Genomic DNA, 56471 nt, shown 5'->3' on the forward strand with positions numbered 1-56471 from the left:
AGCAGTGAAACCGCTTAGCGCCGATGGTAGTGTGGGGCTTCCCCATGCGAGAGTAGGTCATCGTCAGGCATTTCTTCTAAAACCCCAGCTTCGAAAGAGGCTGGGGTTTTTTTATGGGTATGCGGATGCCATGGCGTCGTACTATTTGCCTGTTGTTGTGCCCTATGCTTTAGTGAGCGTTGTACATGGAGTACGTAACCATTAAGGAGAATAGTATGCTGCGTAGTGAATGGCTTCGCAAAATGGCCTTGGCACTGATCATTGGCATGACGGCAGTCGGTGTCGTGGCGTGTGATGATGAGGGGCCGGCAGAAGAGGCTGGAGAGTCCGTGGACAACGCCATGGACGATGCGGGAGATAGCATGGAAGAAGCGGGCGAGGATATTCAAAATGCAGCCGAGGACGCGCAGGACTAAGGCTTTGCGTTGATCGTTTTGTATTCCTGAAGGCCGGGCATTTGCCCGGCCTTTTGCATGTTTCTTATAGAGTAAAGCGCCGCCAACGTGACGTATGTTTACTGGCATCAAACGCTGGGATTCTGCTCAATGCCCTGCACATACCAAGGCGCCCCATCACGTAAGTCGCGGATCAAATGCCAAGTCTCGTTGAATTCGGTTTGCTCGCCGTTTTCATCGAGAATGCCGTGGAACAGGACGCTGGCTTCGGCTTGTTGTCCGATTTCCCTGACATCTCCCAGCTCGGCGAAAAGACGTACGATTTCTGTACGGTTGTTCGCGGGCTGCTGCGCGCGTTCTTCGCGTAGCAAGTTGTAAAGCGCCGGAGTGACGTATTCCTGGATCTGCGCCAGATCGTTATTGTCCCAGGCGCGTTGCAAGGTCATGAAATGTTCTTTGGCGCCGCCGAGAAAGCGCTCTTTGTCGAACCACTCGGGTGTAGTGCGGTCGCCCGGCATGGACGTGCCAGTGGTGGAGTAAGGCGTCGAGTTGTGAGTCGCTTCTTGATGCGGCTGGCGTGTCTGATGCTGCGGCCCCTCGCTGGTCACCATACGGCGGGCTCTCAACAAGCGGAACGCGAACCAAGCAATAAGCGCTACCAGCAGGATATCGAGGAAGCGGATGCCGTCGAAGGCGCCGCCGAAGAACAGCGAGGCCAGCAACCCTCCAGCGAGCAAGCCGGCAAAGGGGCCGGCGAAACGCGATAATCCTGCGCTGGGCTGGCGTTGAGTGGTTGCCGCATTCGTGCGACTCGTGGCGGCGGGACTATCCGCGGAGCGCGAATAACTGCCAAAGCTCTTGCCACCGCCGAGCCGTCTAGCATCGGCATGGTCGACTGCCAAGCCAAAGCCAAGCAAGCCGACCACGAGCATTACGAAAAGGTTGCGCATGCGCATCTCCCGCAGAATGAGAAAGAGGGTGAAACCGGATTCTCGATTCTAGCGGGGATTCAACGTTGAAGATATCTGTATTGCTAGGCGCCGACGCAATGCCGGCCATCCACGTGCTCAGGCAGTGGCTGCTTCACTTTCATTACGTGTGAAAACCCATGTATCGCCGTCAGACAGGCTGTTATTGAAGCGATAGCCGCCGACATCGAAGTGTTTCAAGTCTTCGGGGGCGTCGACACGCTGACGAATCATCCAGGTGGCCATCAGACCCCGCGCTTTCTTGGCATAAAAGCTGATGATCTTGAATTGACCGTTCTTCTCATCCTTGAAGACCGGTGTGATGACACGGCAAGTCAAGCGTTTGGCATCGATGGCCTTGAAGTACTCGTTGGAGGCGAGGTTGACTAGCACTGGCGAACCACTTTGTTCCACGGCTTGGGAAAGGTCCCGGGTGAGCCGCTCTCGCCAGAAGGCGTAGAGATCCTTGCCCGCCGGATTGGCCAGCTTGGTCCCCATCTCCAGACGATAAGGCTGAATAAGGTCGAGAGGGCGTAGTAGCCCATAAAGCCCTGAGAGAATGCGCAGATGCTGCTGTGCTTCCTGATTATCCCGCTCGCTGAACGAAGGTGCGTCCAGTCCCATGTATACGTCGCCCTGGAAGGCCTGCACGGCCGGCTTGGCGTTTTCCGGCGAGAATGGCGGTGCCCATTCGGCAAATCGCGCCGCGTTCAATCCTGCCAACTTGTCACTGATGCCCATCAACTCAGAAAGTCGTTGGGGGGAATAATCGCGCAGGATCTCGATCAACTCGGCGCTTTGCTCAAGGTACTCCGGTTGGGTGTAGGTCGCGGTCGTCGGTGGTGTCTCGAAATCCAACGTCTTGGCCGGTGAAATGACACTTAGCATGCACAGTCCTCGCGTTCGGGATCGAAAAGTTCTTTATCGACAGTATAACAAGCGTGCCAGGGCGCTCCGATGATGACGTGCCTATCGTGGTGATAGGCACGTCATCAGCATTAGGGGCAGGGGTTGGGATGCTGACGGTGCACGGCTTCGATGGCCTCGAGCACGCTATCGTCCAGCGTCAGGTCCTCGCTGGCTAGGTTGGCGTCGAGCTGCTCGAGCGTGGTCGCGCCAATGATATTGCTGGTCAAGAACGAACGTGAGTTGACGTAGGCCAAGGCCATCTGGGCAGGATCCAGCCCATGCTCGCGTGCGATCCCGACGTAGGCGCGAACCGCTTCCTCGGCAAGGTCAGACGTATAGCGTTTGAAGCGCTCGAACAAGGTCAAGCGGCCTTGGGGCGGACGGGCACCATCGAGGTATTTACCGGTGAGCGCGCCGAAGGCCAAGGGCGAGTAAGCCAATAGGCCGACGTCTTCACGATGGGCAATCTCGGCGAGCCCGACCTCGAAGCTGCGATTGAGCAGGTTATAGGGGTTCTGCACGCTGGCGACACGCGGCACATCCAACGAGTCGGCGAGGCGTAGGCTTTGCATCACACCCCATGGCGTCTCATTGGAGAGGCCGATGGCGCGGATTTTGCCCGTATCGACGAGCTCCTTGAGGGCCGTGAGCGTTTCCGCCAACGGTGTAGCATCTTCGTCCGCATTGTGCTGATAGCCCAACTTACCGAAGAAGTTGGCGCTACGGTCGGGCCAGTGGAGCTGGTAAAGATCGATGTAGTCGGTGTTGAGGCGCGCCAAGCTGTCGTCGACGGCACGCCGCAAATGCTCACGAGTCAAACGCGGGCCGCCGCGTATATGCTCGAGACCGGGACCGGCTGCCTTGGTGGCGATGACCAGGTCGTCACGTTTGCCGCGCACCTTGAGCCAGCTGCCGATATAAGCCTCGGTGAGTCCCTGTGTCTCGCCCTTGGGCGGGACGGGATACATCTCGGCGGTATCGATGAAGTTGATGCCTGCGTCAGTGGCGCGATCGAGTTGTGCATGGGCATCGGCTTCGCTGTTCTGTTCGCCGAAGGTCATAGTGCCTAGGCACAAGCGGCTGACGTTAATGCCGGTCTGACCGAGGAGGCGTGTCTGCATCTAGAGCTCCGCGAAGGTATCTAAAAAAGGGATGGAAACGGCATGGTAGCGGTGCCGCGTTCGGGCGGCAAACGGGGGTTGAGTCCGTCTGAGGGTAAGCGTATGCTTGGCGCCCCGTTGCCGGGGATAAGGGCACTAAGCGGCATGTCAGGCAACGGTGACAGTGATTTATCCGGGGTGTTGGCGCGAGCAGGGAGAGCACGAGCCGACGCAATCGTTTACGTACCTACTCGGTCACGACGACTTCAGGGTCGATGGTTATGCAACAGGTATCTTCTCTGCGGATTCGGCTCGAATACCGTCTCGCAGCTCAACTGTTACATGCCCGCTGGATGACACGCTCTCCCGGCAAGCATCGTTTGACGATGCGACTTTTTCAGCGCTGTGCCGAAGCCGGTCACACTGCCGCGCTTTCGTTCTATGGCCATATGCTGTTTCACCGAGGCAATTCCCCACAGGATAAAGCCAAGGGTGCGCGCTATGTGTTTCAGGCCGCTTACGCGGGCGATGTACATGCGCAGTACCAGGCGGGCCGTATTTATGAGTTTGGCTGTGCGCAGTACGCACGTCGTGAAGAAAAAGCGGTGACATGGTATGCGCGTGCAGCCGAAGCCGGTCATGGCCTGGCCGCTGAGCGTATGGCTGAAGCCTACCGCTATGCTCACTTGGGACTTCCCGTCGATTCTCGGCGTGGCGCGCAATGGGCGGCACTTGCCGAACGTGCGCAACGCAGCGAAGCCGGCGAGCCGACCGCGTCACTGACGCACTGAGACTCACTGAGAGTAGTACCGTGGGGGCTCGCATCGTGTTCTCCGTTCACGTAGTCTGATTGGCGTGGCCCCGGTGGACATCGTGGGCGACGCCCCGTTCGTGATACCGCTTTGAAGAGGAATGCTGCCACGTGTTGCCGATACTGCTCGATATCGAAGCGTCCGGTTTCGGGCGTGGCAGCTATCCGATAGAGGTGGGCATCGCGCGGGCCGATGGTAGTACTTGCGCCTTCCTTATCCAGCCGTTGGAAGAGTGGACCCACTGGGATCCCAAGGCCGAACTTTTGCATGGCATCTCGCGTGGCCGGCTGCACCGTGAGGGCTACCCCGTCATCGAAGTCGCACGTTGGCTCAACGATGAACTGGCGGCCGACGGTGTCGCCTATAGCGATAGCTGGGGATATGACAATACTTGGTTGTCGCTATTATTCCACCACGCGGGCATGCTGCCGCGCTTCCGCCTCGAGGCATTGCGTCGTCTGCTGGATGAATCGCAACTCGAACGGTGGGGAGCGATGAAAGAGGTCATCATCCGCGAGCGAGGCATTCAGCGTCACCGAGCCGGTGATGATGCCCGTCTGTTGCAACTGACTTATCAGCGTACGCGTGATGCCGCAGGGCTCGCCTAGAAAACCCTTTTAAAGCCGTCTAGACTGTTTTCCAGTCACCCGCCCCGATCGTCTTTACCCTTCTCCGCTGACGCTCAACAGCACCTTACCTGTGTTGGCATTGTCGATCATGTGCTGCATCGCGGCATCGGCATCCTGAATCGGCCATGCCTTGTCGATTAGCGGCGTGATGTCACCATTGGCTAGTTTGGGCCAAACATGGGCATGCAGTGCATCAAGAATGGCGCCTTTGGCGCGGGGTGAGCGCGAGCGTAGCGTCGAACCGATGAGACGCTGACGCTTCATCAGCATATGGCCGAGATCGATCTGAGCGTCGCGCCCTCCCATCAAGCCGATCAATACCACCCGCCCGTCCGGATTGAGCACCTGTAGATCCTGAGCTATATAGTCGCCGCCCACTGGGTCGAGAATCATGTCCGCACCGCCCCAGTCTTTGATCGGCGTGACGAAGCTGCCCTCGTGGCGGTTCCAGCCGGCATCGGCACCGAGCCGCTTGCAAGCATCCAGCTTTTCCTGGCTGCCGACGGTCACGAAGCACGGGTTGCCAAAGGCACGGCACAACTGAATGGCGGCCGTTCCTACGCCACTGGCACCGGCATGGAGCACGATGCGTTCGCCGTGCTTGGCGACGCCTTCCATGTAAAGATTGAGCCATGCGGTGGCGAACACTTCCGGCAGCGCGGCGGCGTCACGTAGGCCAAATCCTTGGGGAATGGGCAAGACCTGGGCCTCGGCAACTACGACCTGTTCGGCGTATCCGCCTCCGGCCAGCAGGGCGCAGACCTTGTCGCCGGGCTTGAAGCGCTCCACGCTGCGGCCCACCTCGGCGATGGTGCCACTGACTTCGAGCCCGGGAATCTCGCTTTCGCCGGGCGGCGGCGGGTATTGCCCCGCACGTTGCATCACGTCGGCGCGGTTCATCCCTGCCCAGGCGACATCGATGCGGACTTCGTCAGCGGCAATGTCGCGTGGCGCGTCATGGGATTGCCAGACCAGCATCTGATCGTTGATGGCAATAGCATACATCGATCTTTCCTCCTTGAAGCTGGGGTCAGCTTCCCGGCGCTTGTGAGACGTCGCGGCGTACGCTTACGAGGTCGTCTGTGGTGCGTGTTGCGCCGCCAACAAACGGTCGAGCAAGTGATCGGGATCAGCGGCGGCGACGAGGCTCGCGCGTGTCTCGGGATTGAGAAAGCCGTGCGCGACGGTGTGATCTAGGAACTCCAATAATGGGCGATAGAAGCCGCTGACGTCGAGTACACCGATAGGCTTGTCGTGAAGCCCCAGGTATTGCCAGGTCCACGTCTCAAACAACTCTTCCAAGGTGCCGATACCGCCGGGCAGGGCGATGAATGCATCGGCGTGCTCGGCCATGGCGGCCTTGCGCGCATGCATATCGTCGACACGCAGCAGATGTGTAAGCCCTTCGTGTGCCATTTCGCGCTCGACCAGGTGATGAGGGATGACGCCGATGACCTCGCCGCCTTCTCGCAGTGCGGCGTCGGCTACGGCCCCCATCAGGCCGACGCGGGCACCGCCGTAGACCAGTCCCCAGCCGCGTTGCGCGATGCACCGACCCAGCGTCTCGGCGGCGTGGCGAAAGCCGGCATCGCGTCCTTCACGCGACCCCATATAGATACAGATGCGCACGATTCCCCCCTTATCAGAGCGGTAGATTTGACTCGACATCCGTGTCTTGCGCGATGATTGGCCACGTGACACACAACGCTAGCGCAGACAGGCGAGCACATCGTACTCGGTATCCATCCAGCGGCCGATGGCGTTGTCGCCGCATAGATGATGGGCGTATTGCATATGTAGACAGCGCACTTGATCCCAGTTGGCGATGCCGCCGATGCCGCGCCGCGTGAAGAGGTCGCGATAGCCTTGGCGGTCGACGATGTCGCGCTCCGCGTCGCTCATGGTCTGCCAGCGCTGGGCCACGTAATCCTCGTGACTACTCCGATACGCGGCCATGAAGTCGGTCTCTTCCTGAAGGCGTGACTCGAGAGCCTTGATAACGCCTTGGGCCTCGATGCGCGAGATGGCGACTTTCAAGTGGTCGGAGCATAGCCAGAAATGCGTCGGGAACGGTTTGTCGTCGACGATGGCATGCATGCGCAGCACCAGCGGGGTGCCGTCTTGCGTGGCCGCAGCCACGGTTTGGATGCCACGCGGCGCGCGGCCCAGTTGTTGAGTAATGAGGGCCAGTTGGCGCTCATCGGGCGCCGTTTCAGGGCGAATCACCATCGCGGGGGTCCAGTACGAATTTCGGCGAGTGGGCCACGGCCCGGAAGAATGCCGTATTGAGCTGCGCGGGCGTTGGCACGTAGTGCCATTCACGCTCGCAGTAGTCGCGTGCTCGTGCGAGTAAGGCGTCATACAGGCGGTTGAATGGAGCATCATAATCGTAGGGATCAGCGCCGGGCAACCGCAGGTGAGGATAGTCGGCGAAGCGTGCCACGAAGAAGCGCTCCAACGCTTGCTCGACCCGGCGGTGTCGGGGCTTGTCGTCGGGCGTGAGCCATAGATCGTAGCGAATCGCCATGCGAGCCTTCCCACCTATCGAAAGTGTGTCATGCCCGCGTCAGCGGGGCCGTGGTCGCCTCGAGCAGATCGATCAATGCCATCGGCGCTAGGCATATTTCCAGGCCGCGCCGACCGCCACTGACGTGGAGCGACGACAAGGCATGGGCGCTGTCGTCCACGAAGGTAGGCAGGCGCTTGCGCTGTCCTAGTGGGCTGATGCCGCCCACGACGTAGCCCGTGGTACGCTCGGCCAGCATGGGGTCGGCCATCTTGGCTTTTCGTGCGCCGGCAGCCTTGGCGAGTCCCTTGAGGTCGAGTGTGGCCATGACGGGCACCAGGGCGACGACGAGCCGCCCGTCATCGAGTTGGGCGAGCAAGGTCTTGAACACGCTATCCGGTGCCAGCCCCAGCGCCTTTACGGCTTCCTCGCCGTAGGCGGCGACCTTGGGATCGTGCGTGTATTGCAGCACCTCGTGTGGGATGGCCTCGCGCTTCAGAAGTCGAATGGCAGGCGTCATGCGGGGGCGGGCTCCTCGTCGATCAGGTGCTTGGCGAGTGCCTCACGAAGGTCGCCGGTCAACGCCACCGCCGAGCCCTCGATGTGATCGTAATGCACCAGCACCACATGGCCACGGGCGCCCAGTCGACCTCCCTGCCAGGCTTCCTGGGCGACGGTGAAAGAGCTGTTGCCCAGCCGCGAAAGCCAGGTACGGATTTCGACATCCTGTCCGTAGAATAGCTCGGCGCTGAATTCGACTTCCAGTTTGGCCATGATCAATGGCCACTTGCGTGGATCCAAGTCGGGGACGAACAGCCGAAATAGGTCGTTGCGCGCGAGCTCGAACCAGGCTGGCAAGCGCGTGTTGTTGATGTGCCCGAGGGCATCGGTGTCATAGAAAGCCGGTTCCACACGGCGTGTGAACATGTCATTTCCTCGGGTCGCCGCCATCGAAAAAGGTGTTTTGCACGCTAACTAGCATCGGCTGCTGATGGTATGTGGTCAAGTCTATACGTAGCCCTTGGCTCGTGGTCCTCAGATAAGACGCAAGGCATCCTGGTCGACCCAGGCGGCATCCAGGGCATCGGCAAGCGGTTCGCGCAAGTGGTCCGGTAGAGCCGCGTGGGCGTCGTCGAGGGACTGGAAATCGCGGTTGCGTAGCCAGCAGTAGGCCCAGGCACAGGCTTCCTCGTCATCATCGGGGATCGGGCGTGCCGGCATCTGTATCAGTAGGAAAACGGCCGTACGTGCCGCCCACAGAGGCGGTTGGCAATTGCTGCTCCATTCACGCAGACAGCGCCCATCGGGTTCGACCTGCGGTTCGCCGAGCCCGGCCAGGCGCGAGGTATCGGCGAGAATCATCGCCAGACGATCGGGGGCGGCCTGGCCCAGCATCAGCCAGCGCCTCACCAGGCGCGGGGTGCCCCGCATGGCCTTGGCATAGAACGAGGTTTCAGGCATGTTCGAGTGTCTTCCGTTCGAGTCGATGAGTCTTAGCATGTCATATGATTTTGCCACGCCGCTGGATCGGCGACAGTATCCTTCCCAGAAATGGCAGCGTTATGCCGACGATGTGCTGCCGCTATGGGTCGCGGACATGGATTTCGTGTCGCCCCCGGCGGTCGTCTCGGCGCTCGAAGAACGCGTATCCCATGGTGTCTTCGGTTATGGCAGGCTGACCGATACCCTGCGCGAGACGCTCTGCGCATGGAGTGTTGATCACTACGGTTGGTCGATCGAGCCTGACTGGCAGGTATGGATCCCCGGTGTGGTGCCGGCGTTACACCTGGCTGCCCAGGCCTTTTGCAGTCCTGGCCAGGCGGTAATGACCGCGACGCCTATTTATCCGCCGTTTCTGCGTGTGGCCGAACGCAGCGGTCGCATCGCAGAACGTGTGATGCTGGCCGAGCCCGAGGCACCGGGCGCCCCCTGGCGTCTCGATCTCGAAGCGCTAGAAGCGGCGATCACACCGCAGACGCGTCTGTTGTTGTGGTGCCATCCGCACAACCCCACGGGGCGCGTCTGGGACGAGCAGGAACTACACGCCTTAGGCGAGCTCGCCGAGCGCCACGACCTGTTGATTGTCTCCGACGAGCTGCATTGCGACCTGATACTCGACCCGACGCGCCGGCACCTTCCGTTGGCATCGTTATCGCCGGCCTTGGCCCAGCGCACGATTACCCTCTGGGCGCCTTCCAAGACCTTCAATATCGCCGGGCTGTCGAGCGCCTGTGCGGTGATTCCTGATCCCGAGCTACGGCGACGTTTTCGCGAGGCGGCGGCGGGGTTGCTTCCCGAGGTCAATGTCCTGGGTCTGACCGCCTCGGAGGCAGCGTATGCGCAAGGCGACGCCTGGCGCCGTGAATTGCTGGTGACGCTCAATACTAATCTGCAGAGACTGCGCGATCAGGTATCTCGGTGGCCTGGGGTAACGATGGCGGCACCTGAGGCGACTTATCTGGCGTGGCTCGATATGCGCGAGGCGGGGCTCGGCGCATCGCCGCAGCAAACCCTGCTGGACTCGACGCGCGTCGCGTTGTCCGATGGAGCTGATTTCGGATGCCCGGGATTCGTGCGGCTTAACTTCGGCACACCCACTTATCTGCTCGAAGAGGCACTGGAAAGACTCGATACACAACTGGGTACTAGCAAATAGGCGGCCTCATACTGAGCGCACGGGTGCCTGCGCGCGGCATCCCGTGCGGGCAGCATCAGTAGAGCAGGGCGAACATCCTGCGACGATAGGCCACTGTCAAAGGATGGTCGGCGCCTAGCGCATCGAAGACGCGTAGCAAGGTCTTACGGGCTACATCCTCACCGTAGGTGCGATCGGTTTTCATCAACGCCATCAAGCCATCAAGCCCGGCTTCGTAGTGGCCATCGGCGACCTGGCGCAGAGCGCGCTTGAATTGCGCCTCGCTATCGTCGCGCTCACCCAGCGCAGCCACTTCCTCGGCACTAGGGGCTTCCTCGCCGAAGTCCAGCCGCGCGCGGACGCCGCGTGCCTTGGGCGTATCCCGATGCTCCGGTGGCAGGTTGTCGAGCAGCGCCCGAGCGTCTGCTGTATTGCCTTCCGCCACTAGCGCGCCGGCGAGCTCGATCTGATAGTCATAGTGCTCGGGCCACTCCTTGACCAGCGTTTCGTAGATACCGCGCGCCGTGGCGGCATCGCCCGCGTCCAGGGCCTGCTGAGCCTTCTCTTCGGGGGTGGCCTCGGCGGCCTCGGGTGCCTTGAGATACTGCGACAGCCACTCGCGAATTTGCGATTCAGGCAGTGCACCCTGGAACTGATCGTAAAGCTGGCCCTGCACGATTAGCTTGACGTCGGGCACCGAGCGGATACCAAGTTGCGTGGCGATTTCCTGATTGTCCTCGATGTTCAGCTTGGCCAGGGTAAAAGCGCCGCCGTATTCGTGTGCCAACTTCTCGAGTACCGGCATGAGGTTCTTGCACGGTTCACACCAAGATGCCCAACTGTCGAGCAACACCGGCCCTTGCATCGAGCCTTCGAGCACGACTTGCTGAAAGTTGGATATGTCGACATCGACGATGAACTGGGAAGCATCCTGAGTGCCGGCATTGGTTTGAGAGGCGTTGGTATCTCCGTCTTGGGGAGACGTAAGAGGTTCGCCGGTACGCGGGTCGATGATCGGCATGGCAATGGCCTTTCGATAGTAGCGTGTGAACGTAAAGCGTAAAGACGCTGTTGAACTGCCTCTCGTTATGCGGGCCACGAAGCGCGGATTCAAGCCCCCGGTGCTGGCGAGTAATGGTATGGAGCGAGTGCATCACGACGCCTGGAGACAGCCGCATGCATCGAGCGATCAAGAAAAGCTTATGGCTGACGGTGAGTCTGGCCGTCGTGCTGGTCCTGTTGCTGGCTGGCCCGGCCTATATGCTGGCGAGTCAGCGCGTCGTGCTAGGCGGCGTCTGGTCTCAGGCGGACCGTTCGTCGGCGGAACTGGCGCCCGCGCCGAGTGCCCATCCCGAGGCCCTGGTGCAGGTATACGCGGCCCGCGCCTTCGATTGGCGAGGAGCGTTCGGCGTGCATACATGGATCGCCACCAAGCCAGCCGACGCGATGCATTACCAGGTCCATCAGGTCCTCGGCTGGCGGCGGCCCACAGTCACCTCGCGTCCCGACGTGCCCGATCGCACTTGGTATGGAAGCGCGCCGGCCTTGCTGACCGAGTTGAGAGGCAAGGCGGCTGAGCGCGCTATCCCCGAAATTCGCGAGGCCGTGGCGGCATATCCGGTGACCGACCGCTACCGTGTGTGGCCGGGCCCTAATAGCAATACCTTTGTGGCCTGGGTGGTGCGGCGTGTGCCGGAGTTGCAGGTCGATTTTCCGCCGACCGCTGTGGGCAAGGACTACCTGCTGAATTCCATCGTGGCCGAGGCCCCTAGCGGAACTGGCTATCAGGTATCTCTGGGCGGTGGACTGCTCGGGTTGACCGTGGCGTATGACGAAGGCGTCGAATGGCAACTGATGGGCCTGACGCTGGGCGTGGATATCACGCGGCCGGCGCTCAAGTTGCCGGGTATCGGTCGTCTGGGTATGGCGTCATCCGAGCACACGAGAGGGGCTGGCGAGGCTGAGTGAGGTACGACGCGTTAAGAAAGCATACAAAAAAGCGGTGTCCCTAAGGACACCGCTTTTTCATCTGTATGGTAGCGGGGATCGGATTTGAACCGATGACCTTCGGGTTATGAGCCCGACGAGCTACCAAGCTGCTCCACCCCGCATCGACTGGGACGTATTCTACGGTTTTTGAGGCCTAAGTCAAGAATGGATTCATCTAGCGTGCAGCCCGCTCAAACTCGATCATACTGAAGTGAGGTAAGACGCCATGGAGGCGAGTCAAGGTGGCGCCTCCCGCCGGGAGCGCCACATAACGACATCACGGGGAGATGAACATGACCACAACAGCACCCGTCGCCTGGGTCACCGGGGGCACTGGTGGCATAGGGACTGCGATATGCCTGGCGCTGGCCAAGGAGGGATATTTCGTCGTGGCGAGTTACCATAACCGCGAGAAAGCTCAGGCCTGGCTTGCGGATCGTCGCGCCGAGGGCATCGACAATGTGGCATTGGCAGGCATCAATCTTACTGACTTCGATGCTTGCCACGCTGGTGTAGATGACATTCGCCGCGAATACGGCCCGGTTGAACTACTGGTCAACTGTGCCGGCATTACACGTGACAGTACGCTCAAGAAGATGTCGCCCCAGCAATGGCGTGAGGTCATCGATTGCAATCTCAACAGTGTGTTCAACACCTGCCGTTGTGTGGTCGAAGACATGCTTGAAGCTGGCTACGGACGCATCGTTAACATCTCCTCGATCAACGGACGTAAAGGGCAGTTCGGCCAGGCCAACTATGCGGCGGCCAAGGCGGGGATGCATGGCTTGACCATGTCATTGGCGCAAGAAACCGCGACCAAGGGCGTTACCGTCAATACCGTCTCGCCAGGTTATATCGCCACCGATATGATCATGTCGATTCCCGAGAAGATTCGCGAATCGATCCGCGAGGGCATCCCGGTCAAGCGTTTTGGCGAGCCGGAGGAGGTGGCGCGGGCGGTGGTGTTCTTGGCCGACCGCGAATCGGGTTTCATCACTGGTGCCAACCTAGACATCAACGGTGGGCAGTTCATGGGCTAAATCGGCCATGGGAGCGCTCCGCCAAAGCATGTTGGCGGAGCACTCATCGCAAGCATCCTCAGGCCACGCGTTGGGCGATAACATCGAACAAGGCATCGAAGCGCGTGACCCGGGAGGCCCAGACATCGGACGCAACGGGCCCGGTTTCCAACAATTGACGCAAGACGTCGGCCAGTTCCTGGTCGGGTTGCGGCGCCTGGCCCAGGCCATTATTGAGCCGCGCGACTTGTACCTCTAGGCGCAGCGGCTCTTCCTGTGCAGCCACCGGCTCGTCGGCAAGCAGCGCCACTTGAATCACCAGTCGGCTCAGTTCGTGATTCGCCGTTTCGCTGTCGCCCTCTCGGCGAGCCGCATTACGTGCCACATGGGCATCTTGTAGATCCTGAGGCATGCCCTCAGGCAGCGCGACGTCTGCCGTTTGGCCCTCGCGCAAGGATGCGTCATCTGCGGCGACGTGGGCGTCGAGTAGGGGGCGCAGGCGCGTCCAGCGCTCGGCTTGCTCGGCGAGGGCCAGTTGAGCGAGGCGCTCGCGACGGGCACGTACGATCCCTTGCCAGCGGCGACGCATGCCTTCGCTGCGACGGCCACCGGGCAAGGGTTCCAGTGCCTCGGCGTCACGCACGGCACTCTCCAGCGTCTCGCTTTCGTCGGCACGCTGAGGTTGCCAGGCATCGAAGCGGTCGATCAGGGCCTGCATGCTGTCCAGTCGAACCTGGGCCTTTTGGGCGCGATTTTCCCGCTCAGCTTCACGGGCGGCGAAGATACGATCGCAAAGTCCCCGGAAATGGCGCCATAGCATCTGCTCTTCGCCCTTGGCGGCACGCCCCAGTTCCCGCCAGCGGGACTGGAGCGCCTTGGCTGCTTCGGTGCGTTGCGAGGAGGGCATGTCGGCTTCCATCAGGGCTTCGGCCTCGGCGATCAAACCGCGTTTGGCCTCGCCGATTTCATTGGCCCGACGGTCGATTAATGCCTGCAGTTCATGGCGGATGTGGCCGAAGCGTTGGCCGAGCGGCTTGGCGTGCTCGCGAGGGACTGGCGAGAATTGCTGCCATTGCTCACGTGCACGGTCGCGAATCTGACGTAGCACATCAGGGTCAGCCTGGGCATCCGGGTGCGTGATGAGTTCCTCGAGTTGTTCGCACAGTGCTTCGCGTGCCTCGAGGTTACGGGTTCGCGCGGCATCGCGTTGCTGGTACCAGTCGTTCAGGGCTGCGTGAATGCGCTGCGAAGCACTGCGAAAACGCTGCGAAAGCTCTGCTGTGGCAGCGGCATCGCCCAACGCTGCCCATTCCTTGACCAATTGACGATGACGGCGGTCACGCTCGGCATCGGGAGATTCGTCATCCTCGGCCAGCGCTTCGATGCTTTCGATGAGTTGCGTGCGCTTGGGGCCTGCAACGAAGCCGCGCCAGTCGCGCAACTCGGCCAATCGCGCACCGAGTCGCTTGAGATGGGACTCCAGGTCGCCTCTCGATTCATTTGGCAAAGTGTCGAGACGCTGGCGAAGCTGCCGGTATAGACGGCTGGCGGTCTTCAGGGCGCCGCGGTCGAGCTGGTTTTCGAGTTTGTCGATGTCCGCGCGCAGCGCCGAGAGGTCGACCGGTGTGCTTGAGTCGGCCGCCTCGGCATTACGTAGTTGACGGGCTTCGTGAATCAGCGGTGTCGGTGGCAGGTCGTGCGGCCAATCGATCCTCGCCAGGCAGTCGTCGATGGCGGCATGGTCGTCGCGCAAGGCGGCTTCGAGTGACTGGGCCTGCGTCGAGGCACGATCCCAAGCGTCGCCGATATGCTGGCAAGCGGCTTGCGCTTCAGCATAGCGTGCCTGGATGTCCTCTTCCGGTGGGTAGTGATCGGAAAGAGCCAGCCAGCGTTCGCCGTGCAGGCGTTGTTGGGCGCGCAGGCTGTCGATGTCCTGGTGGGTCAGTTGCGAGGCCTGCTTGAGGCTCGCGACGGCATCCTCAAGTGCTTCGACGAGCGCCTCGCGGGTGCGTGCTGCTTCGTCCTGACGTTGTATCGCCTGATGCTGGGCATGACCTTCGTTATCATGATCGGAGAGCGTCTTGCGGCAGCGCTGGCTGGCTTCCTGAAAACGCCGCTCCTGGGCGTCGCTGGGGGTGTCGGTCAGCGCTTCCCACTCGCGGACAAGGTGGCGATAACGCGCGCCGTAGAGCGGCTCCCAGGCATGCAGGGCGTGCGCCTCGAGGGCTTCCAGAAGACGTTGCCGAGTGGCCTGCTGGGCTTGGGTTTCGGCGGCATCGGCGCGTTGGCGTTGCAGGCGCTCGCGGGCCTTGCGCTTGACAACCTTGTCGCGACGAGCCTCGCGCACGAGGCGTTGTAGTCCTTCAGTGCTCGATACGCGCTCGGCGGCGGCGTTGCGGACCACGGCAATGCCGTTGTCGCGTGCCTGCTGAATCAGCGTTGCCTCGTCATCAAGCTTGGCCAGTGCAGCCAGACGTAGCTCCTGATTGTCCCCTGTCTCGACGAGTTGCACGAGCAGGTCGCGATCGTCCAGCGTGTCGAGCAAATCGAGGCGTTGCCTCAAGGGGGGGGCCTCGGGCACGCTGCCGGACAACAATTGCATGAGACGGGCCCGCAACTCGGGGCTGTCATGCGTACTGAGCCATTCGTGCAGCGTCGAGGGATCCTCGAACTGGGCGAGGGCTTCGCGTCTTACGCTGTCATCCTCATCGTGCGTTAGGCGCTCGAGGGCGTGACGGTCGGCCGATTTGTGAATATCGAGTTGCGCAATGGCAGCATGACGGACGCGAGGATCGCGATGTTGCCAGCGTGGTGCAAAAAAACGGCGGAAGAATCCAGACATGACCCGGCATGCATCCCTGTTCTTGGCGTATTAAATGCGTGGCGATAACGCTGAGACAGCGTTCCTGTCGTCTCACGTCGGCCACGATATTAGCAAAAAGCGCCACATGATTGAGTGTCGTGTGTGCCATAGCGTATCAAAGCATGCGAGTCGGCACCGGGAAAAGGCGACGATGGCAAGGGCGTCGGTTCGCGGAGACACCTGACAAAGTCGGGACGCTGGTCTTATCATCAGTTGCAGCCAGCACGACCCTCGCTTAGCTTTACCTTTATACATCAGTCATCAGCTGTGGAGTGCGGCCATGAGCCTCAACATGGATCGGGTAGCATCGGCATTCACCTTCAAGGGTGGCATGTTGCCCATGACGGTCATGGAGCTGACGAGCGCCGACCCCGAGCAGATACGCGCCCAGCTGGCCGGCAAGGTGAGCCAGTCGCCGGCGTTTTTTCAACATACACCGGTGGTGCTCAGCGTCGAGCAGCTCGATGAACCGCACTTGGCGCTGGAGCGTATTTGTGCCGTGTGCCGTGCCCACAAGCTGCTGCCAGTGGCCGTGCGTGGCGGCACTGACCCCGTGAAGCAATCCGCCTGGGCGTTGGGGCTTGGCTGGTTCCCGCCGCAAGAAGCGCGACCGCGTGCCGTGGAAGAAGCACCGCTCGCCGCCACCGAGCCGCAACCCGAAGTCGAGACGTCGCCTGCACCGGCCGTGGGACGTATCTATCGTGGTACAGTGCGCTCGGGCCAGCAGGTCACCGCGCCCGAGGGCGACCTGGTGGTGGTCGGCGCGGTCAACCCGGGTGCCGAAGTCCTGGCGGCGGGCAGCGTGCACGTTTATGGCCCGCTGCGTGGCCGTGCGTTGGGCGGTATTCATGGGGACCGCCAGGCGGGCATCTTTTGCAAGGAATTGCATGCCGAGTTGTTATCGCTGGCCGGCAATTACAAACGGTTGGAAGATATCGACCCGCGTTTGTTGAACCAGCCTGTACAGGTCCAACTGCGCGATGACCAATTGAACATTTCATCGCTCGGCTAGTCGGGATGTCAGGGCGCCATGTTGCGCCAATGTGGATGGCTAGTACGAACGACTCAATAGCAACAGGAAGCTCATCTTGGCCAAGATCATTGTAGTGACCTCCGGCAAGGGCGGAGTTGGCAAGACGACCAGCGCCGCGGCTATCGCCACGGGCTTGGCGTTGCGTGGCAACAAGACCGTGGTGATCGATTTCGACGTGGGCTTGCGTAACCTCGATTTGATCATGGGGTGTGAGCGGCGCGTGGTGTATGACCTGATCAACGTCATTCAGGGCGAGGCTGGCCTCAATCAGGCGCTGATCCGTGACAAGCGGACCGAAAACCTGCATATCTTGCCAGCCTCGCAGACACGCGATAAGGAGGCGTTGACCCCTGAAGGGGTGGAGAAGGTGCTTGAGACGCTGTCCCAAGATTACGACTTCATCGTCTGCGATTCGCCAGCGGGCATCGAGCATGGCGCACAGTTGGCGATGTATTTCGCCGATGAGGCCATCGTGGTGACCAACCCCGAAGTCTCGTCGGTCCGCGACTCCGACCGCATCCTCGGGCTACTGTCGTCCAAGACACGTCGTGCCGAGCGCAGCGAGCCACCGGTTCAGGAACATCTGTTGATCACGCGTTACGACCCCAACCGGGTGACCTCGGGCGATATGCTGACGCTCGAAGACGTGCGCGAGATCCTGGCCATCAACTTGGTGGGACTGATTCCCGAGTCGGAAGCGGTGCTGCGTGCCTCGAACCAGGGCGTGCCGGTCGTACACGACATGGATAGTGACGCCGGCCAGGCTTATGCCGATACCGTTTCGCGCCTGCTCGGCGAGGAAGTACCGCTACGTTTTCATGAGTACCAGAAGAAAGGGCTGCTCTCCCGTATGTTCGGAGGAGGTCGCCGGTGAAACTACTCGAATTTCTCAAACGCGAACGCAAGAAGTCGGCGTCGGTCGCCAAGGAGCGTCTACAGATCATCGTGGCGCACCAGCGCGGTCAGCGTGACCAGCCGGACTACATGCCGATGCTGGAAAAAGAGTTGCTCGAGGTGATCAGGCGTTACGTGCAAGTGGACCAAGATGCGATCAATATCAGTCTCGATCGCGATAATGATTGTTCGGTGCTCGAGCTTAACGTCACGCTGCCGCGTGACGAGTAGGTGCATTCCGGCTGAGTCGGTTGGCCGGGTATGCTAGGCTGAGCGCTTTTGGCAGTGGGGAGACTGCGGCCATGGCGCAGGGCAAGAGCGAGCCGACCTTTCTTTGGCATGATTATGAAACTTTCGGTGCCGATCCTCGGCGCGACCGCCCCGCGCAGTTCGCCGCGATCCGCACCGACCTTGATTTCAACCCGATCGGCGAGCCGCTGACGTTCTACTGCAAGCCGGCGGATGACTTCCTGCCGCATCCTCAGGCCTGTCTGATCACGGGCATCACGCCCCAAGCCGCGCGTCGTCGAGGTCTCGCCGAGATCGAGTTCGCCGCGCGCATTCATGACGAAATGAGCGTGCCCGGTACCTGTTCGCTGGGCTACAACACGCTGCGCTTCGACGATGAAGTCAGTCGTCATCTCTTCTACCGTAACTTCATCGATCCGTATTCTCGCGAGTGGCAGAATGGCAACTCGCGCTGGGACCTGATCGATGTGGTACGTACGTACCATGCCCTGCGTCCGGAAGGTATCGAGTGGCCGACGCGTGACGACGGGGCGCCGAGCTTTCGCCTCGAGGATTTGACCGCCGCCAACGGCATCGACCACGCCGGGGCCCACGACGCCCTGGCCGATGTACGGGCGACCATCGACTTGGCGCGCCTGCTCAAGTCGCGCAACCCCCAGCTGTTCGAGTATCTGCTCAAGCTGCGTGATAAGCGCACGGTCGCCAAGATGCTGGACATCCAGGCCCGCAAGCCGATGCTCCACGTCTCGCGGCGTTATCCTGCCAGTCGAGGGTGTAGCGCTCTGGTGGTGCCGCTGGCCGAGCATCCGAGCAACCCCAATGGGGTGATCGTCTATGACTTGTCGGTGGACCCGACGCCGCTGCTGTCATTGAGCGCCGTGCAGATCCGCGAGCGGGTATTCGCCAGTGCCGATGAGTTGGCCGAGGGCGAGGCACGTATTCCGCTCAAGGTGATTCAAATCAACAAGAGCCCGGTGATCATGCCGACCACCTCGCTCAAGGACACCAGTGGCCCCCATCAGGGTGAGTATGGCGATATCGTGGCCCGGCTGGGGCTGGACATGGGCACCTGTCGGGGGCATTGGAAGCAGCTTCAGACCTCGCCGGACGTGGCCACCAAGGCCGCCGAGGTGTTCGCTGATGGCCCCGGAGCGCCGCCCAGCGACCCGGACTTGATGTTGTATTCGGGAGGCTTTTTCGCGCCGGCGGACCGTCGCGAAATGCAGCGTGCCCGTGAAATGGCGCCCTGGGATCTGGCTGATGCGCGTTTCGCCTTTCAGGATCCACGCCTGGAAGAAATGTTGTTCCGTCTTCGGGCGCGAAATTATCCCGATACGCTGAGTGGCGACGAGCAGACGCAGTGGGAGGCCTATCGTTGGGCGCGCATGAACGACGCTGAAGTAGCGAGCCTGACGCTGACAGGGTTCGCACGCGAGATCGAACGGCTCAACCAGGCCTCGCTGGATCCTGAACAGCGCCAGTTGCTCGAGGAACTGGTCATGCACGTCGAAGCGATGATGCCGCCGCAGGCGTTCGGTTGACAAGCGATACGAGCTGACCAGATACAACACGCCCGGGCCATGAGCCCGGGCGTGTTGCATGGTGGGTATCGTCAGCGACCGCGCTCAGTCGCTGGCGGGGAGTGGCCGGAAGTCGTGCGTCAGCCCCATGACATCGCTGGACTGGGTATCGGCGTCGTAGCTCACCGTGAGCGGCTTTGTGTGCCGTAGCGCGCGCCATGACTGACGGATCGTCGAGGCATCCATTGCTTCAACACGGTCCGCCAGTTTCTCGCGCCGCGAGAAGTCCGGCTCGGCGTAGGCCAGCGTTTGCCAGAGACGGTTGGTCAGCTCGCCTAGGCTGTTGTCGCGTTCCCTCAGGCGACTGCTGACCGCGTCGCGATAAGGCGCCAGCTCGCTATCGTCGAGTGTTTGAAGGCGGGCGTCGAAGTCATTCAAGAAGGCGTCCATGCGCGCGGCGATTTGCTTGCGAGGGGTATCTGGAGACTGCACCAACATTGCCAGGCCCGGCGCATCGAGCACGGGCGAATAGCCGGCCGTGACGATATAGCCGAGTTGTTCCTGGGTGCGTAGCTGATTGTAGAACGGCGCCTCTAGCATTTTGCCGAGTACCGCCAGGCGGGCTTGGCTGTCGAGACTGCGATCCGAGCCTTGTAGATAGCGCAATACGGCAGCGTCGTTGCGCGTGCTGTGCGGATGCAGGGTCGGCGGCGTCTCGGGGATCGCCAATGGCGACAGACTGGGGATGTCCGAGGCCTCGAGCCGAGGGGCTAGGGAATTGGCTACTTGCAAGCCCTCACGGCGTGCCAGGTCAGCATCCAGATTGCCCACCGCCATGGTTTGCAGATAGAGATCCCCGAGGAAAGCGTCGCGATAGTCGCGCAGGTCGTCGACGCTCAGCGTATCCAGCGCCTCGAGCATCGAGGATGTCGTCCACTGTGGGCGCAACAACGACTCACTGAGCGTGCGATACATCTGCTGATGCAGTGGCGACTGGGGTGCGTTTTGCCATTGCTGCGAGAGCCGATACTTGACGCGTGAGAAACTTTCCTCGCTGATATGACCTTCCTTGAGGCGTTCGACGACGTCTCCCATCAGCCGTGCCTGTCGGTCGCGCCAGCCGGAGAAGGTGAGCGTGATGCCGCGTGCGTGAGCGTAGGCATCGAAAGACTGTCCGGCCAGGCGGGCGGGGTAGAAGCGTGCATTGAGGCTGTCAGTGACCCAGCCCGCGAGTAGTCGCGTCAAGGCGGCATTGCTGGCGCTGTCGGAGGCGTCGGGGTTCTGCAGGCTGAAGCGCCACTCCACTCGCGGTGTACCGAAGCGATCGTTGGCCAAGTGCCATAGTTCGACGCTCGGGGCCTCGACGATAGCATGCGGTTTATCGCCACTGGCCTCGTGAACCTCCAGGTCTCGGGCGATAAAGGGGTTATGCGGCGGCAGATCGAGGTTGTCGAGCGGCGCGGCGTCCGGCCAAGTCGAGAGCCGTGTCAGCGTGTAGGGCGCGTCGAAGTAAGGCGAGGTGTCGTCGCCGTCGACGTTCGGGCCGCTGTAGACGCGCAACAAGTGCGATGGGGTCATGCTGGCGAGATAATCCCGAATACGTGTGGCATCGAAACCGTCCATGCGGTACGGCGCGTATTGCACATCCTCGAGCGGGTAATCGGCTAGATTCATGGCCAGTTGGCTGGCCTGATTGATGGGCTCCCCGGGTTGCTGAAAGCGAAACGCCTGTTGGTTGAGACGGGCCTGCTCAGCGTAGCGCCACTTTTGCAGCCCGTCCTTGCGAATCCGCGCTATCTGATCGAACAGGCTGGCCTGAATGCGATCGATATGCTTCGCGCCTTCCGGTGTGAGGCTGACCGAGACGGCGAAGAGCGCATGTCGACCATCGCCGTTCATGGTGCCTGCCGAGAGGCCATCGGCCCATCCCTTGTTCCGCAATGCCGCAAGCAGGCTGCCTTCGCCTTCATGGCCCAACAGGTTGGCGAGATAGCCGGCTGGCTTGGTGCGATAGTCACCCTGCGGATCGGGAATCGGGAACAGGAAGCGCACCTTTTTGTCCTGCGATAGGCTCTTGACCTGCAGGCGCGCGGGCAGCGCGTCGTCGGTGACCAGAGGGATATCGACCTCGGTGCGCGACAATTGGCGGTCGGGGATCTCGGCGAAACGATCGCGGACCAGGGCTTCCAGCTCGTCGAGCGACTGAGGGCCGATGACCGTCAGGTGCATGACGTTGGCACCGTAGTGCGCCTTGTAGAAATCGACCAGACGTTCGCGAAGCGATGACGTATCGTTGTCCTTGAGTGTCTCCAGGCTACCCACCGAGAAGCGGGTCATGGGGTGCTCGGGGTTGAGGGCCTGATTGATGGCCTCTTGAAGACGCCGGCTATCGTCGCGCAGGCGTGCCTGGTACTCCGAGTTGACGGCGTTGCGCTCGCGATTGACGTACTCGGCATTGAAGCGGGGCGCAATGAAGAAGCGGCTGAAGCGATCTAAGGCCTCGGGCAGCGCCTGCGGCTCGATGTCGAAGAAGTAGTTGGTGTCGCGCGCAGCGGTGAAAGCGTTGTGGTTACCACCGTGGGCGGAAATGAAGCTCTGGTAGGCGTCGGCTTCCGGGTAGCGGTCGGTGCCCAGGAACAGCATGTGTTCGAGGAAGTGTGCCAAACCGGGAGTGGCGTCGGGATCGTCGGCGCTACCGACATCCACGTTCATGGCGGCGGCAGCCTTGTCGGCCTGCGGATCGCTGACCAGCAAGATCTCGAGGCCATTGTCGAGCGTCAGGGCGCGGTAGTCGCGGGTATCGTTGGGGCTGACGGTTGGCTCGACGACCTCGGCCACCGGGTCGCTGGCGCGCGCCGTCTGGTAACCGACGACGAGAAGGATGAGCGCACCGAGCAGCCAGCGGCATGCAAGGGGAGGGGGCGAAAACACGGTAAAGACTCCTTGTTCATTGATGCCAGTAGGTCATCGGGCCGGTGGGATGTCCGCAGGCCCAGTCTTGATGCTTTGGATCGTTGACACGTCTTGATACAGGAAAAGCGCCCAACAGTTCCAAGGGGGCGGGGGTCAGCATCTCATGGGCACGCTCGTCCGAGGTGGTTGGCGCCAGCCACTCGGGTGCATCGCTCGCCTCGATGACGGCCGGAAAGCGGTCGCTGAGCGGTGTCAGCAATGCATTGCTGGGCACCGTGATCAAGGCCGTGGAGTCGTTAAACTCAGTCAACGTGGTGTGATAGCGGCACCAGACCCCGGCCAGCAGAAGCGGCGCCCGGTCGACGCGGGTGACCAGAAACGGCTGCTTCATGCGTGGCTGCGGCTTCCATACGTAGACTCCGGCGACCGGTATCAGGCAGCGCCGCGCGTGGAAGGCCTCGCGAAACATCGGGCGCTGCTCGAGCGACTCGGCGCGGGCGCAATGCGGGGCATGGTCCAGCACCTTGAGCCAGGGCGGGGTCAACCCCCAGAATGCCGTCGCCCACTGCGCTTCGCCTGCGTCCTGACGAATGATCGAAATAGGGCGACGCGGCGCCAGGTTGGGGCCGACGATCGGCTGACTGTCCTGGCGAAGCGCGTCGAGCGGCGGCGTTGTCCAGGGCTTGATGTAAAGACGGCCGGCCATGCTCTCTCCTCGCGGTTCGACGCGACAGGGTAAGCCACGCCGGCGGGCGCTTACCAGCGCTGCTTTTGATTTATCGCAGGGCTTGCCACTTGCGTTTGCGTGCGTTCCCGATATGCTGGGGGAAACGCTGTTCGACCACGCGCGGCTTGGTAAAAAGACGCCGCGCATGCTCATCACGAGGAATCCGATGGCTCGTCCCAGACAGCATGCACCTGAGGTGCTGCATGGCCAGGTCATGGCGGCGTGTGACGCCTGGCTACGCGATAATCCTGTGCATACGCTGTCGCTGCGCTCGTTGGCGCGCGAGGTGGGATGTGCGCCTAGCACTCTGCTGAAACTCTACGGCAGTTTTGGCAACTTGCTGCAATACGTCAACGTCGAGACCCTGGGGCGCCTACGGGTTGCCGTGGAGGGGCTCGAGGGTGCCGATCCCGAACCGCGCCTCAAGGCATTGGCGACGGCTTATTGGCTGTTCGCGCAGCATGAGCCCTATCGCTGGCAGATGTTGTTCGATTACCCGCTGGCTCAAGAAGGCGAGTTGGACCAACGTCAGAACGATATGATCGAAGGTCTGTTCGTGCGTGTCGAGGCGGCGCTTGCCGAGTACCAGCCGCTGATGGGCGAGCTCGAAGCAAGACGCATGGCCCGCACCCTGTGGGGTAGTGTGCATGGTCTGGTCCAGTTGGGGCTCAACGAACGCCTGGGCGTTTGGCAGGGTCAATCGCTGGAAGTTACCGAGTTGCTTGATCAATTGCTGACCACCACGCTGATGGGACTCAAGTACGGTCCGAGGGAGCCGTGATTCCCCGATTGCTAACCCAGCGTCGATTCGCCCCCTTCTTCTGGACACAAGCTCTGGGCGCGTTCAACGACAACGTGTTCAAGAATGTCCTGTTATTGCTACTGACCTTCGTCGCGGTGCCTCGCTATGGCTGGGACACGGGGTTGCTCAACAATCTCGCTGCGGGGCTTTTCATCCTGCCTTTCCTGTTGTTTTCGGCATGGGGCGGCTTGCTGGCCGACCGTCTCGACAAGCGTCGTCTGGTCAGACGTCTCAAGATGCTGGAACTCGTGACCATGAGCATGGCGGCCGCTGCTGTCTGGTATGAAGCCTATGCCGTGCTGCTGGCACTGTTGTTCATGATGGGCACCCAGTCGGCGCTTTTCGGGCCGGTGAAGTACGCCATTTTGCCGCAACATCTGTCGCCGACCGAGCTCGTCAAGGGCAATGCCTGGATCAGCCTGGGCACCTTTCTTTCGATTCTGTTGGGAACGCTACTAGCTGGCGTACTGGCATCGCTTGGCGGTGCCTGGGCGCGGGGAAGCATTGCCGCCACCTTGGTGGTGCTGGCGCTCTTGGGGCTCGTCGCTAGCCTATGGGTGCCTAGCGCACCGCCCAGCCAGATGGGCGCCACGCCATGGCGGCCCTGGCGTGGCGGGCGTGAAGTGATGCGCGACGCGTGGCGCCAACCACGGGTATTTCGTGCCTTGCTGGGCATCAGCTTGTTCTGGTTTCTAGGTGCCTGCTACCTGACTCAACTACCGGCCTGGACGCGTGATGTCGTGCATGGCAATGAAGCCGTGGTTAGTGCCTTGCTGGGCGCGTTTGCGCTGGGCGTTGGTGCTGGCGCGCTGTTGTGCGCGCGCTTGTCGGCGGGGCGTCTGGAAGTCGGGCTGATACCGGCCGGCGCCGTGCTCTTCGGCTTGGCCGGTCTCGATCTGGGGCTGAGTCAGCCATTGGCGGGAAGCAGTACCGGGCTGGCGGCATTGAGCCTGTCACCGGGGTTCTGGCGCCAGCTACTCGATTTTGCGGTGATCGGCTTGGGCGGCGGCGTGTACATCGTGCCGCTGTACACGCTGATTCAACTCGAAAGCGATGATGACAATCGTGCTCGCATGATCGCCGCCAATAATATCCTCAATGCACTGTTCATGGTTCTGGCGGCGGGCTTTGGCGTGGTCGTGCTGAGTGTGCTCGATGCCTCGCTCAATGCTTTCATGCTGACTTTGTCGGCGGTGTCCCTGACGCTAGCGGCGATCATCCTGTGCATGGTGCCGCGCCCGGCATTGCGCCTGTCGATTTTCGTGCTGATTCGTGTGCTCTACCGGCTACGTTTTCGCGGCCGTCAATCTGTGCCCGCACGTGGCGCGGCACTGGTAGTATGCAATCACGTCAGCTTTATGGATGCCTTGATTCTGGGCGGTGGGTGTCCGCGCCCGTTGCGTTTCTTGATGGATCGCCCTATCTATGAGTCCCGGTGGCTCAATTGGTTCTTTCGCATTGCCGGCGCCATCCCGGTAGATTCCGAGCGTTGCGATCCCGGCGGCGTGCGGCGGGCCTTGGACGAAGTGAGCCATGCCCTGCGTCAGGGAGAGGTGGTGATGTTGTTCCCCGAGGGACGCTTGACGCCCGATGGTGAGATGCAGCGTTTTCGGCGTGGCGTGGATATCATTCTGGCGCGAGATCCGGTGCCGGTGGTGCCTGCCGGATTGGCCGGACTGTGGGGATCTTGGACATCGAATCGTGGCGGCAAGGCGTTGACCAAGTGGCCACGGCGTTTTCGGGCCCGGGTGGCGCTCCACTTCGGTGACCCTATTCCGGTGGGCAAGGCAAAACGCGCCGACATGGAACGGCGCGTGAGCGAACTCAAGCGCAAGGCCGAAGCCGAGATCGGAGTGACTTCAGATTAACCCAACACCCGGGCGCGACGTGCCGATTGCCAGCAGCGCGCCGAGGTGATCAGGTTGTCCTTGATCTGCAGTATTTCCATACGAATAGCTCCCAGCTGCAGGCAGGCGGGCGCGTCGGGAAAGGCCTCAAGGTGCTCGAGCATCAACCCGTTGAGCGTCTTGGGACCATCGGTAGGCAACTGCCAGGCGAGTACTTTGTTGATGTCGCGGATGTTGGTAGTGCCCTCGATGATATAGCTACCGTCTTCCTGAGGGTGAATCTCTCGGTGCGTAGCCGCTTCGTCGGTGGTGAACTCGCCGACGATCTCCTCGAGGATGTCTTCCAGTGTCGCCAGCCCTTCCACATCGCCATATTCATCGACCACGATGCCGATACGGCGTTTCTGTTGCTGGAAATTGAGCAGCTGGGTGTGAAGCGGTGTCGACTCGGGAATGAAATAAGGTTCGCGGGCTTCCTGGACGATGGCGGCCTTGGTCACCTCGGGCTTCGATAGGAAGCGTGCGGCGTTACGCAGGTGCAGAATGCCGATGATGTTGTTGATATCCCCCTTGTAGACCGGCACGCGCGTGTGCTGACTGGAGCGGATCTGGGCGAGAATGGCCTCGAGGTCGTCGTCGAGATCGATGCCAGCGATTTCCTGGCGCGGCACCATGATGTCGTTGACGGTCACGTTTTCCAGGTCGAGGATCGACAGCAGCATGGATTGGTGACGCCGAGGGATCATGGTGCCGGCTTCGTGCACGACCGTGCGCAACTCATCACGCGTCAGGTTGTCGGCGCTGCCGTCGATATCCTTGACGCCCAGGAGTCGTAGCAGTCCATTGGAAATCGCATTGACGAGCCATACCAGCGGATAGAAGAGCTTGAGTAGAGGTTCTAACGCCAAAGACGCGGGATAGGCGATGCGTTCGGGCTTGACCGCGGCGAACGTCTTGGGCGTGACCTCGGCGAAGATCAGAATCACGATGGTCAGCACAGCGGTCGAGATGGCCGGTCCAGAGACATCGCCAAAGAAATGGATGGCAATGATCGTGGCGATGGAAGCAGCGAGGTTGTTGACGAAGTTGTTGCCGATGAGGATGACGCCGATCAGTCGGTCAGGTCGGCTCAGCAGCCGCAAGACCCGCTTGGCGGTGCGCTCTCCGCTATTGGCCTGGTGCGACAGGCGGTAGCGGTTGATCGACATCATCCCGGTTTCCGAGCTGGAGAAGAAGGCGGATAAGCAAATGAGCACGAGCAGCAGCGTTAACAACAGCCCTAAGGGTAGGTCATCGCTCAAGGTAGAGAGGTCCTCGCTGAAAAGCCAACATCGTTTGTAGGGTTTCCCCTGGGAAGTGTCAAGTTGCTGCGTTTTGCCTAGATATCGTTAAAGATCAATTGCAGTGCGACCTTGGTGCCGAAGTAGCCGAGCACCAGGAGCAGGCAGCCGCCCAGGGTCCAGCGCATCGCACGCGCGCCGCGCCAGCCCAGCCAGTGTCGGCCGATGAGCAGCCCCGTGAAGACCAGCCAAGCGGCGAGAGAGAATACCGTCTTGTGAACGAGGTGCTGGGCAAAGAGATTGTCGATGAAGATGAAACCGCTGATGATGGCCGCCGTCAGTAATAGCAAGCCGGCGCCGATGAGCTCGAACAGCAAGCGCTCCATACTCGTCAACGCGGGCAACACTTGGATGATTCCGCGTGTATGACGGTGTTTGAGGGCGTGGTTTTGAAATGCCACCAGCACGGCTTGTACTGCGGCGATGCTGAGCAGTGCCGAAGCCACGCTGGAGGTCACGATGTGAAAGACGATGCCGGGCGAGACGTTGGCTTCGACCATGTGGCTGGGATAAAGCATCAATGCAACCAGCGTCAGCGCGGCCAGTGGGAAGAGGCCGACACCGGCATTCAACAATGGCTTGACCAGACTGACTGCGATCAACAAAGCGGCGATCAACCAAGTGAAGAGTGAGGCGCTTTCGAAAAGCCCCAGATGCAGGCCACGACCGAGAAACACACTGTGCGCCACGACCACGGTGTGGGCGCTGACCGCGAGCAAGCCCAGTGAACGCACCAAGATCGTCCTGGGCGGGACGCGCCTGGCAAGCGCGAGCGCCTGCCAGGCGCCCGCGGCGAGATAACAGACAATGGCGAGAATCGCAAAAGGCAGCGTCTGCATCAGTGGACAATCCCTGCGCCGGTCGGCGTCGAAGAAAATGAAGTGTCAATATCACGTGAGCATGTCACGCGGACTCGGGAGCGTTACTATAGCGAATCCCCACGCCGTAGCGAATCCCCCCGCCGCTTGCGCATTGCGACGGGTGCATGGAGACAGTCGCCACGAACGCGTATAATCGCCTTTTCATGCCTAGGCAATTCCTGCCGGAGAGCGCCATGTTTGAAAGTTTGACCGATCGCCTGTCGGGCACGCTGAAGTCGATCACCGGTCAGGCCAAGCTGACCGAGGACAACATCAAGGACACGCTGCGCGAGGTGCGTCGTGCGCTGCTGGAGGCCGATGTGGCCCTGCCGGTGGTCAAGGCGTTCGTCGATCGGGTGCGCGAGCGCGCCGTGGGCCAAGAAGTCTCGCGCAGCCTGTCCCCGGGTCAGCAGTTCGTCAAGATCGTCCAGCAGGAGCTGGAGGCGATCATGGGCGAGGCCAACGAGGCGCTGTCGCTCAAGAGCTCGCCCTCGGTGGTCTTGATGGCCGGCCTGCAGGGCGCGGGTAAAACGACCTCGGTTGCCAAGTTGGCGCGCTTCCTGCGCGAGCGGGAAAAGAAAAAAGTACTGGTGGTCTCCGCCGACGTCTATCGTCCGGCCGCCATCGACCAGCTCGAGACGCTGGCAAAAGAGGTAGAGGTCGACTTCTTTCCCTCGAATAGCGCCCAACAGCCGGTGGACATCGCCCAGGCGGCGATCAAGCATGCCAAGATCCAGTTCCACGACGTGGTGATCGTTGATACCGCCGGGCGACTGTCCGTCGATCAGGCGATGATGGAAGAAATCCAGGCCTTGCATGGGGCGACTACGCCGGACGAGACGCTGTTCGTAGTCGATGCCATGACCGGTCAGGACGCCGCCAATACCGCGCAGGTCTTCCATGAAGCGTTGCCGCTGACCGGGGTGATTCTCACCAAGGCGGACGGTGATGCCCGTGGCGGCGCGGCGCTCTCGGTGCGCCACGTCACTGGCAAGCCGATCAAGTTCATGGGCATGGGCGAGAAAGTCGATGCTCTCGAGCCGTTTCACCCGGATCGCGTCGCATCGCGGATTCTCGGCATGGGCGACATGCTGTCGCTCATCGAGGAGGCCGAGCGTAACGTCGACCAGGGCAAGGCGGAGAAGCTGGCCAAGAAGGTCAAGAAAGGCAACGGTTTCGATCTCGAGGACTTCCGCGAGCAGCTCCAGCAGCTCAAGAAGATGGGCGGCATGGGCGGCTTGATGGGCAAGCTGCCCGGCATGGGGCAGATGGCCGAGGCTGCGCAGGGGCCGGGTGCCGAGAAGGAGCTGGGCAAGCTCGAGTCGTTGATCAACTCGATGACGCCGAAGGAGCGCCGCAAGCCGGAAATTATCAGTGGCTCGCGCAAGCGTCGTATCGCGGCAGGTGCTGGCTTACAGGTGCCTGATCTCAATCGTCTGCTCAAGCAGCACAAGCAGATGCAGAAGATGATGAAAAAGGCCGGCAAGAAAGGCGGCATGCAGAAAATGATGCGAGACATGGGCGGTGGCATGGGTGGCCCTGGTGGCATGGGTGGCCCTGGCATGGGTGGCCCTGGCATGGGCGGTGGCCCCGGCGGCGGCTTCCCGCGCCGTTGATAACGCCTTTCCTTGTCAAGGAAAAAGGTTTCCAATACGTGCCTTTTTCCGTAGAATGCTGCGTCTTCGCAGGTGGGTCTTGCCCGCCGCGACAGTCCGTGGCGTAACGTAAAACTTCAACCGTAGGATTATAGCGCATGGTTACCATCCGTTTGGCCCGTGGTGGCGCCAAGAAGCGTCCCTTTTATCACCTCACCGTCAGCGACTCGCGTAAGTCTCGCGACGGGCGTTTCATTGAGCGTATCGGCTTCTTCAACCCGGTTGCCCGTGGTCAGGAAGAACGTCTGCGCGTCGATCTTGAGCGTGCCGAGCATTGGCAGGGTCTGGGTGCGCAGCTCTCCGATCGTGTCGCCGAGTTGCTGAAAGAAGCACGCAAGCAACAAGCGTGAGTGCACTGCCCGCTATGTCGCATGAGACCGGTCGCGCCGATGCGGCGCAAGACGACGAGCACGTGGTGCTTGGCCGCCTGACCAGTCCCTACGGCGTGAAAGGGTGGTTGAAGGTGTATTCGTACACCAGCCCCATCGAGGGCATCTTTGAGCATGCCGAATGGGTGTTGTCACTGCGCGGCGAGCACTTTGAGTGCAAGCTGAGCCAGGGACGCTCCCATGGAAAAGGGCTGGTCGCTAGCCTTGAAGGTATCTCGAGCCGCGAACTGGCCGAACGTTGGGCCGGCGCGGATATTCTCCTGCCCAAGCAGGCGTTGCCGGCGCTCGCGCCAGGCGATTATTACTGGTATCAGCTCGAAGGCCTACGGGTCGAGACGCTGACCGGTGAGTGCCTGGGGCAAGTGAGTTATCTTTTCGAGACGGGGGCCAACGACGTGTTGGTGATCCAGCCCAGCGAGGCGAGTCTCGATGAACGGGAGCGGTTAATACCGTTTCTGCCCGACGGCGTGATCCGCGAAGTGTATCTCGATGCCGGGCGTATGACAGTGGATTGGGATCCTGAATTCTGACGCCGTATCGTCGGTGTCTCTGGCCGAGTGATGAAGCCGTGTGGATTGGTGTTGTCTCCCTGTTCCCGGAGATGTTCGAGGCGATCACCCGTTACGGCGTAACGGGGCGTGCCGTCGACCAGGGATTGCTAGCGGTGGATTTCTGGAACCCCCGGGATTACGCCACGGATAAGCACCGCACGGTGGATGACCGGCCCTATGGCGGCGGCCCCGGCATGCTGATGAAGGTCGACACGTTGCGACCCGCCATCGCCGAGGCGCGCCGTGACGCTGAACGCCGTGGTTGTGCGACAGAGCGCACACGTGTGGTTTATCTGTCGCCCCAGGGGCGGCGGCTCGATCAACGCGGCGTGCGGGAGCTGGCCGACCTGGAGGCACTGATCGTCGTTGCCGGTCGTTATGAAGGTATTGACGAGCGAGTGGTCGAGGCCGATATCGACGAAGAATGGTCGATCGGCGACTATGTGCTTAGCGGCGGTGAGTTGCCGGCCATGGTGATGGTCGATGCCGTCTCCCGGCTGGTGCCGGGCGTGCTCGGCCATGGCGATTCGGCACTTGAGGATTCCTTTAGCGAGGGGCTTCTGGATTGCCCGCACTACACGCGTCCCGAGACGATCGATGGGCGTGGTGTGCCGGACATCCTGCTTAGCGGCAACCACGCGGCGATTCGCCGCTGGCGGCTGAAGCAGTCCCTCGGACGCACCTGGCTCAGGCGACCCGACCTTCTCGAAGGTCGCGCTCTGGATCGCGAGCAACAACGATTGCTTGACGAGTTCATCGCGGAAAATGCCACGAGCCAGCACGTCGGTAGGACGGAGGAGCGACGGATGCTCGATGAATGAGCACCGCGCGTCACCCACAACGTCGATTCCCGCGTTTCGCGACGCCGGGATCACGACCGGCTCTCGACACATGAAGAGACGGTCATCCAAATATCAAGGAGTTTAGTCATGAGTAGCAAGAACAAGGTGATCCAGGCGCTCGAAACCGAGCAGATGAGCAAGAAGATTCCGGAATTCTCGCCGGGCGACACCGTGACCGTTCAGGTCAAGGTTGTGGAAGGTAGCCGCGAGCGTCTGCAGGCTTTTGAAGGCGTTGTGATTGGCAAGCGCAACCGCGGGCTCAACTCCGCTTTCACCGTGCGTAAAATTTCCCACGGTGTCGGCGTCGAGCGTACTTTCCAGACGTACAGCCCGCTGGTCGATTCCATCGAGGTCAAGCGTCGCGGTGACGTGCGCCAGGCCAAGTTGTACTACCTCCGCGAGCGCAGCGGCAAGTCCGCTCGCATCAAGGAAAAGCTGACTCGTTAAGCGGCTTGCGGCGTCGTCGAGACGTCATGGGCGTTCCCTTTGGGGAGCGCTCGACGAGAACCCCGTGGGCCCTTGGCTCGCGGGGTTTTTGCATATGGGGTAGGCGAAGGCGGCGTGGGGAGGGCAGAATCGGTGGATGATCTCGAGTGGCGTGATGCTTTTATCGATGGGCTTTGGTTGGAGCGCGGGTTGAGTCGGCATACGTTGGATGCCTATCGGCGTGATCTGGATGCCTGGCTCGCGCACCTCGCGTCGCGTAGTGAGCATCTAATGGCTCCCGGGGAAAGCGCACTGGCGACGTTCCTGACGGCACGTCGCGAGCACTATCACCCCCGCTCGGTGGCACGCTTGCTATCTTGTCTGCGGCGCTTCTATCGCTGGGCGCTGGCCGAAGGACATATCACCCATGACCCTCTGGCCGAGGCGCGTGCCCCCAAGGCCGTTGCCAAATTGCCCAACACTCTGGATGAAACCGAGGTCGAGCGTCTGCTCGAGGCGCCGGATCCGGATGTGCCGCTGGGACTGCGCGATCGCACTATGCTCGAAGTGTTGTATGGTTGTGGCCTGCGTGTCTCCGAGCTGGTCGGCTTGACGGTGGACGCGGTCAACCTGCGTCAGGGCGTGCTGCGCGTACTCGGCAAGGGCGATAAGGAACGCTTGGTCCCACTGGGCGAGGAGGCGTCCGCATGGCTCGAGCGCTACCTGCGCCAAGGGCGTGGGGGCTTGATGAACGATCCGACCCGGCCGCCCTTGTTTCCTGGGCGTCATGATGGGTTCATGACCCGCCAGACATTCTGGCATCGTATCAAGCGGCATGCCGTGGCGGCAGGCATCGACAAGCCGCTCTCGCCACACACGCTGCGCCATGCATTCGCGACGCACCTGTTGAATCATGGGGCCAATTTACGTGTCGTACAGTTGTTGCTGGGACACAGTGATCTGTCGACCACGCAAATCTATACCCAGGTGGCCCAAGCGCGCCTGGAAGCGCTGCACGCCCAACATCATCCTAGAGGCTGATCATGTCTAGAGCCGTATTGTCCGTCATGGGGGGCGCGCTGGCCCTTCTAGCCGCTCCGCTAAGTCTTGCTGCGCCCCCTGAGGGGTTGGCCGACAAGCTGACCCACAATGGGCAGCCGATGCCGGTGGCGTCGATCGAGGAGTCGCCGTTATCGGGGCTCTATGAGGTACGCCTCAAGGGCGGCGAAACTCTCTATACAGACGCCAATGGGGAATACATGGTGGTCGGTGACCTGTATCGAAACCGTGACGGGCAGATGGTCAACTTGACCGAGCGTGCCGCCAACGAACGCCGCCAGGCGCGTCTCGATGACGTCCCTGAGGATAAACGCGTCATCTACAAGCCTGCCGGCGAGATCAAGGCGCGCATTACTGTCTTTACCGATACCTCGTGCCCTTATTGCCAAAAGCTGCATAAGGAAGTCCCCCGTCTCAATCGGCTGGGAATCGAGGTAGACTATCTGGCCTTTCCGCGTGCTGGCGTCGACTCCGAGGCGGCACGCGTTTTGAGCCAGGCTTGGTGTGCCGACAATGCCACCGAGGCGCTCACTGCCGCGATGCGCGGGGAAACTCCAGAGGCCACGGCGCAGTGTGAGGCGCCGGTGGCCGAGCAGTATGAACTTGGACGTGAACTGGGGATCCAGGGAACGCCCGCCATCGTGTTGCCTAACGGCCGCATGGTGCCGGGGTACGTGCCGGCCGAGCGGCTGGCGTCAATGCTCGGCATCAGAGAATGACCGAGCGACGATAAATATGATGACCTCCGACGCTAGGCGCAGGAGGTTCGCTGGACACATACACTGAGCAAGGGGAGCGTGACGTTGAAACCGGTGAGAGTAGGTATCTGTGGGCTAGGGACCGTGGGTGGCGGTACCTTCAATGTGTTGACGCGCAATGCGGACGATATCGCCCGTCGCGCCAGTCGACCGATTATCGTCGAGCAGGTCGGTACGCGTCGCGATAACCCGCAATGCGAAACCGCCGGGGTCAAAGTCACCCGCGATGTCTTCGAGGTGGCACGCAATCCCGATGTCGATGTGCTGGTCGAGTTGATCGGTGGCTACGACGTGGCTCGTGAGTTAGTGATGACCGCCATCGAGAATGGCAAACACGTTGTGACCGCCAACAAGGCGCTGATCGCCGTGCACGGCAACGAGATCTTCCAGGCTGCACACGAGAAGGGCGTGATCGTGGCCTTCGAGGCGGCCGTGGCTGGCGGCATTCCGGTGATCAAATCGCTGCGTGAAGGCCTGGGTGCCAACCGCATTCAATGGCTTGCCGGTATTATCAACGGCACCGGCAACTACATTTTGACCCACATGCGTGACGAAGGTCGCGCCTTCGACGATGTGCTTGCCGAGGCACAGGCGCTGGGGTATGCCGAAGCCGATCCGACCTTCGATGTCGAAGGCATCGATGCCGCCCACAAGCTGACCATCCTGGCTTCGATCGCCTTCGGCGTGCCACTGCAATTCGACAAAGCCTACACAGAGGGCATCTCGCGGGTCACGGCCGACGACGTCGAACAGGCCGATCAGCTGGGTTACATCATCAAGCACCTGGGGATTTCCAAGCGCACCGAAAAGGGCCTCGAACTTCGTGTACACCCGACGTTGATCCCTAAAGAGCGCTTGCTGGCCAGCGTGCATGGAGTGAAAAATGCCATCGCTGTGATGGGGGATGCCGTGGGGCCGACGCTTTACTATGGTGCCGGCGCGGGGGCCGAACCCACGGCCTCGGCGGTAGTCGCCGACCTGCTCGATGTGGCCCGCGACATCACTACCGAGCACCATTATCGTGTGCCATATCTCGCCTTCAGCGGCATCGACGAGGCCGACGGCTCGCTGCCGATCCTGCCCATGGAGGACATCGTCACCGCTTATTACCTGCGCCTGTTGGCGGTGGACCGCCCGGGCGTGCTGGCGCGGGTGGCGACGATCCTCTCCGAGCAAGGGATTTCCATCGAGGCGATCATCCAGAAGGAGGCCACCGAAGGTGAGTTGGTGCCCATCATCTTGATGACGCATCGCACCCGCGAGCAGCACATGAATGAGGTAATCCGTCAGCTCGAATCGCTTGCCGATATCGCGGGTCCGGTGACGCGGATTCGTGTCGAAGCCCTCGACGAGCAGGAATAAAGCGCCGGTTTCGGGGCGCTATAACAAGTGGCTTCGAGTGACGAGCCGCGCGCTTCGAGCAACGACAGCTCGGAGTCCGCGGCTCGAAGCTCGCCACTCACGGAGTGAAGCATGCGTTATATCAGTACGCGCGGCCAGGCGCCGGCACTGAGTTTTGAGGAGGTCGTGCTGACCGGCATGGCATCCGATGGTGGCCTTTACGTGCCGGAGACGATTCCCACGCTCTCGACGGCGGATCTCGAGGCGATGGCGGGGCTATCGTACGCCGAGATCGCGTTCCGCGTTATGAAACCCTTCGTCGGTGGCGAGATCGACGACGACACCTTCCGGCAACTGGTGGAGGATGCCTACGCGACCTTCAGTCATGAGGCGGTGGTGCCGCTCAACCAGCTCGCCAGCAATCATTTCCTGCTCGAGTTGTTCCACGGCCCGACGCTGGCGTTCAAGGACGTCGCCCTGCAGTTGCTGGGGCGTATCCTCGATCACTTCCTGGCCAAGCGTGGCGAGCGTGCGGTGATCATGGGCGCGACATCCGGCGATACCGGGTCGGCGGCGATCGAAGGCTGTCGGCATTGCGACAACCTCGACATCTTCATTCTGCACCCGCACAACCGCGTTTCGGAAGTGCAGCGCCGCCAGATGACTTCGGTGCTGGCCGATAATGTCTTCAACATCGCCATCGAGGGCGATTTCGACGACGCCCAGGCGATGGTCAAGGCAAGCTTCGCCGATCAAGCGTTCCTGAATGGCACGCGTCTGGTGGCGGTCAACTCCATCAACTGGGCGCGCATCATGGCGCAGGTGGTCTATTACGTGGCCTCTGCGGTGGCTCTGGGCGCACCGCATCGCGAGGTGAGCTTCAGCGTGCCGTCGGCCAATTTCGGCAATGTCTTCGCCGGCTATGTGGCTTATCGCATGGGATTGCCGGTCAAGCAGTTCGTCGTCGCGACCAATGCCAACGACATCCTGCATCGTACACTGGCCGACAACGACTTCTCCAAACAGGCGCTCAAGGCGACCCTGGCACCGTCGATGGATATCGTGGTGTCGTCGAACTTCGAACGTTTGCTGTTCGAAGCTTACGACCGCAACGGCGACGCCGTGCGCGATCTGCTCGAGCGCTTCCAGCAAGAGCCGGCGGTGCTCGCCGAAGCGCCGCTAGCAACGCTACGTGAGAAATTTGTCAGCCACAGCGTTGATGACGACACCATCCTCGAGGTGATTCGCGAAGCGCATGGGCGTACCAAGGAATTGCTCGATCCGCATACCGCGACCGGCTATCGTGCCGCCGAGCGTATGCGCGCGGATGCCTCGACGCCGATGATTACCCTGGCGACCGCGCATCCGGCCAAATTCGCCGACGCGGTGCTCCAGGCGGGCTTCGAGGGCGTGCCGCTGCCCGCGCACATGGCGGGTTTGCTCGAGCGTGAAGAGCGCTACACCGTGCTGCCGGCCGAGCTCGAGGCCGTGCAGGCCTTCGTCGCCGAACAGCGCCGCTGACGCCCCGGGGCGTCGTAGTGACCCGCGACGCCCCAGCTTGCCATCCGCCGTCTCCCGAGGAGCCTTTCGTGTCAGTAGCCGAGCATGATCCGCAACGCCTGCTGAACCGTCGCATCCTGTCACGTCCGCGTGATGAGGGCGTCTACCGCCGCGCGCAGTCGGCCGGGCTCAGCGAACTGCAGGCGCGGATACTGGCTGGGCGTCTGCACGAGTACACGGACGATATCGCGTCGCTGATCGACCCCAGCTTGCGTTATCTGGCGCATCCTGAACGTTTGCAGGACGCGCGCCGCGCTGCCGAGCGGATAGCCCTGGCGGTGACCGAGGGCGAGCATATCGGCATCTTGACCGATTACGACGTCGACGGTATCACCTCGCACGTGGTCATCCTGCGGACCCTGAACGAACTGTTCGGCGTGCCGATGCATAAGCTGCACAGCTTGATAGGCCACCGTATCTTCGATGGGTACGGCATCAGTCTGCCGCTGGTGGAGCGTACTCTTGCATTGTCGCCACGACCCAGCCTGGTGATCACCGCCGACTGCGGTAGCTCCGACGAGCCGCGTATCGCGCGTCTGCGTGAGGCGGGTCTCGATGTCGTGGTGACCGACCATCATGCCTTGCCGACGGCGGGGCCACCGGCGTCGGCGTATGCCACCGTCAATCCCACGCGCAGCGATTGCGATTACCCAGACCCCACCATTGCCGGTTGCATGGTGGCATGGTTGACCATGTCACTGACGCGTTCGGTGCTCATCGAGCAGGGTGTGGCCGCGCCCTCGACCCCGAAGTTGTCGCCGTGGCTGTCTTACGTCGCCTTGGGGACCGTGGCGGATTGCGTCTCGCTGGGTGCGAGCCCCGCCAACCGCGCCGTGGTCAGCCATGGGCTGACGTTGATCAACCGCATGGGCGCCGCTTGCTGGCGGGTCATGGCCGAGCGACTGGGGGACGATAGCGTGCCCTTCGATGCCGAAACCCTGGCCTTTCAGATGGGGCCGCGCATCAACGCGCGCTCGCGTCTCGACGACCCCTATGCGGCGCTGCACTTCATGCTCGCCGCCGATGATGCCTCGGCACGGCGTCATCTTGAGGTGCTGGATACCGACAACCAGTCGCGCAAGGCGATCGAGGCGGACATGGTCGAGAGCGCCCGGGCATTGGCGCTCGACGCGCTGGCCGAGAGCGCATCGGCCATCGTGGTTTTCCTCGAGGACGGGCATGCCGGCGTGCAAGGTATCGTCGCCTCGCGTCTGGTGCAGGCTTTCGGGCGTCCCACGCTGGTACTTACACCGGCCGCCGCGCCGGGCATGCTGACCGGCTCGGGACGTTCTATCGAAGGGCTGCACTTGCGAGACGCATTGCAGCGCGCGCATGAACTGGCCCCCGAGGCATTGCCACGTTTCGGGGGGCACCGGGGAGCGGCGGGCATTGGCGTACCGCGCGAGCGTCTGGCGGAATTTCGCGATGCCTTTCTTACGGCGGTCGAAGAACAACTCAGTGGCCGCGAACTTTTTCCCTATGTGCTGACCGACGGCGCCTTGCTGCCCGAGCAGCTGTCACTGGCGGCGGTGGATGAGCTGGCGCGCTTGGCGCCCTACGGTCGCGAGTTCGACGCCCCGCTTTTCGACGGCGAGTTTCGCATCGAGCAGCTACGCCCGGTGGGTGCGGATGGCAATCACCTGATGCTCGAACTCTCGTGTGGCGCGGTGAGCCTCAAGGCGATCTGGTTTCGCGCCCTGACGCCTGGCGAGCTGCCGCCGTTCGGCCTGGGCGATCGTCTGCGCTGTGCCTACAAACTATCGCGCAACCGATGGCGGGGGCGTGAGTCGTTGCAGTTGATGATCGAGCACGCCGAGCCAATGAGCTAGAAGCCGAGAACGGTTCTTCTCCCTGGGGGTTCTTCCAGGCGCGAAGCGCCGGTCTTCCCGCTTCCAGCCGCGCTCTTCCAACTTTATTAGTAGTTCGGCCAGACGCCGGGTGTAGCCAGTTCCAGAAGGTGGCCGTCGGGGTCGCGGAAGTAGAGGCTTTCACCGCCTTTCGGCCAGTGGGTGCGGCCTTCGATGGGAATGTCGTGGGCGACGAGTTGGGTTTCCCAGTCTTCCAACTCATCGCGATCGATGGCCAGCGCCAGATGCACGCGCCCGGAACCGTCGTGGGGCGGTATGGTGCCCATACCGTGCGGTAAGTTCACGGTTTCTTCGGTGCTGCCTTGTTGAAACAGCAGCAATACGCTGCCTGGCCCGGCCTCGTAAGCGGTGAAGCGATGGTCGGCGGTAAAGGCCGACAGTGTCATCACGTCCTCGAAGAAGGCCTGGGCGCGGGCCATATCGGTAACGTAGAGGGCGGTTTCGAGAACGCCTTGAATGTGTGGCATATCACTCCTCGTTTGCCGCGACGCGATGCTTCCAGCATAGCCATCACACTGCAATGACCTCAACGTGGCGATAGCCAGAACCACCAGACGATGCCGGCTATCAATGCTAGCCCGATCAGATTGACCAGAAACGTCATGTGTCCTCCTGGGATGTCTTGGCGCTCTGTGGCGTGGATTTAAAAAGCCTCAACCGGTTGGCATTGCTGACCACGGTGACCGAGGATAGCGACATGGCCACGGCAGCGACGATGGGCGAGAGCAGCATCCCCGTCAGCGGATAGAAGACCCCGGCGGCGATGGGAATCCCTAGGCCGTTGTAGCCGAAGGCGCCCCACAGGTTCTGCTTGATGTTGCGCAGCGTGGCGCGACTGACCTCGATGGCATCGGCCACGCCATGAAGGGAGTTGCGCATCAGCGTGATGCCCGCCGATTCGATCGCCACGTCGGTGCCTTGGCCGATGGCGAAGCCGACATTGGCTTGTGCCAGGGCCGGGGCGTCGTTGATGCCGTCGCCCGTCATGCCGACGAGGTGGCCGTCGCGTTGCAGCTGAGCGACGATCTCGCGTTTGTCCTCGGGCAACAGCTCGGCTTCGACACGCGCGATTCCAAGCGCCTTCGCCACGGCCCGGGCGGTATGCACGTTATCGCCGGTAAGCATGACGACCTCGATGCCATCCTCCTGCAAGCGCGCGACGGCGTCGCGACTATCCTCGCGCAACGGATCGCTGATGCCGAAGACGCCCAGCACTTGCCCGTCGGCGGCCAGATAGAGCGGTGTCTGTGCCTTCTCTTCAAGCTCGGCGCCCCATGCCTGGGCCTGGCCCAGCTCGACATCACCCTCGTGCATCAGGGCGGCGTTGCCCAAGCGCAGCGACTGGCCGGTCTCGGTCATGGCGGTGACGCCGCGCCCGCTGAGCGCTTGAAACTCGCGCAGCTCGGGAAGCGCGGTCTGCGTGGCGCCCTGCTGGTCGGCGTAGTCGCCGAGGGCTTCGGCGAGGGGATGTTCGGAGCCACGCTCAAGGGCCGCCACCCAGCTCAATGCGGTGTGGGTATCCTCGGTGGCCCACTGAGCGGTGGTCACGCGCGGGCGGCCCTCGGTCAGCGTGCCGGTCTTGTCGACGACCAGCGTAGTCAGCTTGCTGGCGGTCTGCAGTGCATCGCCATCGCGCACCAAGATGCCGTGCTCGGCGGCCTTGCCGACCCCGATCATGGTCGACATCGGTGTTGCAAGCCCCAGAGCGCAGGGGCAGGCAATGATCAGTACGGTGGTGGCAGTGACCAGCATGTGGACCAACTGCGGCGCGGGGCCGAAATTGAACCAGACCAGTGCCGTGAGTACGGCGATGATCAACACACTGGGCACGAAAATGGCGGAAATTCGGTCGGCCAGGGCGCCGATGGGAGGGCGAGAGTTCTGGGCACTGGCCACTTGCTCGACGATACGCCCCAGGCGACTGTCGGCGCCGATACGGGTAGCGATATAGACCAGCGTGCCACGGCCATTGACCGTCCCCGCGCTGACTTCGTCGCCGGCATGCTTGGCGACGGGCAGCGGCTCGCCGGTCAGCATCGATTCGTCTACATGGCTGTCGCCTTCTTCGACACGGCCATCCACGGCCAGGCGCTCGCCGGGACGCACGCGGATCCGCTCGTCGACGGCGACTTCCTCGAGAGGGACATCGTGTTCATCACCGTCGCGGATTACCCGGGCGGTAGGGGCCTGCAGGTCGAGCAGGCGGTTGAGCGCCCGGGACGTGCGTCCCCGGGCGCGCAGTTCCATGGCATTGCCGAGGCTGATCAAGCCGATGATCATCACCGAGGCTTCGAAATAGAGCCCGCGTGCCGCGACCGGAATCGCCTCGGGAATCAGCACCACCGTCATCGAATAGAGCCAGGCGGTGCCGGTGCCGACGGCGATCAGGGTATCCATGTTGGCCTGATGATGACGCAAGGTCTTCCAGGTATTGACGAAGAAGCGTCGGCCCGCCGTGGCCATGATGCCCAGCGTGACCACGCCGATCAGCAGCCAGACCCAGCGTTCCGGACCACTCAACTGTGGATGGTGGAACAGCATGCTACCCATCAGCAGCACACCGGGGATGAGCCCTAATGCGGTGTCGCGGAGCCGTTGGCGGTACTCGTGAGCCTCGTTTTGTTCACGGGTGCGTGCCGCCTGGCCGAGATCCTCGATGCGTTCGGCGCCGTAGCCGACCGCTTCGACGGCATCGATCAGTTGCTGGGCGCGCGTATCGCCGAAGACCTCGGCGGTATGCGAGCCGAAGTTGACGCTGGCCGAGCGCACCCCGGGCGTGGCGTTCAAGGCCTGGGTAATGGTGTTGACGCAGCCGGCGCAGGTCATCCCGGACAACGATAGACGGACTGGCGCCCCGTCGCGCGTTGCTTGGGCATCGTGCCGGTCGCCGCTTGAGGCAGTCGAAGTCACCGCTGATGCGCTGTCGTCAGTGGTACTCGTCGTCGTTTCCGGTGCATGCGTTGTCGGAGGGTAACCTGCCTGCTCGAGCAACGCGCCCAGGCGTGCCGTGTCCAGGGATGATTCGACACTGAGACGCTTTTCACCGGGCTCGCCGGTGACTTCGGCCTGCGTGTCTTCGGCTTGGATCGCCTCGCGCATGCGTTTGACGCAGCCCTGGCAGTTCATGCCGGGCACGGTGAAAGAATGGGGAGCCGTTGTGCGCATCTTGCGTTCTCCTTCGGCTGAGCTCATGGCGCCTGGCGTGAGAAATCGTCGTCACTTTCCATTGGCAGGCTCTCGATCAGCCGGCACAAACTGTGGCCGTCGGGCGTGCCATCCGGCATATCGCGCCAGGTCTCCAGGGCGTGTTCCATGCGTGTCGCCAGGGCCTGTAACTCACGGATGCGCGACCGAATTTCCGGCAAGCGTTCGGCCAGTAGGTCGCGCACCATGGGGCATGGAGAGTCGCCATGGTCGGCATGCTCGAGAATCTCGCGCACCTCGCGAAGACTGAACCCCAGCGTGCGAGCGCGTTGTATGAAACGCAGTCGATTGAGGTCGTCGGCATCATAGAGTTGATAGCCGTTGTCGGGATCGCGTTGCGGATGCAGTAATCCCTCGCGTGTGTAATGGCGTACCGTTTCGCCGGTAACGCCAGCGGTGCGGGCCAGATCGCTGACTTTCATGGCACTCTCCTGAATGGTGAGAAAAGTCTAAAACCTGTGTGTTACACAAAGGTCAAGTCGATCCTAGCCTATTTTCACTGCCCTACGATAAAAAGCTGAAATTCTTGAAGAAGTATTCCTCATGCCCTGAAATAGATCAGATGAGGGACTGCTTATAAGACTAAAGAATGAGCGTTTCTAAGATTAAAACAAACGTTTGCTCTTGACTTGAAAACGCCCATCGGCCAAAACGAAGAGGCACGCCATTATTCGGGCAAGGGTAAAAAAACCTAAGACAATTTTCGCCTCCACGTCTCCGCAGAAGAGGACGTTTTCATGCATAACAAGATCAACAAGCTCACACTCGCGGTTGCCGTCGCCAGTGCCACGCTATCGGGGCAGGCACTGGGCGGTGCCTTTCAGCTCAACGAACAAAGTGTCAGTGGCCAGGGCAACGCCTTTGCCGGACGGACCTCCAATGTCACTGATGCCTCCATTGTGTATGGCAACCCGGCGGGCATGTCGTTTCTCGACCGCGCTCAGATCACGGCTGGGGCAACCTATCTGGATGTGAGTACCGATATAGAGAACACTCAAGGGATGAGTCCCACGCTTAGTGGTCCTGCATCAACGCCGGGGATTTCCGATAGCGATGTCGTACCGGGAACCACGATTCCGTTCGGCTATTACGTGCAGCCTATCGATGAGCGTTGGACCTTTGGTTTCGGGGTATATGCGCCTTTCGGTGTCATCACGGATTACGACAATCAATCCCAGGGACGTTACTTCGGTAACTACAGCGATGTCGAAGTGGTGACAGCGCAGCCGACGCTTTCCTACAAGTTCAATGACAAACTTTCTGTGGGCCTGGGTATCACCTACAACATGATCGACGGCGAGTTGGAGAGCAAAACACCGAATCCGATCCCCGGCGGTAGTGACGGTACGGTCAATGTGCAAGGTGATGACGAGGCCTGGGGCTACAACGTCGGCGTGCTCTATCGGCCGGTCGAGTCCACCACCTTGGGCCTGACCTATCGCTCCAAGGTCGATTACGATTTGGAAGGGGATGTCAAAGCATCCGATGTCTTCAATTCGCAAACGCTATCGACGTTTAGTGATAGCTCAGCGGCGGGACTATCTATCACGCTGCCTGAAACGGTTGACTTCTCGGTGACTCATGAGCTGGATGACCGCTGGACAATCATGGCAGGTGCGGCATATGTACGCTGGAGTCGCTTCGACAAGCTGGTTGTGGAAAACGACATCCCGGGTGTCGATATCAACGAAGCCCAGGACTACGACGATGCATGGCAATACGCTGCGGGGCTTTCCTACCAGCTCAATCGCGATTGGGTGCTGCGTTCTGGCTTGGCATATGATGACTCACCGATCAGTGACGACGTACGTACTGTGCGCGTGCCCTCCGGCGACCGCACCATTTTTTCGTTGGGGGCTGGTTGGTCGCCGATACCCAACATGACTGTTGATCTGGCGTACACCTACCTCTGGGAAGACACTGCCTCGGTGGAACAGGTCGATGAGGAAAAGGGCACCTCCTTCAGTGGTGATTATAAAAACACGGCCCATGGCGTCGGCGCCCAACTGACCTACCGCTTCTAAACGTTACCTTCGCATGAACAAGAACCCGGCCCTGTGGGCCGGGTTCTTGCGTCTGATGCTTCCGTGACAACGCCAATGAAGCACGTGCTATTTCTTCCCTGACGATGCCTTATTTGGCAGGTTTCAGGGGGCTCCAGTCCTTGCGGTTGGCCAGGAACTCGGGCCGAGGCCGGTTGCCGCAGTACGGATCGTGCAGCGTGTTCTCGACACTGTTGTAGACGAAGAACAGGTTACTGCGTGGCCAGCACGACATGTTGATGTTCGAACCATGCAGGGTATTGCACTCGAACATCACCAGCGAGCCGACAGGCCCTTTGGGCGCCTCGATATCGCCTTGGATCATCAGATCGCGCAGGCTGGCGTCATCCGGTACGCCGATTTCCTGACTCTTCAGCGACTCTTTATAGTTGTTCTCCGGCGTGCGGCCCACGCAGGGAACGAAGTAATTGTGTGAGCCGGGCACCAGCATCAATGGGCCATTGAATTCACCGTTTTCGGTGAGAATGATCGAACAGCTCACCGAGCGCATGCGTGGCATGCCGTCTTCGCTGTGCCAGGTCTCGAAATCCGAATGCCAGTCGAAGCCCTTGCCCTTGAAGCCGGGTTTATAGTTGATCCGCGACTGATGAATATAGGCATCGCCACCGAGGATCTGCTGGACCATCGCCAGTAGGCGCGGGTCGCGAGTCAGGCGGCTGAAACGCTCGGATACCTCATGGATACCGAAGATCGAACGAATTTCCTGCTTGCTGGGCTCGAGGATAGTACCTTCCGAGAGCTTGAGGTCATCGTCATTCTCGTAGTCGCCCAACTCCTCGAGGAACGCGGCCATCTCGTCTTCATCGAAGAATCCTTCGAAGGAGAGGAAGCCTTTGCGTTCGAACTCGTCGAGCTCGGCTTCGCTGAGCGGCCCTTTGCGTTGCTCGCCCTCGCTATGCACCACCGGGTCGATGCGCTCGAACATCCCCAGTTTGCGTTCCAGGCGCGTCGGGAATAGATCTTGAGTCTCTTTCATCGCAAACTCCTCCATTAGTCTGCTGGGAACGGTATTGCTGCCATCCCCCGTGTAAACGTAGTCGGAGAGGCTGGCACCGACAAACACAGCCGTGTATGTCTTTGTAGCTCGCCAGATTTGCTAGGCGAACGCGCTGAGGCTACGCCTCTGCTGAGAGCGTGTATTTAGCATGTGTTAAGGCAGGCCCATTCAGTGCCGCCACTGCAAACGCAAGACGTTTGCAACGCCTCTTCATGGTGTGCTGTGACAAGGTGCTGGAACAAAAAGTCGCTCTTTGGAAGCTTTGCAGGCCGGATGCTGAATTGTTTAGCAGTTCCATAGAGCGCTTATTAATGCCGCGAAGCGCGGCATGGGATAGCCGCTCGCGGGTGCATTGGCTACAATGTGTCTCTTTTCTTCACCGCGTGGCGGCCAGCACGCCACTGCGGTGCGAATCAGCGCGTCTGAAAAGGATTCCCATGCAAGAGATCAGCCCGATCAACCACCTCCTCAAGGACCTGTCCGAACGGACAGACGTCCTGAGGGGGTATCTTTGACTATGCCGCAAAGAAAGAACGGCTAGAGGAAGTCACCCGCGAACTGGAAAATCCGGATGTGTGGAGTGATCCGGATTACGCGCAAAAGCTGGGCAAGGAGCGCGCGACTCTGGAGGCGGTCGTCGAGACCTTCGACGTGTTGGAGCGGGGCCTGACGGATCATCAGGAACTGCTCGAGCTGGCGGTGGTGGAGGAAGACGACGCCACCATCGACGAAGTGCGAAGCGAACTCGACAAACTCGAGTCCCAGCTCGCCAAGCTCGAGTTCCGGCGTATGTTTTCCGGCGAGATGGACCCCAACAACGCCTATCTCGATATCCAGGCCGGCTCCGGCGGCACCGAGGCGCAGGATTGGGCCAATATCTTGCTGCGCATGTATTTGCGCTGGTGCGAACATCACGGCTTCAAGACCGATATCATCGAGTTATCCAGCGGCGACGTAGCAGGCATCAAGTCGGCGACCTTGCACATTCAAGGCGATTACGCCTTCGGCTGGCTACGCACCGAGACCGGCGTGCATCGCCTGGTGCGCAAGAGCCCGTTCGATTCAGGTGGGCGTCGGCATACGTCGTTCGCCTCTGTGTTTCTATCGCCGGAAATCGACGACAACTTCGAGATCGAGGTCAATCCGTCCGATTTGCGCGTCGATACCTACCGTTCCAGTGGTGCCGGCGGCCAGCACGTCAACACCACCGACTCGGCGGTACGTATCACCCACGAACCCACGGGGATCGTGGTGGCATGCCAAGGCCAGCGAAGCCAGCATGCCAACCGCGACTTCGCCATGAAGCAGCTCAGGGCGAAGTTGTGGGAGCTGGAAATGGACAAGCGCAACGCCGCCAAGCAGGAAGCCGAGGACAACAAGTCGGATATTGGCTGGGGCAGTCAGATCCGCTCCTATGTGCTTGATGACCAGCGCATCAAGGATTTACGCACGGGGGTGCAGTCCAGCAACTGCGAGAAAGTGCTCGACGGTGATCTGGATCAGTTCATCGAGGCAAGCCTGAAACAAGGGCTTTAAGAAAGCCTGAAGAGCGGCACTTCGTGCCTGGAAGCTGTAAGAGGGAAGAAAGATCAAAAGTCAAACTTCAAAAGCCGTGGAGTGGTTGTGGAGTGGTGGTTTGATCTTGGCTTCTAGCTTCTAGCTTCCAGCTTTCTTTTATTCTTTACAGGTAACGATATGGCCAACCAAGACTCCTCTCAACACGACGAGAATCACCTGATCGCGGAACGCCGCGCCAAGTTGGCGGCACGTCGCGCCCAAGCCGCAGAAGAGGGCGGTAGCGCCTTTCCCAGCGATTTTCGCCGTGACAGTCTCGCGGCCGAACTGCAGGCCGAGCTGGGCGACAAGGACAAGGGCGAGCTGGAAACGCTCGACCGTCAGGCCTCGGTCGCTGGGCGCATCATGCGCCAGCGCGGACCGTTCATCGTCATCCAGGACGTTTCCGACCAGATTCAGTTGTATGTCGACAAGAAAGGCCTGCCCGCCGAGGTGCTGGAGGACGTCAAAAGCTGGGACATCGGCGATATCGTCGCGGCGCGCGGGCCGGTACACAAATCCGGCAAGGGCGATCTGTACGTGATGATGGGCGAGGCGCGTTTGCTGACCAAGAGCCTGCGTCCCCTGCCTGACAAGTTTCACGGCTTGACCGACACCGAAGCACGCTATCGGCAGCGCTACGTCGACCTGATCATGAATCCCGAGTCGCGGCGCGTCTTCGAGGTGCGCTCGCGGGTGATCAGCGGCATTCGGCGCTTTTTGGTCGATCGCGGCTTCATGGAAGTCGAAACGCCGATGCTGCAGCAGATTCCCGGCGGCGCCACGGCACGGCCTTTCGTCACGCATCACAACGCGCTGGATATCGACATGTATCTGCGTGTTGCGCCGGAGCTGTATCTCAAGCGTTTGGTCGTGGGCGGCTTCGAGCGAGTCTTCGAGATCAACCGCAACTTCCGTAACGAGGGGTTATCGACGCGTCATAACCCCGAGTTCACCATGCTCGAGTTCTACTGGGCCTATGCCGATTACCGTGACCTGCTCGACCTGACCGAGGCGATGATTCGCGACGTCGCCCACGACGTGCTGGGCACGACGACGGTTGAGTATCAGGGCGCGAGCTATGAACTCGGCGAGCCTTTCCAGCGGCTTACCCTGCGCCAGTCGATTCTAGAATACGGCGGCGGTATCGGCGAAGGCGATATCGATACCTTCGACGGCGCTCAGGCGACCTGCGAGCGTTTGAGAATTCCCGTCAAGCCGAACTGGGGCTTGGGCAAGCTGCAGACCGAGATCTTCGAGGCTGTTGCGGAAGAAAAGCTCGATCGTCCGACGTTCATCACCGAGTATCCGGCTGAGGTCAGCCCGCTGGCGCGGCGCAACGATACCGATCCTCACGTTACTGACCGCTTCGAGTTCTTCGTCGGTGGCCGCGAGATCGCTAATGGCTTCTCCGAGCTTAACGATGCCGAAGACCAGGCCGAGCGCTTCGCTGAGCAGGCGGCCGAGAAGGACGCCGGCGACCTAGAAGCGATGTACTACGATGCCGATTACGTCCGCGCGCTGGAATACGGCCTGCCGCCGACGGCGGGCGAGGGCATTGGTATCGACCGCCTGGTCATGCTGCTTACCGACAGCCCGTCGATCCGCGACGTATTGTTGTTCCCGGCGATGCGTCCTTCCGCCGAGTGAAGGCGCTTTGCTCGTTGGGTCATGGTGCGTCACCTGCGCACTCCGCATGGGGAGCGAGAGGCGCTCATGGCGGGGCTGTCCGGCCGGGGCGGAAATTATTGGTAAGGGGCGCTTCGAGCGCCCATAATGGCGTCGTTTTGGCGTCGCGCCCCGTCTGTCCAGGAGAATCCCGATGAAACTGCTTAACCGCTCCGCGCTGAGCGTCAAGCCGACCCAGGCGTTCGTTGATTGGATCAACTCGCTGGAGCCCACCGTCGGTGAGGACGATTTGACCCTCGACGATGTCGAGCGTGAAAGCACCGTCTATCTGATCCCGGAAATGGACTCGCCCGAGGTGCTGGCCGCCTATGTACGCGAGCGCCATCTCGATCTGCTCGAGAACGAGCTGAGCGCTTGGGAAGAAGACTCACGCCAATGGCCGGAACCGCTCGACTGGTCGTTATTCGAGGACTTCCTCATCGTCGAACACAGCTATCTGGCGTTGGATCTCGATGATGAAGTGCCGCTCGAAATTTCCGAGATCGACGATGGACTGCTGCTTGAAACCGAAGAGGATTGACGCGTTCGGTGAGCGGTGTAGAGAGCTGGTACGCAGCGGTTATTAAGCCGCCGGTATGTCGCGGGACAAGAGCATTGGTAAAGGTCAAGGGTATGTCGACGTGCTGATGCGGCGTCTTTTCGTGACACGCCCCGGCGACGAAGGCTTACCTGGCCCCCAGCGCCGCCTGGCGATGCTGGTGATGGTGTTGGGAACGTTGATGTCGGTGCTTGATAACGGCATCGTCAATATCGCGTTGCCCACTCTGGCGCAAGAGCTGGCGGTGAGCGAGTCGCGCGCGGTGTGGGTCACCAACGTCTACCAGCTGGTATGCGCGGCCCTGTTGCTGGGGTTTGCCGCCTTGAGCCGGCTTATTGGGCGGCGACGCCTATACTTGGGTGGCCTGGCGTTGTTCGTGCTGGCCTCGCTATGTTGTGCGCTGTCACGCAGTTTCGAATGGCTGGTGGCATCGCGCATGTTACAAGGCATTGGCGCCGCGGCGATGTTGAGCATCGGCCCGTCCATGTACCGCTTGATCTTTCCTTCGCGGCTGTTGGGCTCGGCAATCGGTATGGGTGCCTTGGTGGTGGCCTTCGGCATCGCCTTCGGCCCATCGCTGGGCGGCATCATCCTGCATTTCGCGAGTTGGCCATGGCTGTTCGCCATCAACGTGCCGCTGGGGCTGCTGGCCTTGATCCTGGGGATTCGCGCGCTACCCAGCGAGACAATCGAGTCCCGGGGATTCGATTGGCTAGGAGCACTGCTCTCGGCCTCGATGCTCAGCGGTTTCGTGTTTTCGCTCGATCATATCGGCCACGGTGCGCGCGGTACGAGTGCCTGGTTGCCGTTGCTGCTCAGCGTGTTGTGTCTGGTGCTGTTCGTGTGGCGCCAACGGCGCGCGAATGCGCCCTTGGTGCCATTGCCCATGTTTCGTGCCACGCGCTTTAGCATCGCCGCGATGATCTCGCTGATGGCCTTCGTCGCTCAGGGAATTACCTTCGTGGGGCTGCCATTCATGTTTCAGACGGTGATGGGCGCGACCCCGCTCGAGGCGGCCATGCTATTCACCCCCTGGCCGTTAGCGCTGATGCTGATAGGGCCGCTCTCGGGGCGGCTCGCCGACCGCTTCAATCCGACATTGATCTCGTCGCTCGGCCTGGCGATCTTCCTGCTCGGGATGCTGAGCCTGGTAACGCTGACGGCCGAGTCCGGCGCCGTGTCGATTGCTTGGCGGGCAGTGTTATGCGGGGTTGGCTATGGGCTTTTCCAGGCGCCTAACAATCGCGAGATGATCGGCAGCGTGGCGTTGACCTACAGCGCCAATGCCTCGGGCGTGCTGGCCTCGGTACGGACCTTCGGTCAAGCCTTGGGGACCGCATCTGTGGGGTTGATGCTGGCGCTTTCCTGGGGATCGCTGTCGTATGCGTTGTGGCTGGGCTGTGCCAGTGTGGTGGTGGCGTTGGCACTTAGTGTGTGGCGGATTCCGCTGGCGCGCGCCAAGGCGTGAGCGATGCTTATTCCCCACCGCGGGAAACGTTACAATGACGCGTATCCGACAGAGGAGGAAGGTGTCATGAGTGTTCAGGCACGTATCGAAGAGAAGCTGCAGTCACTCGACCCCGAGCATGCGGCGGTCGAGAACGAAAGCCACATGCACAATGTGCCGCCGGACTCCGAAACGCACTTCAAGGTGACGTTGGTCGCCGAGCGCTTCGCGGGCCTGATGCCGGTCAAGCGCCATCAGCAGGTCTACGCGTTGCTCGCCGACGAGCTTTCCGGCCCGGTGCACGCCTTGGCCTTGCACCTCTATACGCCCGAGGAGTGGCACCAGCGTGCCGCGACGCGTCCGGATTCTCCCAATTGTCGAGGCGGCGGCGCAGGCTGACATGGTAGGCGACGTCCAGCGGTTGCAATATCTCGAGGCTATGGGGCTTGGCGCCTGGACCAGCCGTTATCGGCTGCCCAATGCGCTGCCTACGCCTGCGTGCGAATGGGAAGCGGCACCGGTCGAAGCGCCGACGAGCCACGGTGCGCGCTTGCAAGCACTGCTCGACGACGCGGCTAAGGTCCCGTCGACACCACCTCCGGAAGAGACTCCTTCGGGGGCGACGCCATCGCGAGATACCGACAAGCCGGCCGTGAATGCGTCTGCACGGGCATTGCTGCTGGGCGATGCGCCGCCTGCGTCGTCGCCCTCGGTACCGGAGGCTGCCGCCGAAGCTGAACCAGTGGCGCCGACCTCGGATGTCGGCGAGACCAAGGCGCACGCGGCGCTGCGCTACGACCTGCAAGTCGCGGCCTTGGAGGGGCGCTGGTTGCTGCTGGTGCCCGAGGCTAATGCGCCCGATCGAGTGGCGCATGAGCTGCTTGGCAACCTGCTGCGCGCGGCCGGCATTGCCGTGGACACGGCGCTCGAGTTCCGCAGTTTTCAATGGCCGCTCGTCGATAACGCGCCGGCGACGGCGCCCTTGGACGAGGCCCGTGACGGCCTGCGTGCCTATCTCTCGGGCCAGGCGCGGCGCGGCTGGCGTCCCGAGCGGCTGTTGGTGTTCGGCCGGGACACGACTCTGAGCGCAGTGCTGGCCCTCGAGGAAGCACGCAGCGAGACCTTAAGCTTGCCCTGCTGGACGCTGCCGTCATTGTCGGAGCTTAAGTCGTCCGCCGCTGCCAAGCGCACGCTATGGCCGCAGCTTGCGGCGTGGCGCGACGCCTGGGCGGGACGCGACGATGCGTCTTGAGCGTCTCGCTGTGGCGCATCTGGATGCCGTGGCGGCGCTCGAGGAAGCGGGGCAGGTACATCCCTGGAAGCGAGCGACCCTCGCGCGGGCACTCGCCGACGACACCCTGGAAGTCTGGGGTGCGTGGCGTGATGCGGCCCTACTAGGGTATGCGGTGCTTGCCTGGTTGCCCTTCGAGGCCGAGCTGCAAGCGATCACCGTGGTGCCGCACGTGCGTCGCCAGGGCGTAGCAGGCAGGTTGCTTGCACATCTCGTGACGCGCGCCCGGCAAGGCGGTGCCGAGCGCTTACTACTGGAAGTGCGCGCAAGCAACACACCTGCCCTGGCGCTGTACCGTCAATATGGTTTCGACGAGGATGGGCGTCGGCGCGGTTACTATCCTCCTGTGACGAGGGGAGGCGAACGCGAAGCGGCGGTGCTGATGTCGACGTCTCTCAAGGCGTGAGCGGTCGACTGACGGCGCTTCCCATCTTGAAGTATTGATTCTGGGTTACTGATTTTGCGCGTTATCGCTGGTGTCGTCTTCGATATCCTGGAACTTGCCTAACAGCCCGTTAAGGCGGCGTTCCCATTCGTCACGCTCCTGCTTGAGGCGCGTGTTTTCCTCGCGCAGCTCTTCCGCCTCCATTTTTAGCATCTCGATGGTCTCGACAGCGTTCTGCACCTTCTGCTCGAGCTGGTTGAAGAGTTCGAGGCTCATGGACTTCTCCTACACGTTGGATGGGGCGATGCGAGTGGCACGGGCGAATCTTGCCGAGCCGTTGGCGGCTAGCGTACGCGCGCGTGGCGCGCGCGACAAGCGTCTCCAGGCCCCGACAGGGTGTCAGGCAGCGCGTTGGCGGCGATAAAGACGCCCGATGCCATCGCCGGCGCGCACCTCGCGATGCAGTTGCCAGTTAGCGGGCACCTGAGGCACGCTCTCGCGCTCTATTTCCAGATAGATTAATGCCTCCTCACTGAGCCAACCGTGCTCCTCTAGCGCTTGGCAGGCATCGACGGCGTGGCCCTGACGAAAGGGCGGATCGAGGAACACGATATCGAAAGGCGTGACGGGGCCAGCGAGAAATGCCATGGCGGTTTGGCGCTGCACATGGCCGTTGGCGCCCAGCGTGGCGATATTGGTGCTCAGGCTGGCGGCGACATCGCTGTCGGTCTCCACGAAAAGGGCCTGAGCGGCGCCGCGCGAGAGTGCCTCTAGCCCTAGCGCGCCGGTACCGGCGTACAAGTCCAGAACGTGTGCGCCGGCGAGCTCGAAGGCCAGCCAGTTGAACAGCGTCTCGCGGATGCGGTCCGGCGTGGGGCGTAGGCCGGGCCGCTCGAGCACGGGCAGCTGTCGGCGGCGGTAGTCGCCGCCGATGAGGCGCAAGCGCCCGCTCGCGCGTGATGGCGAGACGCGGCGTGAGTCACGGGCGGAACGCTTGGAAGAGGAGGAACGACGTCGATTCATGATCGGCGGATTGTACCGCCACCCGCCGCACAGTGATAGGATATGGCGATTCAGACACTTCAGGACGCCGGGCGTCATTCCCGCCGTGTCGCGGGGAACGTGGCGCACGTCGTCCGCGTAGACGTAGATCACGCCCATGTTCGGTTTTTTAAAGCGCAAGAAGAAGCAAGAGTCTCCCGCCCAGGACGTCGATGAGTCGCAAGAGGAAGCGGCGGCGCTCGACAATGAAGAGGGCGACACCGGTCACGAGGAATCGACCGACGATGAGGCGCGTCGCGCCGTTGGAACGGTTGATCCCGACTCGGGCGAAGCGGCCGAGATTGTCCCTGAGCCGTACGAAACCCAGGCCGCACGCGAAGCCTTGGACGACCCCGAGGTAACGCCCCGCGACGGTGCCATGGGCGATGCCCGGCCGCTCGATCCCAATGCCGAGGCGCTCGCCGAAGACGTCGCTCCCGCCGAGGCATCGCCAGAATCTTCTCAGTCGGCTGCCAAGCCGGAGACGATTGCAGAGCCCGAGCCCGAGCCCGAGCCCGAGCCCGATGACGAGGATGAGACGCGCACCGACGCGGCCGATACAGCGCCGCAGGAACCGACATCGACGCAGATCGACGAGCCGACAAGCGTAGCGCAACCCCGCGAGCGCCCCAAGAAGAAGAGTTGGTTCGCGCGCATAAAGTCGGGACTCGGCAAGACACGCGCCAATTTCACCGAAGGGCTGGCGGGTCTGTTTCTGGGCAAGAAGCAGATCGACGATGAGTTGATGGAGGATCTCGAGACCCAACTGCTGATGGCGGATGTGGGGATCGAGGCAACCACCGAGATCATCGACCGCCTGACTGAGCGCGTCTCGCGCAAGGAATTGAAGGATCCGCAGGCGCTTTACTCAGCCTTGCAGGAAGAGCTTCAGGACCTGCTCGATCCGGTCGCCCAGCCGCTGGCGTTGCCGCCCAAGGGCGAAGGGCCGTTCGTGATTCTCATGGTCGGCGTCAATGGCGTTGGCAAAACCACCACCATCGGCAAGCTGACGCAGCGTTTCCAGAACGAGGGGCGCAGTGTGATGTTGGCCGCGGGCGATACCTTCCGTGCGGCGGCGGTGGAGCAGCTCAAGGTATGGGGCGACCGCAACCAGGTGCCGGTAGTGGCGCAGCACACCGGCGCCGATAGCGCCTCGGTCATTTACGATGCGCTCTCCGCCGCCAAGGCGCGCGGTGTCGATGTGCTGATCGCCGATACCGCCGGGCGCCTGCATAACAAAAGCCATCTGATGGAAGAGCTCAAGAAGGTGCGCCGCGTCATGGCCAAGCTCGACGAGCAGGCGCCGCATGAGGTGATGCTGGTGCTGGATGCGGGAACGGGCCAGAACGCGCTTTCCCAGGCCTCGACCTTCAACGAGGCGATACCCGTGACCGGCATCACCTTGACCAAGCTCGACGGCACCGCCAAAGGCGGCATCATCTTCGCTCTGGCCAAGCAGTTGGGCACGCCGATTCGTTTCATCGGGGTGGGCGAGACCCTCGACGACTTGCGACCGTTCGCTGCCGAGGATTTCGTCTCTGCGCTGTTCGAGCGCGACACGGGGGGAGACGCGTAGCGGTATGATCGTCTTCGAGCATGTCGGCAAACGTTACGGCGGGCGCTCCGAGGCCCTCGCCGATATCAACTTCCGAGTGGGGCGGGGCGAAATGTTGTTCCTCACCGGGCACTCGGGGGCTGGCAAGAGCTCGTTGCTGCGCTTGATCATGCGCTTGGAAAAGCCCTCGCGCGGTCGCGTACTGGTGGCCGGCCACGACCTTGATCGCTTTCATCTCAGCCAGATCCCTTACTACCGGCGCCAGATCGGGGTGGTCTTTCAGGACCACCAGCTGCTGTTCGATCGTAGCGTCTTCGCCAACGTGGCGTTGCCGTTGGAGATTCAGGGCGTGGAGCCTCGCGAGTCGGCGCGGCGCGTGCGTGCCGCGTTGGATAAGGTTGGCCTGCTTTACCGGGAGACGGCGCTTCCCATCGAACTCTCGAGCGGTGAGCGCCAACGCATCGGCATCGCGCGAGCGGTGGTCAACAAGCCGTCGTTGCTGCTTGCTGACGAGCCCACCGGCAATCTCGACCCGCAGCTCTCCGCGGATATCATGCGGTTGTTCGAGGACTTCAACCGCATCGGCACCACGGTGATGGTCGCAAGCCACGACCTGGCCTTGATCACGCGCCTGCGGCACCGGGTCTTGCGCCTACGTGAGGGACGGTTGGTCGGCGACGAGGAGGCGGCATGACCCGACGAACGACGTCTCCGGAAAGCCAGCGTCCTGCGCGGCGTGGCGCCCGAGCCTCGCAGGTAGGCCTGGAAAGCCGCACGCGGGCATGGCTGCGTCATCATCGCGCGATGTGGCTCGATAGCGCCCAGCGGCTCGCCAAGCGCCCGCTGAGCAGCCTGTTGACCATGCTGGCGATCGCCATCGCCTTGGTGCTGCCCAGTGGGTTGTGGCTGGCGCTGGACAGCGCGCGATTACTGGATGCCGAGCTCGATGAAAGCGCGACAGTGACCGTCTATCTCGATACGCGCCTCGATGAGCGCGCGGCGATGGAGGTCGCTGCGCGACTGCGCGATCAGACACCCGTGGCGGGCGCGCGGCTGGTGACTGCCGCCGAAGGCCTGGCCGAATTCCAGGAGGGCGTCGGACTTGAGGATGCGCTGGCCTCGCTGGAAGACAACCCATTGCCCGCGGCCGTTGTGGTCACCCCGGCCGACACCGATCCTGATTCGGTGCGTGTGCTGGCGAGCAATCTCGAAGCGGTCGATGGCGTCGACGAGGCGCGCGTCGATCTCGCTTGGCTGGAGCGCCTGCGGCGTCTGGCTGAATTGGGGCAACGTTTGGCCCTGGCGCTGGCGGGACTGTTCGGGTTGGGCGTGCTGCTGGTGGTTGGCAATACCATTCGGCTAGCGGTGGAGAGCCGCCGTCAGGAGATCGAGGTAGTGACGTTGATCGGGGCCACCCATGCGTTCGTGCGTCGCCCGTTCCTGTATAGCGGTGCCTGGTATGGCCTGGGCGGCGGCGTGCTGGCGATAGTATTGCTGGTCCTGGGCGGCCACTGGCTGTCGGCGCCGGTCACCGCCCTGGCCGAGAGTTATGGGGCGCATTTCACACTGCCGCGACTAGGCCTCGGGGGATCGGTTTTGCTATGTTTTTGTAGTACACTGCTTGGCTGGCTGGGTGCTTGGTTAGCCGTCGGCCGTCATCTTGCCGACATCAAACCCCGCTAGGCTTGACAAGCCTGATGGCATGTATTGAACTTTCGTTCAAGTTAGCCTTCTAATGGGTCATACGTGTTATCAGGCACATGATTCCTTCGCCGTGCAGCCGTGGATGTTGGATACGCCACGCACGCAGGGTGAACAACCGATGGAGACATCTGCATGAGCAACAGTCTTCAGCCCGTGGGTCATCTTTCTCCCGGTCATGACCTGAATGGTTACATTCAGGCCGTCAATCGCATTGCTGTGCTGTCCTCCGATGAGGAGCGAGAGCTGGGCTTCCGCCTATACGAACAAGGCGATCTCGAAGCGGCGCGGCGTCTGGTCATGTCGCACCTGCGTTTTGTGGTACACATCGCACGCAGCTATTCCGGCTACGGCCTGCCTCAGGCCGACTTGATTCAGGAAGGCAACGTCGGCTTGATGAAAGCCGTCAAGCGTTTCGACCCGAATCAGGGAGTGCGCTTGGTATCGTTTGCCGTGCACTGGATCAAGGCCGAGATTCACGAATACGTGCTGCGCAATTGGCGCATCGTGAAGATTGCTACCACCAAGGCCCAGCGCAAGCTGTTCT

At 61.6% G+C, this 56471-nt stretch carries 57 protein-coding genes and 1 tRNA gene (1 of these 58 running past the window's edge); 35 read left to right on the forward strand and 23 right to left on the reverse strand.

From position 1 onward, the window contains the following. Positions 1 to 205: hypothetical protein (locus LUN51_RS00005; RefSeq protein WP_277809616.1), on the forward strand; the 205-nt coding region annotated here is incomplete at its 5' end. A gap of 10 nt (positions 206 to 215) precedes the next feature. Continuing rightward, positions 216 to 416 (forward strand): hypothetical protein, encoded by a 201-nt coding sequence (locus LUN51_RS00010; RefSeq protein WP_040243149.1) that lies wholly within the window; start codon positions 216 to 218, stop codon positions 414 to 416. 107 nt (positions 417 to 523) lie between these two features. Here the strand turns inward: LUN51_RS00010 and LUN51_RS00015 are convergent, their stop codons facing one another. The 3 genes from LUN51_RS00015 to LUN51_RS00025 all read right to left on the reverse strand — a co-directional run bounded on the left by LUN51_RS00015 (position 524) and on the right by LUN51_RS00025 (position 3393). After that, positions 524 to 1345, reverse strand: a complete 822-nt coding sequence (locus LUN51_RS00015) for a Tim44 domain-containing protein (protein ID WP_040243148.1) — start codon at positions 1343 to 1345, stop codon at positions 524 to 526. A gap of 117 nt (positions 1346 to 1462) precedes the next feature. Then, positions 1463 to 2251, reverse strand: a complete 789-nt coding sequence (gene yaaA, locus LUN51_RS00020) for a peroxide stress protein YaaA (RefSeq protein ID WP_277809617.1) — start codon at positions 2249 to 2251, stop codon at positions 1463 to 1465. A gap of 110 nt (positions 2252 to 2361) precedes the next feature. Beyond that, on the reverse strand, positions 2362 to 3393 hold the full coding sequence (locus tag LUN51_RS00025) for an NADP(H)-dependent aldo-keto reductase (RefSeq protein ID WP_277809618.1): 1032 nt from the start codon (positions 3391 to 3393) through the stop codon (positions 2362 to 2364). Positions 3394 to 3653: 260 nt separating this feature from the next. Between LUN51_RS00025 and LUN51_RS00030 the strand changes: the two genes are divergently transcribed. Both LUN51_RS00030 and LUN51_RS00035 read left to right on the forward strand, forming a co-directional pair. Then, positions 3654 to 4163 (forward strand): tetratricopeptide repeat protein, encoded by a 510-nt coding sequence (locus LUN51_RS00030; protein ID WP_277809619.1) that lies wholly within the window; start codon positions 3654 to 3656, stop codon positions 4161 to 4163. Positions 4164 to 4294: 131 nt separating this feature from the next. Next, positions 4295 to 4792, forward strand: a complete 498-nt coding sequence (locus LUN51_RS00035) for a hypothetical protein (protein WP_277809620.1) — start codon at positions 4295 to 4297, stop codon at positions 4790 to 4792. A gap of 54 nt (positions 4793 to 4846) precedes the next feature. On the opposite strand, the gene LUN51_RS00040 is transcribed toward LUN51_RS00035, so the two are convergent. The 7 genes from LUN51_RS00040 to LUN51_RS00070 form a co-directional block, all read right to left on the reverse strand. Further along, positions 4847 to 5818 (reverse strand): NAD(P)H-quinone oxidoreductase, encoded by a 972-nt coding sequence (locus LUN51_RS00040; RefSeq protein WP_277809621.1) that lies wholly within the window; start codon positions 5816 to 5818, stop codon positions 4847 to 4849. 63 nt (positions 5819 to 5881) lie between these two features. Next, entirely contained in the window at positions 5882 to 6445 is a 564-nt protein-coding gene (locus tag LUN51_RS00045; protein WP_277810171.1) for a TIGR00730 family Rossman fold protein, read from the reverse strand. Between the two features lie 75 nt (positions 6446 to 6520). Then, positions 6521 to 7042: a DUF501 domain-containing protein gene (locus LUN51_RS00050; protein WP_277809622.1), complete on the reverse strand. Its 522-nt coding sequence runs from the start codon at positions 7040 to 7042 to the stop codon at positions 6521 to 6523. Further along, a complete protein-coding gene (locus LUN51_RS00055; RefSeq protein ID WP_040243139.1) occupies positions 7026 to 7340 on the reverse strand; it encodes a hypothetical protein in 315 nt (104 codons plus the stop codon). Before LUN51_RS00055 ends, LUN51_RS00050 begins: the two co-directional genes overlap by 17 nt. 28 nt (positions 7341 to 7368) lie before the next feature. Continuing rightward, positions 7369 to 7839 (reverse strand): Cys-tRNA(Pro) deacylase, encoded by a 471-nt coding sequence (gene ybaK, locus LUN51_RS00060; protein ID WP_040243138.1) that lies wholly within the window; start codon positions 7837 to 7839, stop codon positions 7369 to 7371. Continuing rightward, complete coding sequence (locus LUN51_RS00065) at positions 7836 to 8246, reverse strand: acyl-CoA thioesterase (RefSeq protein ID WP_075367772.1); 411 nt, start codon at positions 8244 to 8246, stop codon at positions 7836 to 7838. Before LUN51_RS00065 ends, ybaK begins: the two co-directional genes overlap by 4 nt. Positions 8247 to 8354: 108 nt before the next feature. Further along, positions 8355 to 8780 (reverse strand): hypothetical protein, encoded by a 426-nt coding sequence (locus tag LUN51_RS00070; RefSeq protein WP_075367771.1) that lies wholly within the window; start codon positions 8778 to 8780, stop codon positions 8355 to 8357. A gap of 37 nt (positions 8781 to 8817) precedes the next feature. Between LUN51_RS00070 and LUN51_RS00075 the strand changes: the two genes are divergently transcribed. Beyond that, positions 8818 to 9975, forward strand: a complete 1158-nt coding sequence (locus tag LUN51_RS00075) for a MalY/PatB family protein (RefSeq protein WP_075367790.1) — start codon at positions 8818 to 8820, stop codon at positions 9973 to 9975. A 55-nt stretch (positions 9976 to 10030) separates the two neighbouring features. Here the strand turns inward: LUN51_RS00075 and LUN51_RS00080 are convergent, their stop codons facing one another. Then, positions 10031 to 10975, reverse strand: a complete 945-nt coding sequence (locus tag LUN51_RS00080; protein ID WP_277809623.1) for a thioredoxin family protein — start codon at positions 10973 to 10975, stop codon at positions 10031 to 10033. 155 nt (positions 10976 to 11130) lie between these two features. On the opposite strand from LUN51_RS00080, the gene LUN51_RS00085 reads away from it, so the two are divergent. Continuing rightward, positions 11131 to 11922 carry a DUF3750 domain-containing protein gene (locus tag LUN51_RS00085; protein ID WP_277809624.1) on the forward strand — a complete coding sequence of 264 codons (792 nt, stop codon included), beginning with the start codon at positions 11131 to 11133 and terminating at the stop codon, positions 11920 to 11922. Positions 11923 to 11988: 66 nt separating this feature from the next. Here LUN51_RS00085 and LUN51_RS00090 read toward each other — a convergent pair. After that, a tRNA-Met gene (locus tag LUN51_RS00090) sits at positions 11989 to 12065 on the reverse strand. Positions 12066 to 12236: 171 nt separating this feature from the next. Here LUN51_RS00090 and phbB point away from each other — a divergent pair. Next, positions 12237 to 12983, forward strand: a complete 747-nt coding sequence (gene phbB, locus LUN51_RS00095) for an acetoacetyl-CoA reductase (protein WP_277809625.1) — start codon at positions 12237 to 12239, stop codon at positions 12981 to 12983. Between the two features lie 58 nt (positions 12984 to 13041). Here the strand turns inward: phbB and LUN51_RS00100 are convergent, their stop codons facing one another. Then, a complete protein-coding gene (locus tag LUN51_RS00100; protein WP_277809626.1) occupies positions 13042 to 15804 on the reverse strand; it encodes a DUF349 domain-containing protein in 2763 nt (920 codons plus the stop codon). Positions 15805 to 16105: 301 nt separating this feature from the next. Between LUN51_RS00100 and minC the strand changes: the two genes are divergently transcribed. From minC to sbcB, 4 genes are all read left to right on the forward strand, one after another. Next, a complete protein-coding gene (minC, locus tag LUN51_RS00105; protein ID WP_277809627.1) occupies positions 16106 to 16837 on the forward strand; it encodes a septum site-determining protein MinC in 732 nt (243 codons plus the stop codon). Positions 16838 to 16913: 76 nt separating this feature from the next. Next, positions 16914 to 17732: a septum site-determining protein MinD gene (gene minD / locus LUN51_RS00110; protein WP_277809628.1), complete on the forward strand. Its 819-nt coding sequence runs from the start codon at positions 16914 to 16916 to the stop codon at positions 17730 to 17732. After that, the gene (gene minE, locus LUN51_RS00115; protein WP_011508315.1) at positions 17729 to 17983 is read left to right on the forward strand and encodes a cell division topological specificity factor MinE; all 255 of its coding nucleotides are present in this window, start codon (positions 17729 to 17731) and stop codon (positions 17981 to 17983) included. Before minD ends, minE begins: the two co-directional genes overlap by 4 nt. A gap of 71 nt (positions 17984 to 18054) precedes the next feature. Beyond that, on the forward strand, positions 18055 to 19542 hold the full coding sequence (gene sbcB / locus LUN51_RS00120; RefSeq protein WP_277809629.1) for an exodeoxyribonuclease I: 1488 nt from the start codon (positions 18055 to 18057) through the stop codon (positions 19540 to 19542). Positions 19543 to 19626: 84 nt separating this feature from the next. On the opposite strand, the gene LUN51_RS00125 is transcribed toward sbcB, so the two are convergent. Both LUN51_RS00125 and LUN51_RS00130 read right to left on the reverse strand, forming a co-directional pair. Then, complete coding sequence (locus LUN51_RS00125) at positions 19627 to 22452, reverse strand: insulinase family protein (RefSeq protein ID WP_277809630.1); 2826 nt, start codon at positions 22450 to 22452, stop codon at positions 19627 to 19629. Between the two features lie 16 nt (positions 22453 to 22468). Further along, on the reverse strand, positions 22469 to 23140 hold the full coding sequence (locus tag LUN51_RS00130) for an SOS response-associated peptidase (RefSeq protein WP_277809631.1): 672 nt from the start codon (positions 23138 to 23140) through the stop codon (positions 22469 to 22471). Positions 23141 to 23327: 187 nt separating this feature from the next. On the opposite strand from LUN51_RS00130, the gene LUN51_RS00135 reads away from it, so the two are divergent. Both LUN51_RS00135 and LUN51_RS00140 read left to right on the forward strand, forming a co-directional pair. Further along, positions 23328 to 23942, forward strand: a complete 615-nt coding sequence (locus tag LUN51_RS00135; protein WP_040243127.1) for a TetR/AcrR family transcriptional regulator — start codon at positions 23328 to 23330, stop codon at positions 23940 to 23942. Next, positions 23939 to 25831, forward strand: a complete 1893-nt coding sequence (locus LUN51_RS00140; protein WP_075367764.1) for an MFS transporter — start codon at positions 23939 to 23941, stop codon at positions 25829 to 25831. The genes LUN51_RS00135 and LUN51_RS00140 overlap by 4 nt, the downstream gene beginning before the upstream one ends. On the opposite strand, the gene LUN51_RS00145 is transcribed toward LUN51_RS00140, so the two are convergent. Both LUN51_RS00145 and LUN51_RS00150 read right to left on the reverse strand, forming a co-directional pair. After that, a complete protein-coding gene (locus tag LUN51_RS00145) occupies positions 25828 to 27111 on the reverse strand; it encodes an HlyC/CorC family transporter (RefSeq protein ID WP_178999127.1) in 1284 nt (427 codons plus the stop codon). The two genes, LUN51_RS00140 and LUN51_RS00145, sit on opposite strands and share 4 nt — an antisense overlap. 77 nt (positions 27112 to 27188) lie before the next feature. Beyond that, positions 27189 to 27989, reverse strand: a complete 801-nt coding sequence (locus tag LUN51_RS00150) for a cytochrome C assembly family protein (RefSeq protein WP_277809632.1) — start codon at positions 27987 to 27989, stop codon at positions 27189 to 27191. Positions 27990 to 28204: 215 nt separating this feature from the next. Between LUN51_RS00150 and ffh the strand changes: the two genes are divergently transcribed. From ffh to LUN51_RS00200, 10 genes are all read left to right on the forward strand, one after another. After that, positions 28205 to 29626 (forward strand): signal recognition particle protein, encoded by a 1422-nt coding sequence (gene ffh / locus LUN51_RS00155; protein WP_277809633.1) that lies wholly within the window; start codon positions 28205 to 28207, stop codon positions 29624 to 29626. 137 nt (positions 29627 to 29763) lie between these two features. Next, complete coding sequence (gene rpsP / locus LUN51_RS00160) at positions 29764 to 30015, forward strand: 30S ribosomal protein S16 (RefSeq protein WP_075367760.1); 252 nt, start codon at positions 29764 to 29766, stop codon at positions 30013 to 30015. Positions 30016 to 30029: 14 nt separating this feature from the next. Further along, the gene (rimM, locus tag LUN51_RS00165) at positions 30030 to 30584 is read left to right on the forward strand and encodes a ribosome maturation factor RimM (RefSeq protein WP_277810172.1); all 555 of its coding nucleotides are present in this window, start codon (positions 30030 to 30032) and stop codon (positions 30582 to 30584) included. Between the two features lie 38 nt (positions 30585 to 30622). Next, positions 30623 to 31426 carry a tRNA (guanosine(37)-N1)-methyltransferase TrmD gene (gene trmD, locus LUN51_RS00170; protein ID WP_277809634.1) on the forward strand — a complete coding sequence of 268 codons (804 nt, stop codon included), beginning with the start codon at positions 30623 to 30625 and terminating at the stop codon, positions 31424 to 31426. A 108-nt stretch (positions 31427 to 31534) separates the two neighbouring features. Beyond that, positions 31535 to 31894 carry a 50S ribosomal protein L19 gene (gene rplS / locus LUN51_RS00175; RefSeq protein ID WP_040243118.1) on the forward strand — a complete coding sequence of 120 codons (360 nt, stop codon included), beginning with the start codon at positions 31535 to 31537 and terminating at the stop codon, positions 31892 to 31894. A gap of 132 nt (positions 31895 to 32026) precedes the next feature. Further along, a complete protein-coding gene (gene xerD, locus LUN51_RS00180) occupies positions 32027 to 32914 on the forward strand; it encodes a site-specific tyrosine recombinase XerD (RefSeq protein WP_277809635.1) in 888 nt (295 codons plus the stop codon). Positions 32915 to 32916: 2 nt separating this feature from the next. Beyond that, positions 32917 to 33651: a DsbC family protein gene (locus LUN51_RS00185; protein WP_277809636.1), complete on the forward strand. Its 735-nt coding sequence runs from the start codon at positions 32917 to 32919 to the stop codon at positions 33649 to 33651. A gap of 84 nt (positions 33652 to 33735) precedes the next feature. Next, positions 33736 to 35052 carry a homoserine dehydrogenase gene (locus LUN51_RS00190; RefSeq protein WP_075367788.1) on the forward strand — a complete coding sequence of 439 codons (1317 nt, stop codon included), beginning with the start codon at positions 33736 to 33738 and terminating at the stop codon, positions 35050 to 35052. Between the two features lie 111 nt (positions 35053 to 35163). Further along, positions 35164 to 36552, forward strand: a complete 1389-nt coding sequence (thrC, locus tag LUN51_RS00195; protein ID WP_277809637.1) for a threonine synthase — start codon at positions 35164 to 35166, stop codon at positions 36550 to 36552. Positions 36553 to 36620: 68 nt separating this feature from the next. Continuing rightward, entirely contained in the window at positions 36621 to 38420 is a 1800-nt protein-coding gene (locus tag LUN51_RS00200) for a single-stranded-DNA-specific exonuclease RecJ (protein ID WP_277809638.1), read from the forward strand. A gap of 86 nt (positions 38421 to 38506) precedes the next feature. On the opposite strand, the gene LUN51_RS00205 is transcribed toward LUN51_RS00200, so the two are convergent. The 3 genes from LUN51_RS00205 to LUN51_RS00215 all read right to left on the reverse strand — a co-directional run bounded on the left by LUN51_RS00205 (position 38507) and on the right by LUN51_RS00215 (position 42085). Further along, entirely contained in the window at positions 38507 to 38926 is a 420-nt protein-coding gene (locus LUN51_RS00205; protein ID WP_277809639.1) for a VOC family protein, read from the reverse strand. A gap of 133 nt (positions 38927 to 39059) precedes the next feature. After that, a complete protein-coding gene (locus LUN51_RS00210; protein ID WP_277809640.1) occupies positions 39060 to 41624 on the reverse strand; it encodes a heavy metal translocating P-type ATPase in 2565 nt (854 codons plus the stop codon). 23 nt (positions 41625 to 41647) lie between these two features. Then, the gene (locus tag LUN51_RS00215) at positions 41648 to 42085 is read right to left on the reverse strand and encodes a MerR family transcriptional regulator (RefSeq protein WP_040243108.1); all 438 of its coding nucleotides are present in this window, start codon (positions 42083 to 42085) and stop codon (positions 41648 to 41650) included. A 315-nt stretch (positions 42086 to 42400) separates the two neighbouring features. On the opposite strand from LUN51_RS00215, the gene LUN51_RS00220 reads away from it, so the two are divergent. Then, complete coding sequence (locus tag LUN51_RS00220) at positions 42401 to 43687, forward strand: OmpP1/FadL family transporter (RefSeq protein WP_246894450.1); 1287 nt, start codon at positions 42401 to 42403, stop codon at positions 43685 to 43687. Positions 43688 to 43796: 109 nt separating this feature from the next. Here LUN51_RS00220 and thpD read toward each other — a convergent pair whose 3' ends face one another. Then, positions 43797 to 44702, reverse strand: a complete 906-nt coding sequence (gene thpD / locus LUN51_RS00225; protein ID WP_040243105.1) for an ectoine hydroxylase — start codon at positions 44700 to 44702, stop codon at positions 43797 to 43799. 458 nt (positions 44703 to 45160) lie between these two features. On the opposite strand from thpD, the gene prfB reads away from it, so the two are divergent. The 7 genes from prfB (at position 45161) to rimI (ending at position 51648) form a co-directional block, all read left to right on the forward strand. Beyond that, positions 45161 to 46259 (forward strand): peptide chain release factor 2 gene (gene prfB / locus LUN51_RS00230; protein WP_098060069.1). Its coding sequence is split into 2 segments (ribosomal slippage): positions 45161 to 45235 and positions 45237 to 46259, totalling 1098 coding nucleotides; the frame shifts between segments, so codons are not numbered across the junction. Between the two features lie 159 nt (positions 46260 to 46418). Next, positions 46419 to 47927 (forward strand): lysine--tRNA ligase, encoded by a 1509-nt coding sequence (lysS, locus tag LUN51_RS00235; RefSeq protein WP_277809641.1) that lies wholly within the window; start codon positions 46419 to 46421, stop codon positions 47925 to 47927. Positions 47928 to 48099: 172 nt separating this feature from the next. Then, positions 48100 to 48486: a hypothetical protein gene (locus LUN51_RS00240; protein ID WP_075367750.1), complete on the forward strand. Its 387-nt coding sequence runs from the start codon at positions 48100 to 48102 to the stop codon at positions 48484 to 48486. Positions 48487 to 48541: 55 nt separating this feature from the next. Then, positions 48542 to 49972, forward strand: coding sequence for an MFS transporter (locus LUN51_RS00245; RefSeq protein WP_245797999.1), 1431 nt, complete (start codon positions 48542 to 48544; stop codon positions 49970 to 49972). A 66-nt stretch (positions 49973 to 50038) separates the two neighbouring features. Continuing rightward, on the forward strand, positions 50039 to 50350 hold the full coding sequence (locus tag LUN51_RS00250; RefSeq protein ID WP_040243100.1) for a BolA family protein: 312 nt from the start codon (positions 50039 to 50041) through the stop codon (positions 50348 to 50350). Beyond that, positions 50298 to 51203, forward strand: coding sequence for a hypothetical protein (locus tag LUN51_RS00255; protein WP_175575820.1), 906 nt, complete (start codon positions 50298 to 50300; stop codon positions 51201 to 51203). Before LUN51_RS00250 ends, LUN51_RS00255 begins: the two co-directional genes overlap by 53 nt. Further along, entirely contained in the window at positions 51193 to 51648 is a 456-nt protein-coding gene (gene rimI, locus LUN51_RS00260; protein WP_277809642.1) for a ribosomal protein S18-alanine N-acetyltransferase, read from the forward strand. Before LUN51_RS00255 ends, rimI begins: the two co-directional genes overlap by 11 nt. A gap of 45 nt (positions 51649 to 51693) precedes the next feature. On the opposite strand, the gene LUN51_RS00265 is transcribed toward rimI, so the two are convergent. Together LUN51_RS00265 and rsmD are read right to left on the reverse strand one after the other, a co-directional pair. Further along, entirely contained in the window at positions 51694 to 51903 is a 210-nt protein-coding gene (locus LUN51_RS00265; protein WP_040243096.1) for a cell division protein ZapB, read from the reverse strand. A gap of 123 nt (positions 51904 to 52026) precedes the next feature. Next, positions 52027 to 52650 carry a 16S rRNA (guanine(966)-N(2))-methyltransferase RsmD gene (gene rsmD / locus LUN51_RS00270; RefSeq protein WP_277810173.1) on the reverse strand — a complete coding sequence of 208 codons (624 nt, stop codon included), beginning with the start codon at positions 52648 to 52650 and terminating at the stop codon, positions 52027 to 52029. Positions 52651 to 52786: 136 nt separating this feature from the next. Here rsmD and ftsY point away from each other — a divergent pair, with 136 nt between their 5' ends. The 4 genes from ftsY to rpoH form a co-directional block, all read left to right on the forward strand. Beyond that, complete coding sequence (ftsY, locus tag LUN51_RS00275) at positions 52787 to 54244, forward strand: signal recognition particle-docking protein FtsY (RefSeq protein WP_277809643.1); 1458 nt, start codon at positions 52787 to 52789, stop codon at positions 54242 to 54244. A 4-nt stretch (positions 54245 to 54248) separates the two neighbouring features. After that, a complete protein-coding gene (gene ftsE, locus LUN51_RS00280) occupies positions 54249 to 54917 on the forward strand; it encodes a cell division ATP-binding protein FtsE (protein ID WP_040243093.1) in 669 nt (222 codons plus the stop codon). Continuing rightward, positions 54914 to 55906: a permease-like cell division protein FtsX gene (gene ftsX, locus LUN51_RS00285; RefSeq protein WP_277809644.1), complete on the forward strand. Its 993-nt coding sequence runs from the start codon at positions 54914 to 54916 to the stop codon at positions 55904 to 55906. Before ftsE ends, ftsX begins: the two co-directional genes overlap by 4 nt. 153 nt (positions 55907 to 56059) lie before the next feature. Further along, a protein-coding gene (gene rpoH / locus LUN51_RS00290) for an RNA polymerase sigma factor RpoH (protein ID WP_097022199.1) crosses the window boundary here: on the forward strand, positions 56060 to 56471 show its 5' end (the start). The gene runs 455 nt beyond the window's last position; the window shows 412 of its 867 coding nt (coding positions 1-412); its start codon is at positions 56060 to 56062; its stop codon lies beyond the right edge, outside the window.

Source organism: Chromohalobacter canadensis (genome assembly GCF_029544075.1).
Taxonomy (GTDB): Bacteria; Pseudomonadota; Gammaproteobacteria; order Pseudomonadales; family Halomonadaceae; genus Chromohalobacter; species Chromohalobacter canadensis_A.

Bases quoted from the DNA above. Each gene is read 5' to 3' on its own strand.
- LUN51_RS00150 (WP_277809632.1), bottom strand. From the start codon at position 27,989: ATGCAGACGCTGCCTTTTGCGATTCTCGCCATTGTCTGTTATCTCGCC.
- LUN51_RS00025 (WP_277809618.1), bottom strand. From the start codon at position 3,393: ATGCAGACACGCCTCCTCGGTCAGACCGGCATTAACGTCAGCCGCTTG.
- LUN51_RS00080 (WP_277809623.1), bottom strand. From the start codon at position 10,975: ATGCCGATCATCGACCCGCGTACCGGCGAACCTCTTACGTCTCCCCAA.
- LUN51_RS00135 (WP_040243127.1), top strand. From the start codon at position 23,328: ATGGCTCGTCCCAGACAGCATGCACCTGAGGTGCTGCATGGCCAGGTC.
- LUN51_RS00040 (WP_277809621.1), bottom strand. From the start codon at position 5,818: ATGTATGCTATTGCCATCAACGATCAGATGCTGGTCTGGCAATCCCAT.
- LUN51_RS00205 (WP_277809639.1), bottom strand. From the start codon at position 38,926: ATGCCACACATTCAAGGCGTTCTCGAAACCGCCCTCTACGTTACCGAT.
- LUN51_RS00055 (WP_040243139.1), bottom strand. From the start codon at position 7,340: ATGGCGATTCGCTACGATCTATGGCTCACGCCCGACGACAAGCCCCGA.
- minC (WP_277809627.1), top strand. From the start codon at position 16,106: ATGAGCCTCAACATGGATCGGGTAGCATCGGCATTCACCTTCAAGGGT.
- yaaA (WP_277809617.1), bottom strand. From the start codon at position 2,251: ATGCTAAGTGTCATTTCACCGGCCAAGACGTTGGATTTCGAGACACCA.
- LUN51_RS00075 (WP_075367790.1), top strand. From the start codon at position 8,818: ATGTCATATGATTTTGCCACGCCGCTGGATCGGCGACAGTATCCTTCC.
- phbB (WP_277809625.1), top strand. From the start codon at position 12,237: ATGACCACAACAGCACCCGTCGCCTGGGTCACCGGGGGCACTGGTGGC.
- rimI (WP_277809642.1), top strand. From the start codon at position 51,193: ATGCGTCTTGAGCGTCTCGCTGTGGCGCATCTGGATGCCGTGGCGGCG.
- ybaK (WP_040243138.1), bottom strand. From the start codon at position 7,839: ATGACGCCTGCCATTCGACTTCTGAAGCGCGAGGCCATCCCACACGAG.
- rimM (WP_277810172.1), top strand. From the start codon at position 30,030: ATGTCGCATGAGACCGGTCGCGCCGATGCGGCGCAAGACGACGAGCAC.
- LUN51_RS00130 (WP_277809631.1), bottom strand. From the start codon at position 23,140: ATGGCCGGCCGTCTTTACATCAAGCCCTGGACAACGCCGCCGCTCGAC.
- ftsY (WP_277809643.1), top strand. From the start codon at position 52,787: ATGTTCGGTTTTTTAAAGCGCAAGAAGAAGCAAGAGTCTCCCGCCCAG.
- thrC (WP_277809637.1), top strand. From the start codon at position 35,164: ATGCGTTATATCAGTACGCGCGGCCAGGCGCCGGCACTGAGTTTTGAG.
- LUN51_RS00030 (WP_277809619.1), top strand. From the start codon at position 3,654: ATGCAACAGGTATCTTCTCTGCGGATTCGGCTCGAATACCGTCTCGCA.
- LUN51_RS00265 (WP_040243096.1), bottom strand. From the start codon at position 51,903: ATGAGCCTCGAACTCTTCAACCAGCTCGAGCAGAAGGTGCAGAACGCT.
- thpD (WP_040243105.1), bottom strand. From the start codon at position 44,702: ATGAAAGAGACTCAAGATCTATTCCCGACGCGCCTGGAACGCAAACTG.
- ffh (WP_277809633.1), top strand. From the start codon at position 28,205: ATGTTTGAAAGTTTGACCGATCGCCTGTCGGGCACGCTGAAGTCGATC.
- LUN51_RS00100 (WP_277809626.1), bottom strand. From the start codon at position 15,804: ATGTCTGGATTCTTCCGCCGTTTTTTTGCACCACGCTGGCAACATCGC.
- LUN51_RS00065 (WP_075367772.1), bottom strand. From the start codon at position 8,246: ATGTTCACACGCCGTGTGGAACCGGCTTTCTATGACACCGATGCCCTC.
- LUN51_RS00085 (WP_277809624.1), top strand. From the start codon at position 11,131: ATGCATCGAGCGATCAAGAAAAGCTTATGGCTGACGGTGAGTCTGGCC.
- LUN51_RS00185 (WP_277809636.1), top strand. From the start codon at position 32,917: ATGTCTAGAGCCGTATTGTCCGTCATGGGGGGCGCGCTGGCCCTTCTA.
- rsmD (WP_277810173.1), bottom strand. From the start codon at position 52,650: ATGAATCGACGTCGTTCCTCCTCTTCCAAGCGTTCCGCCCGTGACTCA.
- LUN51_RS00215 (WP_040243108.1), bottom strand. From the start codon at position 42,085: ATGAAAGTCAGCGATCTGGCCCGCACCGCTGGCGTTACCGGCGAAACG.
- rplS (WP_040243118.1), top strand. From the start codon at position 31,535: ATGAGTAGCAAGAACAAGGTGATCCAGGCGCTCGAAACCGAGCAGATG.
- sbcB (WP_277809629.1), top strand. From the start codon at position 18,055: ATGGCGCAGGGCAAGAGCGAGCCGACCTTTCTTTGGCATGATTATGAA.
- LUN51_RS00050 (WP_277809622.1), bottom strand. From the start codon at position 7,042: ATGGTGATTCGCCCTGAAACGGCGCCCGATGAGCGCCAACTGGCCCTC.
- ftsX (WP_277809644.1), top strand. From the start codon at position 54,914: ATGACCCGACGAACGACGTCTCCGGAAAGCCAGCGTCCTGCGCGGCGT.
- LUN51_RS00220 (WP_246894450.1), top strand. From the start codon at position 42,401: ATGCATAACAAGATCAACAAGCTCACACTCGCGGTTGCCGTCGCCAGT.
- lysS (WP_277809641.1), top strand. From the start codon at position 46,419: ATGGCCAACCAAGACTCCTCTCAACACGACGAGAATCACCTGATCGCG.
- LUN51_RS00070 (WP_075367771.1), bottom strand. From the start codon at position 8,780: ATGCCTGAAACCTCGTTCTATGCCAAGGCCATGCGGGGCACCCCGCGC.
- LUN51_RS00240 (WP_075367750.1), top strand. From the start codon at position 48,100: ATGAAACTGCTTAACCGCTCCGCGCTGAGCGTCAAGCCGACCCAGGCG.
- LUN51_RS00015 (WP_040243148.1), bottom strand. From the start codon at position 1,345: ATGCGCAACCTTTTCGTAATGCTCGTGGTCGGCTTGCTTGGCTTTGGC.
- rpsP (WP_075367760.1), top strand. From the start codon at position 29,764: ATGGTTACCATCCGTTTGGCCCGTGGTGGCGCCAAGAAGCGTCCCTTT.
- LUN51_RS00010 (WP_040243149.1), top strand. From the start codon at position 216: ATGCTGCGTAGTGAATGGCTTCGCAAAATGGCCTTGGCACTGATCATT.
- LUN51_RS00250 (WP_040243100.1), top strand. From the start codon at position 50,039: ATGAGTGTTCAGGCACGTATCGAAGAGAAGCTGCAGTCACTCGACCCC.
- ftsE (WP_040243093.1), top strand. From the start codon at position 54,249: ATGATCGTCTTCGAGCATGTCGGCAAACGTTACGGCGGGCGCTCCGAG.
- LUN51_RS00210 (WP_277809640.1), bottom strand. From the start codon at position 41,624: ATGCGCACAACGGCTCCCCATTCTTTCACCGTGCCCGGCATGAACTGC.
- LUN51_RS00245 (WP_245797999.1), top strand. From the start codon at position 48,542: ATGTCGCGGGACAAGAGCATTGGTAAAGGTCAAGGGTATGTCGACGTG.